Origin of the sequence: Pseudomonas fluorescens, assembly GCF_000968015.1 — a bacterium.
Taxonomy (GTDB): Bacteria; Pseudomonadota; Gammaproteobacteria; order Pseudomonadales; family Pseudomonadaceae; genus Aquipseudomonas; species Aquipseudomonas fluorescens_W.
The window spans coordinates 56898-114568 of sequence record NZ_LACH01000009.1; the positions used below are offsets into that span (position 1 = coordinate 56898).

Annotated in this window: 42 protein-coding genes (1 of these 42 only partly in view); 24 read left to right on the plus strand and 18 right to left on the minus strand. The window is 59.8% G+C overall.

Going from position 1 to position 57671, the window contains the following annotated elements; genetic code table 11:
• The first annotated feature begins 119 nt into the window (after nt 1–119).
• From acnD to prpD, 3 genes are all read left to right on the plus strand, one after another.
• On the plus strand, nt 120–2714 hold the full coding sequence (gene acnD / locus VD17_RS06250) for a Fe/S-dependent 2-methylisocitrate dehydratase AcnD (protein WP_046053145.1): 2595 nt from the start codon (nt 120–122) through the stop codon (nt 2712–2714).
• A 54-nt stretch (nt 2715–2768) separates the two neighbouring features.
• Nucleotides 2769–3959: a 2-methylaconitate cis-trans isomerase PrpF gene (prpF, locus tag VD17_RS06255; RefSeq protein WP_046053146.1), complete on the plus strand. Its 1191-nt coding sequence runs from the start codon at nt 2769–2771 to the stop codon at nt 3957–3959.
• A gap of 212 nt (nt 3960–4171) precedes the next feature.
• On the plus strand, nt 4172–5656 hold the full coding sequence (prpD, locus tag VD17_RS06260; RefSeq protein ID WP_046053147.1) for a 2-methylcitrate dehydratase: 1485 nt from the start codon (nt 4172–4174) through the stop codon (nt 5654–5656).
• A gap of 108 nt (nt 5657–5764) precedes the next feature.
• Here the strand turns inward: prpD and VD17_RS06265 are convergent, their stop codons facing one another.
• On the minus strand, nt 5765–6652 hold the full coding sequence (locus tag VD17_RS06265; RefSeq protein ID WP_185753110.1) for a DMT family transporter: 888 nt from the start codon (nt 6650–6652) through the stop codon (nt 5765–5767).
• Between the two features lie 137 nt (nt 6653–6789).
• Between VD17_RS06265 and VD17_RS06270 the strand changes: the two genes are divergently transcribed.
• Entirely contained in the window at nt 6790–8199 is a 1410-nt protein-coding gene (locus tag VD17_RS06270) for an aminotransferase-like domain-containing protein (RefSeq protein ID WP_046053149.1), read from the plus strand.
• 123 nt (nt 8200–8322) lie between these two features.
• Here VD17_RS06270 and ppsR read toward each other — a convergent pair whose 3' ends face one another.
• The gene (ppsR, locus tag VD17_RS06275) at nt 8323–9141 is read right to left on the minus strand and encodes a posphoenolpyruvate synthetase regulatory kinase/phosphorylase PpsR (RefSeq protein ID WP_046053150.1); all 819 of its coding nucleotides are present in this window, start codon (nt 9139–9141) and stop codon (nt 8323–8325) included.
• 174 nt (nt 9142–9315) lie between these two features.
• Between ppsR and ppsA the strand changes: the two genes are divergently transcribed.
• From ppsA to VD17_RS06315, 8 genes are all read left to right on the plus strand, one after another.
• Nucleotides 9316–11691: a phosphoenolpyruvate synthase gene (gene ppsA / locus VD17_RS06280; protein WP_046047903.1), complete on the plus strand. Its 2376-nt coding sequence runs from the start codon at nt 9316–9318 to the stop codon at nt 11689–11691.
• Between the two features lie 194 nt (nt 11692–11885).
• Nucleotides 11886–12875: an alpha/beta fold hydrolase gene (locus VD17_RS06285; RefSeq protein ID WP_046053151.1), complete on the plus strand. Its 990-nt coding sequence runs from the start codon at nt 11886–11888 to the stop codon at nt 12873–12875.
• A 137-nt stretch (nt 12876–13012) separates the two neighbouring features.
• On the plus strand, nt 13013–13504 hold the full coding sequence (gene rraA / locus VD17_RS06290; protein WP_046053152.1) for a ribonuclease E activity regulator RraA: 492 nt from the start codon (nt 13013–13015) through the stop codon (nt 13502–13504).
• Between the two features lie 26 nt (nt 13505–13530).
• Nucleotides 13531–14526 (plus strand): zinc transporter ZntB, encoded by a 996-nt coding sequence (locus VD17_RS06295; protein WP_046053153.1) that lies wholly within the window; start codon nt 13531–13533, stop codon nt 14524–14526.
• A gap of 63 nt (nt 14527–14589) precedes the next feature.
• Nucleotides 14590–14838 carry a hypothetical protein gene (locus VD17_RS06300; protein ID WP_008146303.1) on the plus strand — a complete coding sequence of 83 codons (249 nt, stop codon included), beginning with the start codon at nt 14590–14592 and terminating at the stop codon, nt 14836–14838.
• Between the two features lie 2 nt (nt 14839–14840).
• Nucleotides 14841–15665 carry a mechanosensitive ion channel family protein gene (locus tag VD17_RS06305; RefSeq protein ID WP_046053154.1) on the plus strand — a complete coding sequence of 275 codons (825 nt, stop codon included), beginning with the start codon at nt 14841–14843 and terminating at the stop codon, nt 15663–15665.
• An 88-nt stretch (nt 15666–15753) separates the two neighbouring features.
• Nucleotides 15754–16344 carry an RNA polymerase sigma factor SigX gene (gene sigX / locus VD17_RS06310; protein ID WP_008146300.1) on the plus strand — a complete coding sequence of 197 codons (591 nt, stop codon included), beginning with the start codon at nt 15754–15756 and terminating at the stop codon, nt 16342–16344.
• Nucleotides 16345–16451: 107 nt separating this feature from the next.
• Entirely contained in the window at nt 16452–17486 is a 1035-nt protein-coding gene (locus tag VD17_RS06315) for an OmpA family protein (RefSeq protein WP_046053155.1), read from the plus strand.
• An 85-nt stretch (nt 17487–17571) separates the two neighbouring features.
• On the opposite strand, the gene cobA is transcribed toward VD17_RS06315, so the two are convergent.
• The 8 genes from cobA to VD17_RS06355 form a co-directional block, all read right to left on the minus strand.
• Nucleotides 17572–18336, minus strand: coding sequence for a uroporphyrinogen-III C-methyltransferase (cobA, locus tag VD17_RS06320; RefSeq protein WP_046053156.1), 765 nt, complete (start codon nt 18334–18336; stop codon nt 17572–17574).
• 11 nt (nt 18337–18347) lie between these two features.
• The gene (locus tag VD17_RS06325; RefSeq protein WP_046053157.1) at nt 18348–21062 is read right to left on the minus strand and encodes a nitrate reductase; all 2715 of its coding nucleotides are present in this window, start codon (nt 21060–21062) and stop codon (nt 18348–18350) included.
• On the minus strand, nt 21062–21379 hold the full coding sequence (nirD, locus tag VD17_RS06330) for a nitrite reductase small subunit NirD (RefSeq protein ID WP_008146292.1): 318 nt from the start codon (nt 21377–21379) through the stop codon (nt 21062–21064). Before nirD ends, VD17_RS06325 begins: the two co-directional genes overlap by 1 nt.
• On the minus strand, nt 21376–23829 hold the full coding sequence (nirB, locus tag VD17_RS06335) for a nitrite reductase large subunit NirB (RefSeq protein ID WP_046053158.1): 2454 nt from the start codon (nt 23827–23829) through the stop codon (nt 21376–21378). The genes nirD and nirB overlap by 4 nt, the downstream gene beginning before the upstream one ends.
• 413 nt (nt 23830–24242) lie before the next feature.
• Complete coding sequence (locus VD17_RS06340) at nt 24243–25913, minus strand: bifunctional protein-serine/threonine kinase/phosphatase (RefSeq protein WP_046053159.1); 1671 nt, start codon at nt 25911–25913, stop codon at nt 24243–24245.
• A gap of 7 nt (nt 25914–25920) precedes the next feature.
• Nucleotides 25921–27132, minus strand: a complete 1212-nt coding sequence (locus tag VD17_RS06345) for a nitrate/nitrite transporter (protein ID WP_046053160.1) — start codon at nt 27130–27132, stop codon at nt 25921–25923.
• A gap of 331 nt (nt 27133–27463) precedes the next feature.
• Complete coding sequence (locus VD17_RS06350) at nt 27464–28039, minus strand: ANTAR domain-containing response regulator (protein WP_008146285.1); 576 nt, start codon at nt 28037–28039, stop codon at nt 27464–27466.
• Nucleotides 28040–28054: 15 nt separating this feature from the next.
• Complete coding sequence (locus VD17_RS06355) at nt 28055–29266, minus strand: CmpA/NrtA family ABC transporter substrate-binding protein (RefSeq protein ID WP_046053161.1); 1212 nt, start codon at nt 29264–29266, stop codon at nt 28055–28057.
• A 229-nt stretch (nt 29267–29495) separates the two neighbouring features.
• Here VD17_RS06355 and VD17_RS06360 point away from each other — a divergent pair, with 229 nt between their 5' ends.
• Nucleotides 29496–30515, plus strand: a complete 1020-nt coding sequence (locus tag VD17_RS06360) for a quinone-dependent dihydroorotate dehydrogenase (protein WP_046053162.1) — start codon at nt 29496–29498, stop codon at nt 30513–30515.
• A 328-nt stretch (nt 30516–30843) separates the two neighbouring features.
• Here VD17_RS06360 and rmf read toward each other — a convergent pair whose 3' ends face one another.
• Nucleotides 30844–31059, minus strand: a complete 216-nt coding sequence (gene rmf, locus VD17_RS31475) for a ribosome modulation factor (protein ID WP_003223300.1) — start codon at nt 31057–31059, stop codon at nt 30844–30846.
• A 530-nt stretch (nt 31060–31589) separates the two neighbouring features.
• On the opposite strand from rmf, the gene rlmKL reads away from it, so the two are divergent.
• Nucleotides 31590–33866, plus strand: coding sequence for a bifunctional 23S rRNA (guanine(2069)-N(7))-methyltransferase RlmK/23S rRNA (guanine(2445)-N(2))-methyltransferase RlmL (gene rlmKL / locus VD17_RS06365; protein ID WP_046053163.1), 2277 nt, complete (start codon nt 31590–31592; stop codon nt 33864–33866).
• 142 nt (nt 33867–34008) lie between these two features.
• On the plus strand, nt 34009–36408 hold the full coding sequence (locus tag VD17_RS06370; protein WP_046053164.1) for a sensor domain-containing diguanylate cyclase: 2400 nt from the start codon (nt 34009–34011) through the stop codon (nt 36406–36408).
• Nucleotides 36409–36543: 135 nt separating this feature from the next.
• Here VD17_RS06370 and dacB read toward each other — a convergent pair whose 3' ends face one another.
• Nucleotides 36544–38004, minus strand: coding sequence for a D-alanyl-D-alanine carboxypeptidase/D-alanyl-D-alanine endopeptidase (gene dacB, locus VD17_RS06375; protein ID WP_046053165.1), 1461 nt, complete (start codon nt 38002–38004; stop codon nt 36544–36546).
• Between the two features lie 232 nt (nt 38005–38236).
• Here dacB and VD17_RS06380 point away from each other — a divergent pair, with 232 nt between their 5' ends.
• Entirely contained in the window at nt 38237–38581 is a 345-nt protein-coding gene (locus VD17_RS06380; RefSeq protein WP_007896965.1) for a YggL family protein, read from the plus strand.
• 151 nt (nt 38582–38732) lie between these two features.
• On the opposite strand, the gene VD17_RS06385 is transcribed toward VD17_RS06380, so the two are convergent.
• Entirely contained in the window at nt 38733–39923 is a 1191-nt protein-coding gene (locus VD17_RS06385; RefSeq protein ID WP_046053166.1) for a benzoate/H(+) symporter BenE family transporter, read from the minus strand.
• 356 nt (nt 39924–40279) lie between these two features.
• Here VD17_RS06385 and VD17_RS06390 point away from each other — a divergent pair, with 356 nt between their 5' ends.
• Complete coding sequence (locus VD17_RS06390) at nt 40280–41044, plus strand: GntR family transcriptional regulator (protein ID WP_046053167.1); 765 nt, start codon at nt 40280–40282, stop codon at nt 41042–41044.
• Between the two features lie 209 nt (nt 41045–41253).
• Here the strand turns inward: VD17_RS06390 and guaD are convergent, their stop codons facing one another.
• The 4 genes from guaD to xdhA form a co-directional block, all read right to left on the minus strand.
• Nucleotides 41254–42558: a guanine deaminase gene (guaD, locus tag VD17_RS06395; RefSeq protein ID WP_046053168.1), complete on the minus strand. Its 1305-nt coding sequence runs from the start codon at nt 42556–42558 to the stop codon at nt 41254–41256.
• A 23-nt stretch (nt 42559–42581) separates the two neighbouring features.
• On the minus strand, nt 42582–43427 hold the full coding sequence (xdhC, locus tag VD17_RS06400; RefSeq protein WP_046053169.1) for a xanthine dehydrogenase accessory protein XdhC: 846 nt from the start codon (nt 43425–43427) through the stop codon (nt 42582–42584).
• Between the two features lie 122 nt (nt 43428–43549).
• Complete coding sequence (gene xdhB / locus VD17_RS06405) at nt 43550–45949, minus strand: xanthine dehydrogenase molybdopterin binding subunit (RefSeq protein ID WP_046053170.1); 2400 nt, start codon at nt 45947–45949, stop codon at nt 43550–43552.
• Complete coding sequence (gene xdhA, locus VD17_RS06410) at nt 45942–47396, minus strand: xanthine dehydrogenase small subunit (protein ID WP_046053171.1); 1455 nt, start codon at nt 47394–47396, stop codon at nt 45942–45944. Before xdhA ends, xdhB begins: the two co-directional genes overlap by 8 nt.
• 266 nt (nt 47397–47662) lie before the next feature.
• Here xdhA and VD17_RS06415 point away from each other — a divergent pair, with 266 nt between their 5' ends.
• The 3 genes from VD17_RS06415 to zipA all read left to right on the plus strand — a co-directional run bounded on the left by VD17_RS06415 (nt 47663) and on the right by zipA (nt 52926).
• Entirely contained in the window at nt 47663–48322 is a 660-nt protein-coding gene (locus VD17_RS06415; RefSeq protein ID WP_046053172.1) for a GntR family transcriptional regulator, read from the plus strand.
• A gap of 2 nt (nt 48323–48324) precedes the next feature.
• On the plus strand, nt 48325–51813 hold the full coding sequence (gene smc, locus VD17_RS06420) for a chromosome segregation protein SMC (protein WP_046053173.1): 3489 nt from the start codon (nt 48325–48327) through the stop codon (nt 51811–51813).
• 258 nt (nt 51814–52071) lie between these two features.
• The gene (gene zipA, locus VD17_RS06425) at nt 52072–52926 is read left to right on the plus strand and encodes a cell division protein ZipA (RefSeq protein WP_046053174.1); all 855 of its coding nucleotides are present in this window, start codon (nt 52072–52074) and stop codon (nt 52924–52926) included.
• Between the two features lie 99 nt (nt 52927–53025).
• On the opposite strand, the gene VD17_RS06430 is transcribed toward zipA, so the two are convergent.
• Nucleotides 53026–53829 carry a SirB1 family protein gene (locus VD17_RS06430; RefSeq protein ID WP_046053175.1) on the minus strand — a complete coding sequence of 268 codons (804 nt, stop codon included), beginning with the start codon at nt 53827–53829 and terminating at the stop codon, nt 53026–53028.
• A 183-nt stretch (nt 53830–54012) separates the two neighbouring features.
• On the opposite strand from VD17_RS06430, the gene VD17_RS06435 reads away from it, so the two are divergent.
• From VD17_RS06435 to VD17_RS06450, 4 genes are all read left to right on the plus strand, one after another.
• Entirely contained in the window at nt 54013–55032 is a 1020-nt protein-coding gene (locus VD17_RS06435; RefSeq protein WP_046053176.1) for a Glu/Leu/Phe/Val dehydrogenase family protein, read from the plus strand.
• 114 nt (nt 55033–55146) lie between these two features.
• Nucleotides 55147–56241 carry a pyruvate dehydrogenase (acetyl-transferring) E1 component subunit alpha gene (gene pdhA / locus VD17_RS06440; protein ID WP_046053177.1) on the plus strand — a complete coding sequence of 365 codons (1095 nt, stop codon included), beginning with the start codon at nt 55147–55149 and terminating at the stop codon, nt 56239–56241.
• Nucleotides 56234–57220, plus strand: a complete 987-nt coding sequence (locus VD17_RS06445) for an alpha-ketoacid dehydrogenase subunit beta (protein WP_046053178.1) — start codon at nt 56234–56236, stop codon at nt 57218–57220. Before pdhA ends, VD17_RS06445 begins: the two co-directional genes overlap by 8 nt.
• 16 nt (nt 57221–57236) lie before the next feature.
• On the plus strand, nt 57237–57671 hold the 5' portion of the coding sequence (locus tag VD17_RS06450; RefSeq protein WP_046053179.1) for a dihydrolipoamide acetyltransferase family protein. 675 nt of this gene lie beyond the right edge of the window; the window shows 435 of its 1110 coding nt (coding positions 1–435); it begins with the start codon at nt 57237–57239; its stop codon lies beyond the right edge, outside the window.

The following is a 57671-nucleotide window of genomic DNA, read 5'->3' on the forward strand; positions in this document are numbered from 1 at the left end:
CATCAATGTCGGATGTGACTCAGTCATCGCGAGCAAGCTCGCTCCCACAGTGGATGGTGTTGAGTTCAAGCCCGGTACCAGGCCCCACCTTTTGAAATCACCGTGACCGAGTCCTGACGATGAACACTGAATTCCGTAAACCGCTGCCCGGCAGCCATCTGGATTACTTCGACGTCCGTGCGGCTGTCGAAGCCATCCAGCCCGGCGCCTACGACACTCTGCCGTACACCTCCCGCGTGCTGGCGGAAAACCTGGTGCGTCGCTGCGACCCGGCCACCCTCACCGAATCCCTGAAGCAGTTTATCGAGCGCAAGCGCGACCTCGACTTCCCGTGGTTCCCGGCCCGCGTGGTGTGCCACGACATTCTCGGCCAGACCGCGCTGGTCGACCTCGCCGGCCTGCGTGACGCCATCGCCCTGCAAGGTGGCGACCCGGCGCAAGTGAACCCGGTGGTGCCGACACAATTGATCGTCGATCACTCCCTGGCCGTCGAACGCGGTGGTTTCGATCCAGAGGCGTTCGAGAAGAACCGCGCCATCGAAGACCGTCGCAACGAAGACCGTTTCCACTTCATCAACTGGACCAAAAAGGCGTTCAAGAACGTTGATGTGATTCCACCGGGCAACGGGATCATGCACCAGATCAACCTGGAGAAAATGTCTCCGGTGATTCAGGTGCGCGATGGTGTTGCCTTCCCTGATACCTGCGTCGGTACCGACAGCCACACCCCGCACGTCGACGCACTGGGCGTGATCGCCATCGGTGTCGGCGGCCTGGAAGCTGAAAGCGTGATGCTTGGCCGCGCGTCGTGGATGCGTCTGCCGGAAAGCGTCGGCGTCGAATTGACGGGCAAGCTGCAACCGGGCATCACCGCCACCGACATGGTGCTGGCGTTGACCGAGTTCCTGCGTCAGCAAAAAGTCGTCGGTGCGTGGCTGGAATTCTTCGGCGAAGGCGCCTCCGCGCTGACTCTCGGCGACCGCGCAACCATTTCCAACATGGCCCCGGAATACGGCGCCACCGCAGCGATGTTCTACATCGACCAGCAGACCATCGACTACCTGAAACTCACCGGCCGCGAAGACGAGCAGGTGCAGTTGGTCGAGAGCTACGCCAAGACTACAGGCCTGTGGGCTGACAGCCTGAAAGGCGCGCAATACGAGCGCGGGTTGACCTTCAACCTGTCCTCGGTGGTGCGCAACATGGCCGGCCCGAGCAACCCGCACGCCCGCGTCGCGACTTCCGATCTCGCCGCCCAAGGCATCTCCGGCCAGTGGGACGACGTTCCGGGCCAGATGCCGGACGGCGCGGTGATCATCGCCGCCATCACCAGTTGCACCAACACCAGCAACCCGCGCAACGTCATCGCCGCCGGTCTGCTGGCGCGCAATGCCAACAAGCTCGGATTGACCCGCAAGCCGTGGGTCAAATCGTCGCTGGCGCCGGGTTCGAAAACCGTGGCGCTCTACCTGGACGAAGCCGGCCTGACCACTGAGTTGGAGCAACTCGGCTTCGGCGTCGTGGCTTTCGCTTGCACCACGTGCAACGGCATGTCCGGCGCGCTGGACCCGGTGATCCAGCAAGAGATCATCGACCGCGACCTGTACGCCACTGCGGTGCTGTCCGGCAACCGCAACTTCGACGGCCGGATTCACCCATACGCCAAGAACGCCTTCCTCGCTTCGCCGCCGTTGGTGGTTGCTTACGCCATCGCCGGGACCATCCGTTTCGACATCGAAAAAGATGTGCTGGGTGTGGTTGACGGTAAGGAAATCCGCCTGAAAGACATCTGGCCGAGCGACGAAGAAATCGACGCAGTGGTCAAGGCATCGGTCAAGCCGGAGCAGTTCCGTCAGGTCTACATTCCGATGTTCGCCATCCACGAAGACACCGGTCCGAAAGTGACGCCGCTGTACGACTGGCGCGAGATGAGCACCTACATCCGCCGTCCGCCGTACTGGGAAGGCGCGTTGGCCGGCGCACGTCCGCTCAAGGGCATGCGCCCGCTGGCTGTGCTGCCGGACAACATCACCACCGATCACCTGTCGCCTTCGAACGCGATCATGCTCGACAGCGCCGCCGGCGAATACCTGGCGAAAATGGGCCTGCCGGAAGAGGACTTCAACTCTTACGCAACGCACCGCGGTGACCACCTGACCGCGCAACGCGCCACCTTCGCCAACCCGAAACTGTTCAATGAAATGGTTCAGGAAAACGGCAAGGTCAAGCAGGGTTCACTGGCTCGCGTCGAGCCGGAAGGCAAAGTGATGCGCATGTGGGAAGCCATCGAAACCTATATGGAGCGCAAGCAGCCGCTGATCATCATCGCCGGCGCCGACTACGGTCAGGGCTCGTCCCGCGACTGGGCGGCCAAAGGCGTGCGTCTGGCCGGTGTGGAAGCGATTGCGGCCGAAGGCTTCGAGCGCATTCACCGCACCAACCTGGTGGGCATGGGCGTGTTGCCGCTGGAGTTCAAGCCGGGCACCGATCGCAAGACATTAGGCATCGATGGCAGCGAAACCTACGACGTGATCGGTGAGCGCACCCCGCGTGCCGAGCTGACGCTGGTGATTAACCGCAAGAACGGCGAACGCGTCGAAGTGCCGGTGACTTGCCGCCTCGACACCGCCGAAGAAGTGTCGATCTACGAGGCCGGCGGCGTGTTGCAACGCTTCGCTCAGGACTTCCTCGAAGAATCGGCGGTTGCCGTTTAACACGATGAGTTCGGGCGGGGCCGTGCGGTCCCGCTCGATCCTAAAAGGAACATCATGGCTCACGCACCTCAAATTAGAATCCCCGCCACCTACATGCGCGGCGGCACCAGCAAAGGCGTGTTTTTCAGCCTGAAAGACCTGCCCGAAGCGGCACAGGTTCCAGGCCCGGCGCGCGATGCCTTGTTGCTGCGCGTGATCGGCAGCCCCGATCCGTACGACAAACAAATCGACGGCATGGGCGGCGCGACTTCCAGTACCAGCAAAACCGTGATCCTGTCGAAAAGCGTCAAGGCCGATCACGACGTCGATTACCTGTTCGGTCAGGTGTCCATCGACAAGCCTTTCGTCGACTGGAGCGGCAACTGCGGCAACCTGTCGGCGGCGGTCGGATCGTTCGCCATCAGCAATGGTCTGGTGGACGCCAGCCGCATCCCGCATAACGGCGTTGCCGTGGTTCGCGTGTGGCAGGCCAACATCGGCAAGACCATCATCGCCCACGTGCCGATCACCAATGGTGAAGTGCAGGAAACCGGTGATTTCGAACTCGACGGCGTGACCTTTCCGGCCGCTGAAGTGCAGGTCGAATTCATGGACCCGGCGGCGGAAGAAGAGGGCGGCGGTGGTTCGATGTTCCCTACCGGCAACCTGGTCGATGACCTCGAAGTGCCCGGCGTCGGGACCCTCAAGGCGACTATGATCAATGCCGGTATTCCGACGATTTTCGTTAATGCTGAAGACATCGGTTACACCGGCACCGAGCTGCAAGGCGCGATCAACAGTGATCCGAAAGCGCTGCTGATGTTTGAAACCATTCGGGCTTACGGCGCATTGCGCATGGGCTTGATCAAGGATCTGGACGAAGCGGCCAAGCGTCAGCACACGCCTAAGGTTGCCTTTGTGGCCAAGCCGGCGGACTACGTTGCTTCGAGTGGCAAGGCGATTGCGGCGGGTGATGTCGATTTGTTGGTACGCGCATTGTCGATGGGCAAATTGCACCACGCGATGATGGGCACGGCGGCCGTGGCCATCGGTACGGCGGCGGCGATTTCCGGCACGTTGGTGAACCTCGCTGCGGGCGGTATCGAACGCAATGCCGTGCGCTTTGGGCATCCGTCCGGCACCTTGCGTGTGGGGGCTGAAGCCAGCCAGGTCAACGGTGAATGGACTGTGAACAAAGCCATCATGAGCCGCAGTGCGCGGGTGTTGATGGAAGGTTACGTCCGCGTGCCGGGTGATTCGTTCTGACACAAATCCAGAAGTAAACACAAAACCCTGTAGGAGCGAGCCTGCTCGCGATGAGGCCATAACATTCAATATGCTTGTTGCCAGTCATACCGCCATCGCGAGCAGGCTCGCTCCTACAGTGGATCGCATTTCAACAATAAGAATCTTGTAACCGACTGAGATTTATCTGAACCGAGGTCCCATCAACGAACCACTTCAAGAGTGAATCGAACATGAGCACCAACGTCGACCAGAACAACCGCCCCGACTACGACACGGTCCTGCAGGACGTTGCCGACTACGTCCTCAACTTCAAGATCCAATCCGCCGAAGCCCTCGACACCGCCCGCAACTGCCTGATGGACACGTTGGGCTGTGGCCTGCTGGCCCTGCGCTTTCCCGAATGCACCAAACACCTCGGCCCCATGGTGGAAGGCACCGTCGTTCCGTTCGGCGCGCGCGTCCCCGGCACCAGTTATCGCCTCGACCCGGTCAAGGCGGCGTGGGACATCGGTTGCATCGTGCGCTGGCTCGACTACAACGACACCTGGCTCGCGGCCGAATGGGGCCATCCGTCCGATAACCTCGGCGGCATTCTCGCGGTGGCCGATCACCTGTCGCAAAAGCGCCTGGCCAATGGCGATGCGCCGCTGACCGTCCGCGTGGTACTCGAAGCCATGATCATGGCTCACGAAATCCAGGGCGTGATCGCGCTGGAAAACTCCTTCAATCGTGTAGGCCTGGATCACGTCATTCTGGTGAAAGTCGCCTCGACCGCCGTCACCGCCAAGCTGATGGGCGCCAGTCGTGAGCAGTTGCTGTCGGCGTTGTCCCATGCGTTCGCCGACGGACAGGCGCTGCGCACTTACCGTCATGCGCCGAATGCCGGATCGCGTAAATCCTGGGCCGCAGGCGACGCGTCCAGCCGTGGCGTGCGTCTGGCGGACATCGCGATGCGCGGCGAAATGGGCGTCCCCGGCGTACTGACCGCCAAACAATGGGGCTTCTACGACGTGCTGTTCAGCCACACCAACAACGACCTGGCGCTCAAGCCTGAAGACAAACGCGCGTTCAGCTTCTCCCGGCCGTACGGCAGCTACGTGATGGAAAACGTGCTGTTCAAAATCAGCTTCCCGGCCGAGTTCCACGCGCAAACGGCCTGCGAAGCGGCGGTGACGCTGCACCCGCAAGTCAGAAATCGCCTGCATGAAATCGACAAAATCGTCATCACCACCCACGAATCGGCGATCCGCATCATCTCCAAGGTTGGTCCGCTGGCCAACGCTGCGGACCGTGACCATTGCATTCAGTACATGACCGCCGTGCCGCTGGCGTTCGGCAATCTGGTGGCCGAGCAGTACGAGGACGACTTTCACGCGGCGCATCCGATCATCGACGTGCTGCGCGAAAAAATGGTCATCGTCGAAGACCCGCGTTACACCCGCGAGTACCTGGAGGCCGACAAGCGCTCCATCGCCAATGCGATACAGGTGTTCTTCAAGGATGGCTCCAGCACCGAGAACGTGTTGGTGGAATACCCGATCGGCCATCGCCGTCGTCGCACCGACGGCATTCCATTGCTGGAAGACAAGTTCAAGGCCAACCTGGCGACGCGCTTCAACGCCCAGCGCAGCGCCGAGATTTTTGCGTTGTGCAAGGATCAGGCTGCGCTTGAGGCGACACCGGTGAACCGGTTTGTGGATTTGTTCATGATTTAATCGAATGGATGCCATCCCCTGTAGGAGCTGCCGCAGGCTGCGATCTTTTGATCTTAAAAAATCAAGATCAAAAGATCGCAGCCTGCGGCAGCTCCTACACGGATCGCTTCAGCCTTTGAGCCACTTTTCCACAGGCAATTTGGTGATCGCAAACCCCGTCAGCAAAATCGCTGAGTACATCATCAATTCCCGGGACAAGGTTTGCCCCTCGTACCAGGCACCGATGATCACCGCGAATACCGGGAAAATGATGAACACAAACGACAAAATGATCGGGCTCAGTCGCTTGAGCAGCAGGAAGTAAACGATAAATCCGCCCACCGACGCCACCAGCCCCAGATAGAGCAGGGCGCGCCACGAACGCGCGGTGATGGCACCGAACACCGGTGCTTCGACATTCAATCCGGCGACAAACAGCATCAGCCCGGCAATGCCAATGGGCAGCGTGTTGTAGGTAATCACGCTGATCGCCGTACCGTGTTTTTTCGTCACCACGTAACACAGCGCATGCATCACCGCCGCGCAGAGAATCGCCAACACCCCGAACAGTTCGGCATGGTCCAGATGCAGCCCTTGGCTGCGGATGATCATGAACAGGCTGCCGAAACCGATGGCGATGCCCAGCACTTGCGAGGGGTAGATTTTCTCCCGCAGAAACAGCGCGGAAAACAGCAGGATGAACACCGGCATGCAGCTGAACAGCAGCGCCGTCAGACCGGACGAAACGTGCATCTCGCCGTAATTGAGCAAGTAATACGGCAGGCTGAAATACGTCAATGTGACGAAGACAAAGAACCAGCGACTTTCTCTGGGAAACAGCAGTGGTTCACGACGGATCAGGGCGAAGCCGAGAAACAACGGAAAAGCGATCAGGAACCGCAGACCGGCAGCGGTCAGCGGCGGCACGCTTTCAACGGCAATCTTGATCCCGAGCCACGTGGTGCCCCAACTCAGGCACACGATCAGGAACAGCACGCTGGTGATCAGGGCGGCCATCCAGGGTTTGGCAGTACGTGATGGTGCGCTGATGGCGATGGACATGAGCGAGCTCCTTTTATGTTCGGAATTGACCTTCATCTGCAAAAGGTCTATCCCTGATTGAGCCTGTTTCAAGCACGCTATTCGGGGCTGGAATGACTGTCAAAACAAGTATTGCCATGGTGTCAATCCTGCGCGATGGCCTGGCGAACGGTCTGGGGGTGAAATACAAACGCCTCGCCGACGCGATCGAAAAAGGCATTGCTGAAGGGCTGATCGAGCCCGGCTGCAAATTGCCGCCTCATCGGTTGCTGGCGGATAGCCTCGGCGTAACCATCGGTACCATCAGCCGCGCTTACGGTGAACTCGAACGTGTGGGATTGGTGGTCGCTCGCGTAGGAGACGGCACGTATGTGCGTCAGCGCGGGATGGAACGACCGCGGGACGGTGGCTTTCGCAATGTCAGTGATGAACCGCGGGCGTTTTTTGACATGAGCCGCAATCAACCGATTCCGGGGCAGGAAGCGCTTTTTTTGAGTCAGAGCCTGCAAGCGTTGTCCCTTGATCCTGAGGCGTTGCAACACCTCAGCGGCTACACCGTTGATGTCGGTTTATCGCGCTATCGCGAGGCGGGCGCGCACTGGCTCAGGCATAAAGAGTTTGTCCCGAACGCCGAGCAAGTCGTTTGTGTAAACGGCGGCCAGCACGGTCTGTTATGTGCCTTGATGGGGTTGCTCAAGGCGGGCGATACGGTGGTGACGGAGCACCTGACCTACCCGGGGTTGATCAGCGTCGCACGCCAGCTCGGGATAAAACTGATCGGCGTCGGGATGGATGATGAAGGACTGATGCCCGATGCCCTGGAGGAGGTTTGCCGCAACCATCGTGTGTCGGCGCTGTATTGCACGCCGACGATCCAGAATCCTACGGCTGCCGTGATGTCCGTCGCACGGCGCGAGGCGATTGCAGAGGTCTGTCGGCAGCACAATCTGTTGATCTTTGAAGACGAAGCCCACGCGGTATTGGCTCAACAGCGACCGTTACCCTTGAGCCATTTCGCCCCGGAGCGTTCGGTGCTGATCGGCAGCCTGAGCAAGGCGGTTTCGGCGGGTTTGCGAGTCGGTTACCTGCATGCGCCGCAACCGTTGATCGGACGCTTGAGCGCAGCCGTGCGCGGGACGTGCTGGATGGCCAGCCCGTTGTCGTTGGAGGTGGCGAGTCTGTGGATAGAAAACGGTATTGCCGAGCAGTTGCTGGGCCAGCAGATTGCGGAGATCGGTCGGCGCAAGGCGTTGGTGAGTGGTGTGCTGGACGGTTTGGCGTACAAAACCCATTCCCATAGCCCGCACTTCTGGGTCGAAGTGCCCGAGCCGTGGCGCGCTTCGCAGATTGCTGAGGAGCTCAAGGCGAATAATTATCTGATCGCCACCGCTGAAGCGTTTGCGGTCGGGCACGGGGCGGTGCCGCAGTTCGTCAGGGCGAGTGTGTGTAATTCGGCGGGGGACGATCGGTTGTTGCTGAGAGGGTTTGAAGCGCTGGCTGGGACACTCAGGGAGATCGAGTAATCGTTCATCGCGAGCAGGCTCACTCCTACAAGGGATCTTCAGTGGACACAACATTTGTGAACGACAGAAGTCCCCTGTAGGAGTGAGCCTGCTCGCGATGACGGTAGAACAGGCACCACAGATTTACTTGAACCGCCGCTCCACGCCTTTCTCCACCAGAATCTTCGCCGAAATCTCTTCCACCGAAAAATGGGTGGAATTGATGTGCGGGATGTTCTCGCGGCGGAACAGATTCTCTACCTCTCGCACTTCGAATTCGCACTGGGCGTAGCTCGAATAGCGGCTGTTGGGCTTGCGCTCGTTGCGGATCGCGGTGAGGCGATCCGGGTCAATGGTCAGGCCGAACAGTTTGTGCTGGTGGGCACGCAGGGTGCCCGGCAGTTGCAGGCGCTCCATGTCGTCTTCGGTCAGCGGATAGTTGGCCGCGCGGATGCCAAATTGCATGGCCATGTACAGGCACGTCGGCGTCTTACCGCAACGCGACACGCCCACTAGGATCAGGTCCGCCTTGTCGTAATAATGCGTGCGCGCACCGTCGTCGTTGTCGAGGGCGAAGTTCACCGCCTCGATCCGCTCCATGTAATTGGAGTTGCTGCCAATCGAGTGGGACTTGCCGACGGTGTAGGAAGAATGCTCGGTCAGTTCCTGTTCGAGAGGCGCCAGGAAGGTCGAGAAAATGTCGATCATGAAACCATTGGACGTTGCGAGGATCTCACGGATGTCCTGATTGACAATGGTGTCGAAGATGATCGGCCGGAAGCCGTCGGTTTCGGCGGCTTTGTTGATTTGTTGTACCATGGCCCGCGCTTTATCCACGTTGTCGATGTAGGGCCGCGTGAATTTGCTAAAGGTAATGTTTTCGAACTGCGCCAGGAGGCTTTGGCCGAGGGTTTCGGCGGTGATGCCGGTGCCATCGGAGATAAAGAAAGCAGATCGTTTCATTTGCACCTTGGGCCTTAAGCTAGTGACGAATCTTGGATATGATAGGCGCGATTTGCCGGCCGCCAGTGGCCCGCATTCTCACTTATTTTCCAGGTCCAGGCCATACAGCTGGCAAACGCTCTAATGAGCAGCCGGCTTCTGAGCTTTTCCAACACAGTTAGTGGAGAGATCACCTTGGTAGAGTACGTAGTTTCCCTCGATAAGCTCGGCGTCCATGATGTAGAGCACGTAGGGGGCAAGAACGCATCCCTGGGCGAGATGATCAGTAACCTTGCAGGTGCCGGTGTATCGGTGCCCGGTGGCTTCGCCACGACAGCTCAGGCTTATCGTGATTTTCTCGAGCTGAGCGGCCTGAACGATCAGATCCACGCCGCCCTCGACGCCCTGGACGTCGACGATGTCAATGCCCTCGCCAAGACCGGCGCCCAGATCCGTCAATGGATCATGGAAGCCGAATTCCCTGAGAAGCTCAACGCCGAGATCCGCACCGCGTTCGCCACGCTGTCGGCCGGCAACCCTGACATGGCCGTGGCCGTGCGCTCTTCCGCTACCGCCGAAGATCTGCCGGACGCTTCCTTTGCCGGTCAGCAGGAAACCTTCCTGAACATCCGTGGTGTCGAAAACGTTATTCGCGCCGCCAAAGAGGTGTTCGCTTCACTGTTTAACGACCGCGCGATTTCCTACCGCGTCCACCAGGGCTTCGACCACAAGCTGGTAGCCCTGTCGGCTGGCGTGCAGCGCATGGTCCGCTCCGAAACCGGCACCGCCGGCGTGATGTTCACGCTCGATACCGAATCGGGCTTCCGTGACGTGGTGTTCATCACCGGCGCCTACGGCCTGGGTGAAACCGTCGTACAAGGCGCGGTGAATCCGGATGAGTTCTACGTCCACAAAGGCACGCTGGCAGCCGGTCGTCCGGCCATCCTGCGTCGCAACCTGGGCAGCAAAGCCATCAAGATGATCTACGGCGAAGTCGCCACGGCCGGTAAATCGGTGAAGACCATCGACGTCGACAAGGCTGATCGCGCACGTTTCTGCCTGAGCGACGCCGAAGTCAGCGAACTGGCCAAACAAGCGATGATCATCGAGAAGCACTACAAGTGCCCGATGGACATCGAATGGGCCAAAGACGGCGACGACGGCAAGCTCTACATCGTTCAGGCCCGTCCTGAAACCGTGAAGAGCCGCACCTCGGCCAACGTCATGGAACGCTACCTGTTGAAAGAAACCGGCACCGTGCTGGTTGAAGGTCGCGCCATCGGCCAGCGCATCGGCGCCGGCAAGGTCCGCATCATCAAGGACGTGTCCGAGATGGACAAAGTCCAGCCAGGCGACGTTCTGGTCTCCGACATGACCGACCCGGACTGGGAACCGGTCATGAAACGCGCCAGCGCCATTGTCACCAACCGTGGCGGTCGTACCTGCCACGCGGCGATCATCGCTCGCGAGCTGGGCATCCCGGCCGTGGTCGGTTGCGGCAACGCCACCCAGCTGTTGAAAGACGGCCAGGGCGTGACCGTGTCCTGCGCTGAAGGCGACACCGGTTACATCTTCGAAGGCGAACTGGGCTTCGACATCAAGAAAAACTCCGTGGACGCCATGCCTGATCTGCCGTTCAAGATCATGATGAACGTCGGCAACCCGGACCGCGCCTTCGACTTCGCACAGCTGCCGAACGCCGGTGTGGGCCTGGCCCGTCTGGAGTTCATCATCAACCGCATGATCGGTGTTCACCCGAAAGCGCTGTTGAACTACGACGGTCTGCCGCAGGACATCAAGGACAGCGTCGACAAGCGCATCGCCGGTTACGACGATCCGGTTGGCTTCTATGTCGACAAACTGGTTGAAGGCATCAGCACCCTGGCCGCTGCGTTCACTCCGAAAAAGGTCATCGTGCGTCTGTCGGACTTCAAGTCCAACGAATACGCGAACCTGATCGGCGGCAAGCTCTACGAGCCGGAAGAAGAAAACCCGATGCTGGGCTTCCGCGGTGCTTCGCGTTACATCAGCGAAGCGTTCCGTGACTGCTTCGAACTCGAGTGCCGCGCCCTCAAGCGTGTGCGCAACGAGATGGGCCTGACCAACGTTGAAATCATGGTGCCGTTCGTCCGTACATTGGGCGAAGCTAGCCAGGTGATCGATCTGTTGGCCGAAAATGGCCTGGCCCGTGGCGAGAATGGTCTGCGCATCATTATGATGTGCGAGCTGCCGTCCAACGCGATCCTGGCGGAAGAATTCCTCGAGTTCTTCGACGGTTTCTCCATTGGCTCCAACGACCTGACCCAGCTGACCCTGGGCCTGGACCGTGACTCCGGGATCATCGCGCACCTGTTCGACGAGCGTAATCCGGCGGTCAAGAAGCTGCTTGCCAACGCGATTCAGGCCTGTAACAAGGCTGGCAAGTACATCGGCATTTGCGGTCAGGGTCCTTCGGACCACCCTGATCTGGCCAAATGGCTGATGGAGCAGGGCATCGAAAGCGTTTCGTTGAACCCCGATTCCGTGCTGGAAACCTGGTTCTTCCTGGCTGAAGGTCAGGCGCAGGCTTGACCCTGTAGGAGCGAGCCTGCTCGCGATGGACTGCAGAACGCCGCGTTTTTTTCAGCATGAACGCGTTATCGTTGGCGACCATCGCGAGCAGGCTCGCTCCTACAATGATTGGCAGCGTGGTCGGTGAACGCTGCCTTTAAGATTCAAGTAGGGCGGGCTCCTCTGGAAGCCGCCCTTTTTTGTGCAAGAGCATTATGCAAAGCAGCAGCAACCTATTTCCTGTCGCCCTGATCAGCGCCGAGCGGCGCGGCGATCTGAGCGAAGACGTCTATCGTCTGAAACCCGGCAACAGCCCTGACGGCACCGTCGAACTGGCTGTGACGCGCCTGGGCATGGCGGATGGCTCAGACGCGCGTGGCGTTCCGGTTATTTTGCTTCACGGCAGTTTTTCCAATCGCCGGTTCTGGTTTTCCCCGAAGGGGCTTGGACTGGGCGCCTATCTGACGCGACTGGGATTCGATGTATGGATTCCCGAAATGCGCGGCCACGGCCTGTCCCAGCGGAATCAGAACTACCGCAAGAACCGCGTTGCCGACTATGCCCGTTACGATTTGCCGGCCATCGGTGCGTTCGTGCGCGAGCAGAGCGGCCAGATCCCGCACTGGATCGGTCACTCGCTGGGCGGGATTACCCTGGCGGCTGCATTGGGCGGTGAGTACATCGGTGAGCCGGTGGTGGCTTCCGCGGCGTTTTTCGGTACGCAAGTCAGCCGCACCTACTGGCCGTTGAAAATTCCGCCGGTGGAGTGGAGCGGGCGCTTCATTCTCAAACGTTTTGCCCAGCTGTCCGGCTCACGGCTCAAGCGCGGCCCGGAGGACGAGCCCATTGGCCTGGCCCTGGAAAGCATGCGCTGGTATGGCCTGTTCGGGCGCTTCGGCGATGCCGACAAGGATTGGTGGGCCGGATTGGCCGACGTTCAGTTGCCGGTATTGGCCGTGAGTGCCGCCGGTGACCATCAGGACCCGACCTGGGCTTGTCGCAAGCTGTTCGATCAGGTGGGTTCCGAGCATAAGCAATTCATCAGCCTGGGTCGCGAGCAGGGCTTTGGCGATAATTTCGGTCATGTGGAGATGCTCGTCAGCAAAGCCGCCCAGACTGAAGTCTGGCCGCTAGTGGCGCGCTGGTTGGCAGATCAGCAAACGCCATTGCTAGGTGAAAAACCGGATCTGGCTGCGGCGGTCTGAGCCTGATGCTCTAACAAGGGCATTTCGCTCTGTTCGGCTTGCGGCTAAGATATGACGCATTGAGCTGTTCTGGTCACTTTCGGTTACTGAGCTATCAGTGATGTTCGTGCTGTCTTCCTCTTTACAGGAGTTTCTCGATGAACCATTACCTCACGCCTGACCTGTGCGACGCCTACCCGGAGCTGGTGCAGGTGCTGGAACCGATGTTCAGCAATTTCGGCGGCCGTGATTCTTTCGGCGGCGAAATCGTGACCATCAAATGCTTCGAAGATAACTCGCTGGTGAAGGAACAAGCCGAGCTCAAGGGCAATGGCAAGGTGTTGGTGGTCGACGGTGGTGGTTCTCTGCGTCGTGCGCTGCTGGGCGACATGATCGCCGAGAAAGCCGCGAAAAACGGTTGGGAAGGGCTGGTGATCTACGGTTGCATCCGTGACGTCGACGTCATTGCGCAAACCGATCTAGGTGTTCAGGCGCTGGCCAGCCACCCGATGAAAACCGACAAACGCGGCATCGGCGATCTCAACGTCGCCGTAACCTTTGCTGGCGTGACCTTTCATCCAGGCCATTACATCTATGCGGACAACAACGGCGTGATCATCTCGCCAAGTCCGCTTGCGATGCCTGAATAAAGCGCTACACCAACAAAGGGGTGAGGATGTTCGAGGAAGAAAACGCGCAGTGGGGGCTGGTGCATGCCCTGGTGCTGGACGGTAAAGGCGGTGCGCGTTCGATAGCCCGGACTGAACTTGATGACTTGCAGCTGCAGGCTCATGAAAGCCTGTGGCTGCACTGGGATCGCAGTCACCCGCAAACCCGTACCTGGTTGCGAAAATCCAGCGGTCTGAGCGAATTCAGCTGTGATCTGTTGCTTGAAGAAAACACCCGACCGCGTCTTCTACAGCTTTCGGACAGCGAACTGCTGCTATTTTTGCGTGGGGTCAACCTGAACCCGGGCGCCGAGCCGGAAGACATGGTCTCGGTACGGATTTTTGGGTCAGCCCAGCGGGTTATTTCTCTGCGTTTGCGTCCGTTGCGCGCCACTGATGAGTTGCTGGTGCAGCTCGCCGAAGGCAAAGGACCGAAAACGGCGTCAGAACTCATCCTTTATATGGCGCAATACCTCACCAACAAGGTTCAGGATCTGGTCAGTTGCCTCTCGGAAGTGGTCGATGAGGAAGAAGAAAAGCTGGATGCCGACGAACGGTACACACCCGAGCACGGCGCCATTTTGCAGATCCGTCGCAGGGCCGCTGCACTGAAACGTTTTCTTGCGCCGCAGCGGGAAATATTCGGACAGCTGACACGGATAAAACTGCCTTGGTTCGTCGAAGACGACGGTGATTACTGGAACGAATTGAACAACAGCCTGACCCGCTATCTCGAGGAGCTGGAATTGACCCGGGAGCGGGTGGGGTTGGTCCTTGAGGCGGAAGATAGACGTTTGAGCGTGCGAATGAACCGCACGATGTACCGCTTCGGGATCATCACCGGGATCTTTTTGCCGATGAGTTTTCTGACGGGTCTTTTAGGTATCAATGTCGGTGGGATTCCGTTCTCTGCAAGCCCCTATGGCTTCCTGGTCGCGTGTCTGATGATGGTCTCGGTGGCGCTGGGGCAGTGGTGGTTATTCCGACGTTTGCGCTGGGTCTGAGGATGAGCCATGTGACCCGAGCAAATTTGACCGCGTCTTTCACAGACATCACGAGAGGTGCGTATGCACGATCCGTTTGAACAGTCTTTGCGTGACATGCTCAAGGCATCACCGTCCACCCGGGACGACGATGCGTGCCTTGGGCGTGTACTGAAAACCGCCAACCGCCAGGTCGGCGCCGGTGACCTGTTCAGCCTGCTGGGCCGCTGGCTGCCCGCGCTGATGATCGCCTTGAATAACGGATCGGCCCATGTCGCTCCGGTTTCCCGCCACCGTAAACCTACCGTTCGCACTGCTGATAAGGCTGATTGAATATGGAACTTGATCTCTGGACTCAGAGCCTCGTCACTGCAATGACTGCGTTATGGACCAAGGTTGCAAATTTCATCCCGAACCTGTTCGGCGCACTGGTTGTGTTGCTGTTGGGTTTCGTCGTTGCGAAACTTTTGGATACTTTGTTGTCCAAGTTGCTCGCCAAGCTGGGGCTCGATCGCCTGATGGGCGGCACCGGACTGACCAAATTGCTGTCCCGGGCCGGCCTTCAAGTGCCGATCTCTACCTTGATCGGCAAGATTGTCTATTGGTTCGTTCTGCTGATTTTTCTGGTTTCTGCCGCAGAATCCCTTGGACTTGAGCGGGTTTCGGCTACGCTTGATATGCTTGCGCTGTATGTGCCGAAAGTATTCGGCGCCGCGCTGGTGTTGCTGGTGGGTGTATTGCTCGCACAGTTGGCCAATGGGCTGGTGCGGGGTGCGGCAGAGGGTGTAGGGCTGGACTACGCTGCGGGCCTGGGGAGAATTGCCCAGGGCCTGGTGATTATCATCAGTATTTCGGTCGCAATCAGCCAGTTGGAGGTCAAGACTGACCTGCTCAACCACGTGATTGTGATCGTATTGATTACCGTTGGTCTGGCGGTTGCGCTGGCCATGGGGCTGGGAAGCCGGGAAATTGCCGGTCAGATTCTTGCGGGAATCTATGTGCGTGAGTTGTATCAGGTTGGGCAACAAGTGCGTGTTGGCGAGGTCGAAGGTCAGATCGAAGAGATCGGCACGGTTAAAACCACATTGCTGACCGATGAGGGTGAGCTAGTCTCTCTCTCCAATCGGATCCTCCTGGAACAGCATGTGAGTAGCCGCTAACCCGGCAAATCCTGCTAATGTATGCCGCCGCAAAATGCCCTGAAAAGGGTTGCGGCGGACATTGACCTGACTGTCGGCCCGACTTGTTTTGAATAAAGCTCAATCGCTGTCCACGCGCTACGACCCCCGCGAGCTCTCTGATGAGGAGTTGGTCGCGCGCTCGCATACCGAGCTGTTTCACGTAACTCGCGCCTATGAAGAACTGATGCGACGTTACCAGCGAACATTATTTAACGTCTGTGCGCGGTATCTTGGGAACGATCGTGACGCAGACGATGTCTGTCAGGAAGTGATGTTGAAGGTGCTGTATGGCCTGAAGAACTTCGAGGGCAAATCGAAGTTCAAGACATGGCTCTATAGCATCACGTACAACGAGTGCATCACGCAGTATCGGAAAGAACGGCGAAAGCGTCGCTTGATGGATGCTTTGAGTCTGGACCCCCTCGAGGAAGCGTCTGAAGAGAAGGCGCCGAAACCTGAGGACAAGGGTGGACTCGATCGCTGGTTAGTGTATGTGAACCCGATTGACCGTGAAATTCTGGTGCTACGATTTGTCGCAGAGCTGGAATTTCAAGAGATCGCGGATATCATGCACATGGGTTTGAGTGCGACAAAAATGCGTTACAAACGTGCTCTAGATAAATTGCGTGAGAAATTTGCAGGCATTGCTGAAACTTAGTTCGGCGCAAATATCTCTTACGTGTAGGCAAGTTCTGATAGACTTGCCGCCGAGTTGTCCCCCGGTTTGCGGGACTGCTTCACAATCACCAGATGGGGATTTAACGGATGAAACTGAAAAACACCTTGGGCTTGGCCATTGGTTCTTTGATTGCCGCCACTTCGTTCGGCGCTCTGGCACAAGGCCAAGGCGCAGTTGAAATCGAAGGCTTCGCGAAGAAAGAACAATTCGACAGCGCTCGTAACTTCAAGAACAACGGCAACCTGTTCGGTGGTTCGGTTGGTTACTTCCTGACCGACGACGTTGAACTGCGTCTGGGCTACGACGAAGTGCACAACGCGCGTTCCGACGACGGTCGTAACATCAAGGGCGCTAACACCGCTCTGGACGCTCTGTACCACTTCAACAACCCAGGCGACATGCTCCGTCCATACGTTTCTGCCGGTTTCTCGGACCAGAGCATTGGCCAGAACGGCGGTGGCGGTCGTAACCGTTCCACTTTCGCCAACGTTGGCGGCGGTGCCAAGCTGTACTTCACCGAGAACTTCTACGCCCGTGCTGGCGTTGAAGCTCAATACAACATCGACCAGGGCGACACCGAGTGGGCTCCAAGCGTCGGTATCGGTGTGAACTTCGGTGGCGGCTCCAAGCCTGCTGCTGCTCCAGTTCAAGCACCAGCTGAAGTCTGCTCCGACAGCGACAACGATGGCGTTTGCGACAACGTTGACAAGTGCCCGGACACCCCAGCCAACGTAACTGTTGACGCTGATGGCTGCCCAGCAGTTGCTGAAGTTGTTCGTGTTGAGCTGGACGTGAAATTCGACTTCGACAAGTCGGTAGTCAAGCCTAACAGCTACGGCGACATCAAAAACCTCGCTGACTTCATGAAGCAGTACCCATCCACCAGCACTACTGTTGAAGGTCACACTGACTCCGTCGGTCCTGACGCTTACAACCAGAAACTGTCCGAGCGTCGTGCAAACGCCGTTAAGCAAGTTCTGACCAACCAGTACGGTGTTGAATCGTCCCGCGTTCAGTCTGTTGGCTACGGCGAATCCCGCCCAGTTGCTGACAACAAAACTGAAGCTGGTCGCGCTGTAAACCGTCGCGTAGAAGCGCAGGTTGAAGCTAAAGCTAAGTAATTAGCCCACAGCTCTGAAAAGCCCGGCTTAGGCCGGGCTTTTCTTTGTCTGCGATTTGATGAGGCAGGGTTGAAGCGGGGGAGAGTCAGGCTGACTGGTTGACTGCATTCGCGGGAAAATCAGATACCGACAGGGGTACTTCTGCACAGGCCGCGACCGCGCCGATGACCAGGATTGCTGGGCTTTTCAACTCAAAGGCGTAGGCATCTTCTTCCATCGCTGTCAGATCGCTCCGACATTCCCGCTGGTGTGGCAGGGAAGCGTTTTCAATCATTGCCACCGGTGTATCCGCCGCCATTCCTCCGGCGAGCAGCTGCTCACGAATCTCGCTCAGTTTTGCGACACCCATATACACCACCAGCGTCGTGCCACCTTGGGCCAGGGCCTGCCAGTTCAGGCTGCTGCCATCCTGAGTGTGGGCGGTGACCAGCGTCACGCCGCGCGCAACACCCCGCAGGGTCAACGGAATATCGCATTGCGTCGCGCCGGCAAGCCCGGCAGTGATACCGTTGACCAGTTCCACCTCGACCCCATGTTCACGCAGCCACTGCGCCTCTTCGCCGCCCCGGCCAAAAATGCAGGGGTCGCCACCCTTGAGCCGCACCACGCATTTACCGTGGCGGGAATAGCGCAGCATCAGGCGATGAATGAATGCCTGAGGTGTGGAGCGACAGCCGCCGCGCTTGCCCACGGGAATGATCCGCGCCTGCGGGCAATGCTCCAGCACCGCATCGTTGACCAGGTCATCGATCAGCACCACATCCGCTTCGCTCAACGCCCGCACGGCCTTGAGGGTCAACAATTCCGGATCGCCAGGACCCGCACCCACCAGCCAGACTTTTGCGCTCATAGTGTTTTTCCTCACGAGGTAACGGCGACCGGCTGCGCAGTGGCGGCCAGCAAACGTTTGATTTCCGGGACGCAGGAGCCGCATTGCGTGCCGCAGCCCAATTCTTGTTTCAAACCCTGCAGGTCCAGACCGCGGTTAATTCCGGCGCAGACCGCGCTTTGGCTGACGTTTTTGCAGTTGCACAGGGTTTTATTACCGGCGGTCGGTGTATTGGCGTTGCCCGGTGGGGCGCTCAGCGGTGCCAGCAGCCAGCGCCGCAGCTGTTCGTCGGCGCGACCTTCCAGCCACAGGCTTTGCAGCCAGTGTTGGGCAAGGGTTTCACCGGCCAGGCGAATCGCGGTGATCCGGCCATGTTCGATCCGAACCCGTTTGCCGATGGAGCGCCGTGGGTCGTCGTAGGCCAAAACCGGGCCATCGTTGAGCCCCAGGCATTGATCGATATCGCGCAGCAATTGCGGGTCAGGCGCGACGGCGCTGGCAGCGCGTATCAACAACGCGGGGCGTTCGCGGCCGGCCAAGCTGAGGCTGACGTAGGAAAACGCCTCGCAGAGCGGTCGTAGCGTCTCAAAATGCTGTTGAATATCGCCCTCGATCAGGGCGAATAGCTGCCATGGGAGATTTACAGGTTCGAGGCGCACGCCGCTGTGTTTGAGTTCGGGCTGTTTCGACAAAGGGTCGAAAGCTGGTTGGGTCAACGCATTTACGCCACCCTTGAGGAAGCGGTCACCCCAATGCATGGGTAGAAAGGCCTGACCGGGTCGCACGCTGTCGTCACCGCCGACGGCGACAATCACTGCGCCACGGCGACTTTTCAGGCTGACCAGGTCTCCCGATTGCAGCCGATGCCGGCGCAGTTCATCCGGGTGCAAACTCAACACGGCTTCGCTGACGTGACCGAACAATTGCGCGGCGGTGCCGGTGCGGCTCATGCCGTGCCATTGATCCCGCAGGCGGCCGGTGATCAGGGTCAGCGGGAAGCGCGCGTCGCGTTGTTCCTTGGCCGCGCGATACGGGTCGGCCACGAATTGCGCACGTCCACTGGCCGTCGGGAAAATTCCGTCCAGGTACAACCGGGGCGTGCCTTCGCTGGCGCCAGTGGGGAAGGGCCATTGCTGCGGGCCGAGGTGGTCGATCAGTGCATGACTGATGCCGGACAAGTCCAGATCACGCCCGCGGGTCAATTGCTTGTACTCGTCGAAGACCTGCGCCGGGTTTTCAAAGGCAAACAGGCTGGTTTGCTCGGGACGCAGATATTTTTCCAGGCGCTGTGCGAAATCCATGGTGATCGCCCAGTCAGGGCGTGCTTCACCGGGTGCGACGATGGCTCGGCGAACGTGGGAAATGCGCCGTTCAGAGTTGGTCACTGAGCCGTCCTTTTCGCCCCAACTGGCGGCGGGCAGCAACAGGTCGGCAAACGCAGCGGTTTCGGTGGTGCGAAAGGCCTCCTGCAACACCACGAACGGGCAGGCTTGCAGTGCAGCGCGCACGGCGGTTTGGTCCGGCATTGATTGCGCAGGGTTGGTGCAGGCGATCCACAGTGCCTTGATCTTGCCGCTGCGCACCTGCTCAAACAACTCGATAGCGGTCAGCCCGGTGTTTGCAGGCAGTTGATCCACGCCCCAATACGCCGCCACTTCCGCGCGATGTTCGGCATTGGCAGCCTCGCGATGGCCTGGCAGCAGGTTCGACAAGCTGCCGGTTTCGCGGCCACCCATGGCATTTGGCTGACCGGTCAGGGAGAAAGGTCCTGCACCTGGGCGGCCGATTTGCCCGGTGGCCAGGTGCAGGTTGATCAGTGCGCTGTTTTTCGCGCTGCCAGCGGTGGACTGGTTCAAGCCCATGCACCACAGCGACAGGAAGCTCGGTGAAGTGCCAACCCATTCGGCGCATTGCTGCAGTTGCTCGACGCTGATCCCGCAGAGTTGCGAAACCATCTGCGGCGTGTAATCGCGCACCAGGTTTTTCAGTTCGGCCAAGCCTTCGGTGTGGGCCTTGATGAAGTCGCGGTCGACCCAGTCTTCCCACAGCAGCAGGTGCAAAATCCCATGGAACAAGGCGACATCGGTGCCTGGCAGAATCGCCAGGTGCAGGTCAGCCAGATCGCAGGTGTCGGTACGACGCGGGTCGATGACGATGACTTTCATCTGCGGCCGCCGGGATTTCGCTTCCTCCAGGCGACGGAAAAGTATCGGGTGGGCGTAGGCCATGTTGCTGCCAACGATCATCACGCAGTCGCTCAACTCCAGGTCTTCGTAGCTGCACGGCGGTGCGTCGGCGCCCAGGCTGCGCTTGTAGCCGACCACAGCCGAAGACATGCACAGGCGCGAATTGCTGTCGATGTTGTTGGTGCCCACCAGCGCTCGCGCCAGTTTGTTGAAGGCGTAGTAATCCTCGGTCAGCAATTGCCCGGAAATGTAGAACGCCACGCTGTCCGGGCCGTGTTCGGCAATGGTCTTGGCAAAAACGCTGGCGGCGTGATCGAGGGCGGTATCCCAGTCAGTGCGGCTGCGGGCCAGACCTTTGCCCAGGCGCAGCTCTGGATACAAGGCCCGGGCTGCGAAGTCGCCGGTCAGGTGCAAGGTAGAGCCTTTGCTGCACAGTTTGCCGAAGTTGGCCGGGTGGGCCGGATCGCCGCTGACGCCGAGAATGCGCTCGCCGTCATGCTCGATCAGCACGCCGCAGCCGACCCCGCAATAGCAGCAGGTGGAAGCGGTGATCTGGTTCATCAGCTTGCTTCCCGCAGGGCCAGCAACACCCGGCCATTCTCGACCCGTGCTGAATGGTGGTGAGCGCAACCGATGTCCGGGGCTTGGGCTTCGCCGGTCTCAAGGTCGATCTGCCAGTTATGCAGCGGGCAGGCGACCCGTTTGCCATAGATCAAACCTTGGGACAGTGGCCCGCCCTTGTGCGGGCAGCGGTCGTCGAGTGCGAAAACCTCATCGTCGCTGGTGCGAAAAATCGCGATATCACCCTTCGGGCCGGCGATGATCCGCGAGCCCAGGGCATTGATTTCTTCCAGTGCGCAGATATCCAGCCAGTTCATGCCGACACCTCCAGGTTCTTCACTGCGATGACGTCGAATTCTTTCTTCAGCAGCGGTTGTTCCAGGCGTTCCTTCCATGGGTCCTGTTCGAACGACAGGGAGAATTGCAAGCGATCGTTGAGCGCCTTGCGCCGCTCCGGGTCTTCCAGCACGGCTTTCTTGATGTGTTCCATGCCGACACGTTGCAGGTAGTGCACGGTGCGTTCGAGGTAGAAAGCTTCTTCGCGATAGAGCTGCAGGAACGCGCCGTTGTATTCGCGCACTTCCTCGGCGGTCTTGAGCTTGACGAAGAATTCCGCGACTTCGGTCTTGATCCCGCCGTTGCCGCCGATGTACATCTCCCAGCCCGAATCCACGCCGATAATTCCGACGTCCTTGATGCCCGCTTCCGAACAGTTGCGTGGGCACCCGGAGACGGCCAGTTTCACTTTGTGTGGCGACCACATGTTGAACAGGTCGTGCTCAAGCTCGATGCCCAGTTGCGTGGAGTTCTGGGTGCCGAAGCGGCAGAACTCGCTGCCGACGCAGGTCTTCACGGTGCGGATGGATTTGCCGTAGGCGTGGCCGGACGGCATGTCGAGGTCCTTCCAGACGCCCGGCAGGTCCTGCTTCTTGATCCCCAGCAAATCGATACGCTGGCCGCCGGTGACCTTGACCATTGGCACGTTGTATTTGTCGGCCACGTCGGCAATGCGGCGCAGCTCCGAAGGATTGGTCACACCGCCCCACATCCGTGGGACTACAGAGTAAGTGCCGTCCTTCTGAATATTGGCGTGGGCGCGTTCGTTGATCAGGCGCGATTGCGGGTCGTCCTTGGCTTCGCCCGGCCAGGTGGAAATCAGGTAGTAGTTGAGCGCCGGGCGGCATGTGGCGCAGCCGTTCGGCGTGCGCCAGTTCAAATAGTTCATGGTGCCGGCGATGGTCAGCAGATGCTGCTCGCGGATGGCTTGGCGGATTTGCCCGTGATTCAAGTCGCTGCAACCGCAAATGGCTTTTTCGCTTTTCGGTTTGACGTCTGCTGCGCCGCCCACGGTGTTGATCAGGATCTGTTCCACCAACCCGGCGCAGGAGCCGCAGGAGCTGGCAGCCTTGGTGTGTTTCTTGACGTCGTCGACGCTGAACAACCCGTGTTCCTGAATCGCTTTGACGATGGTGCCTTTGCACACACCGTTGCAGCCGCAGACCTCGGCGGTGTCGGCCATGCTCATGGCTTTATCCTGGCCTTGATGTCCTACATCGCCCAAGGCGTTTTCACCGAACATCAGGTGATCGCGGATCTCGTCGATGGCGTGGTTCTCACGGATCTGCCGGAAATACCAACCACCGTCTGCCGTATCGCCGTACAGACAGGCCCCGACCAGCACGTCATCCTTGATCACCAGTTTTTTGTAGACCCCGCCGATAGGGTCGGAGAGTGTGATGGTTTCGGTGCCTTCGCCGCCCATGAAGTCGCCGGCGGAGAACAGGTCGATGCCCGTCACTTTCAATTTGGTCGACGTCACCGAGCCCTTGTAGGTGGCGAAGCCCAGTTGGGCGAGGTGGTTGGCGCAGACCTTGGCCTGTTCGAACAGCGGCGCCACCAGGCCGTAAGCGATACCGCGGTGGTTGGCGCATTCGCCGATGGCGTAGATTCGTGGGTCGTAGGTTTGCAGGGTGTCGTTGACCAGAATCCCGCGGTTGCAGGGAATGCCGGATTTTTCCGCGAGTTCGATGTTGGGGCGAATACCGGCGGCCATCACCACCAGATCGGCGGGGATGATGTCGCCATTCTTGAACTCAACCGAGCCGACCCGGCCATTGCCGGCATCGTGCAGGGCCTTGGTTTGCTCGCAAAGGCGAAAGTGCAGGCCGCGGGCTTCCAGGGCCGTTTGCAGCAACTGGCCGCTGGTTTTATCCAGTTGCCGTTCCAGCAGCCATTCACCGATGTGCACCACGGTGACGTGCATGCCGCGCAGCATCAGGCCGTTGGCGGCTTCCAGGCCGAGCAGGCCGCCACCGATCACAACGGCGTGTTTGTGGGTTTTCGCGGTGTCGATCATTGCCTGGGTGTCGGCGATGTCGCGGTAGCCGATCACGCCGTCCAAGGTGTTGCCGGGGATCGGCAGGATGAACGGAGTCGAGCCGGTGGCGATCAGCAGACGATCGTATTCAGCCTCGCTGCCGTCTTCGGCGATGACCCGGCGTTTGACCCGGTCGATCTCCACCACTTTGCGGTTGAGCAGCAACTTGATGTTGTTGTCCAGGTACCAGTCCAGATCGTTCAGCACGATCTCTTCGAAGGTCTGTTCACCGGCCAGCACGGGCGAGAGCAGGATGCGGTTGTAGTTGGTATGGGGTTCGGCGCCGAAGACCGTGATGTCGTACAGCTCATTGCTCAGCTTGAGCAGTTCTTCCAGGGTGCGAACCCCGGCCATGCCGTTGCCGATCATCACCAGTTTTAATTTTTTCATCAGGTTCTCCGGGGAGCTCGGACCCGCCTCATCAGGGCTTTCAGGTCTTGCTCGACAAAATTTTGCGCAAACAAAAAAAGGCGTCCCGCTAGTTGCCTAGCGAGGACGCCTTTGTCCTGGTCCCGTTCTCTCGGGAAGCGCATCCTTCGTCGTTGAAGGCTGGGCTTTATGTCTGTTGAGAAAGGTAATGCAGTGGTTGTGCCAAGTCGCACAAATGCCGGGTTTATGGGCTCTTACCGTGGGAGCAGAGGGTTGGCGTGCACCGGTTCAAGGCGTTGTGCCCGGTTTTGAAGCAGAAAAAGATCAAAAGATCGCAGGCTCCGCCAGCTCCTACAGGAGATCGTGGGCACCCGTAGGAGCTGCCGCAGGCTGCGATCTTTTGATCTTTTGATCTTTTGCGTGCAGTGAAAAACTCAGCCATGAAACAGTAAAAACAGCAGCACCAGGTTCACCAGCAACGACACCAGCGCCAAGGTTCGCCAGACCTTCAACGGTTCGCGCTCCAGCAACGGTCTGGGTCGCACGCTCAAACTGCGCCGCTCGCCCTGTTCCAGCAGCAGCAACCATTCTTCCGCCGTTTCAAAACGTTGACCTGGATCTGCCGCCACGGCGCGCTCCAGACTTTGCGCAATCCATTCCGGCAGGTCGGGTCGATAGCGACTGGCGCTGACAGAAACCCCGAACCGTGGGCGCTGGAAGGCTTCGATTTCGCCGTAGGGATAATGCCCGGTGAGCAGGAAGTACAGGGTCACGCCGACGGCATACAAATCCTGTTGCGGTGTCGGTGCTTCCCCGCGAAAGGCTTCCGGCGCGATGTAGCTGGGCGTTCCGGGCAAGGCAGAAGGTTGATCTTCCGACAGGCCTGGGCAGTAGGCGAGGCCGAAGTCCAGCAGGCGTAGTTCGCCGTCGTCCCCCAGCAGCAGGTTCTCGGGTTTGATGTCTCGATGGAGAATCTGCCGTCGATGCAGTATGCCAACGGCGCGCAGCAGGCGTTCGGCCAGATCCAGCCATTGGGGCAGTGGCAGCGGTCCGACATCGGCGTGCAGTTCCGCCAACGTAGATCCGGAATATTCCCGCATCACGTAGTACAAATGCTGACGCTGACTGGCGGCATGGACTTCAGGGAAATGCCGCCCGGCCACGCGCTTGAGAAACCATTCTTCCGACAGCAACGCCTGCCCGGCCAAGTGATCGTCGCGCAGCGCGCCCGGCAAGGTTTTCAGCAGCCAGGGTTGTTGTTGCCCATCGCGTACCCGATAGAGCAACGACTGCTGGCTCTGACCGAGTATCCCTTCGACCTGCCAACCCTCGAAAGTCTGGCCGGGCTTCAAGGCTGGCGGCAGCGGCCATTGCTGTAAATGAATCAAGGCATCGCCGATGCTCGTTTCACCGAGGGCATCGACTCGCACCAGCAAGGCGCTGGCGTTGTCCTGGCTACCGGCCAGATGCGCCGCGTTGACCAAGGTCTGCGCAGCGCTGTTCAGGTCCGGTTGATCGCGCAGAATTGCCGCAATCGCGGTGTCGCCCAGCACGGCCCAAATGCCATCGCTGAGCAATACGAAACTTTCGTTCAGCCGCAGTTCGCCATCGAGAAAATCCAGCACCAAATGCTGATCGAGCCCAAGTGCCCGTTTGAGCACATGCTGCATGCCCGGCTGGTCCCAGACGTGATCCTCGCTGACCCGCTGCAAGGTGTCGGCGTGCCAGCGATAAACCCGGCAATCGCCGACATGGGCCAAGGTAAAACGCCTACCGCGCATGACCAAAGCACTGACAGTGGTGAGCAATGGTTGTCCACCGCCATTGGCTTGCAACCAGCGATTTTGTGCCAGCAGCAGGCGATCCAATGCCTGCGCGACGCCCCAGGTTTCCGGCGTGGCGTAGTAATCCAGCGCCAGTGCCTGCAACGTCGAGCGGGCGGCGAGGCCACCATCGGCGCACTGGCTGACGCCATCGGCGATGGCGAACAGGTAACCCTTGCTCGCCGCCAGCGCCGGGGCCGGAGTCACCAGGCGCAGGGCGTCCTGATTCTCCTCGCGAGGGCCGATGGCACTCGCTTCGGCAAAACTCAGTTGCAGGCTCATTGAGGCTTCAGACCCGCGCAGCAGTTACGGCTGCCGAACCCCAAGTGGTTCTCCAGCGACGTTTCACGCCATGCAGACCGAACCAGGCCAGAACGCCAAGGCTGGCGAACAACCACAAGGCCAGTTGATAACTGCCGGTGCTTTGCTTGATCGCGCCCATGCCCGCTGCCAGTGCAAATCCGCCAATACCGCCGGCCATGCCGATCAAACCGGTCATCACACCGATCTCGCGACGAAAACGCTGTGGCACCAACTGGAAAACAGCGCCGTTACCGGCACCCAAACCGAGCATGGTGCAGACGAAAAGAGCCAGTGCCGCGTAGGAACTTGGCAGATTGAAACCGACCACGGCAATGCAGGTCGCCGCCACCGTGTACATCCCGAGTAGCGTGCGAATACCGCCGAAACGGTCAGCCAGAGCACCGCCCAACGGACGCATCAAGCTGCCACCGAACACGCAGGCTGCGGTGTAGTAACCGGCGGTCACCGGGCTGAGGCCATATTGGTCGTTGAAATAGCCGGGCAGGGCGCTGGCCAGGCCGATGAAGCCGCCGAAGGTCACGCTGTAGAAAAACATGAACCACCAGCTGTCGCGGTCGCCCAAGGCCTTGAAGTAGTCGGACACGGACTTGGCTTTCGGACGCTCAGGTGCGTTTTTGGCCAGCCAGGCGAAGACGATGATGGTCAGGATCAGCGGGATCAGGGCGAAGCCGAACACGTTGCTCCAGCCAAATGCAGCGGCCAGCACCGGGGCGATCAGTGCCGCGAGCACAGTGCCCGAGTTACCGGCACCGGCGATGCCCATGGCTTTGCCTTGGTGTTGTGGTGGATACCATTGCGAGGCCAGCGGCAGGGCGACGGCGAAGGACGCGCCAGCCATGCCAAGGAACAGCCCCAGCACCAGCGCTTGTTCATAACTGTGGATGCCGAGTTTCCAGGCACCGAACAGGGCGCAGATGACGATCACCTGGCCAATCAGCCCGGCGGTTTTCGGCGACAGGCGATCAGCCAGCAAGCCCATTACAAAGCGCAATACCGCCCCGGCCAGAATCGGCGTGGCCACCACCAGCCCGCGCTGCTGGGTGGTCAGGTGCAGGTCGGCGGCGATCTGCACTGCCAGCGGGCCGAGCAGGTACCAGACCATGAAACTCAGGTCGAAATAGAGGAAGGCCGCGAACAATGTCGGGGTATGGCCAGATTTCCAGAAGCTTGAATTCATCGCGCACCTCAGCTGTTAGGAGTCTCGAGAAGGAGTCATGAGCTTGCAGGTGGGGCGCCGCATCGGCCGCACCACCGGCCCCGGTCTGTGGGGCCAAAACAAAAAAACGCCGCCACCGGATTCGCCAAGGGGCAAATGAGGTGAGCGACGTCTTTGTCGTAGGTGGGGCAACCGCCGTTGGTTACCTGTAGCGATTACCTAGCGAGATCTGTGCCAACAGTCTGGGACCGAGTCGCGGCCCTTCGCGAGCAAGCCCGCTCCCACATTAGACCGCGATCAAATGTGGGAGCGGGCTTGCTCGCGAAGGCGATAGAACATTCACAGAAGGACTTCAGCCGAGTAACTCACTCATGGCGATGATCTGCTCCGCCACCTGAATCAGCTTCTGCTGCCGGCTCATGGCCTGGCGGCGCATCAGGGTGTAGGCCTCTTCCTCGTTGCAGTCCTTCATTTTCATCAGCAGCCCTTTGGCCAGCTCGATGCGCTTGCGCTCGGCCAGTTGCTGGTCACGGGCGTTGAGCTGGGCGCGCAGGGCCTGGTCGCTTTCAAAGCGTGCCATGGCCACATCGAGAATCGGTTGCAAGCGCTGTGCGTGGATGCCTTCGACGATGTAGGCACTGACGCCGGATTTGATCGCCTGACGCATCACATCGGGGTCATGTTCATCGGTAAACATCACGATCGGCCGCGGTTGGTCGCGGCTCACCAGCACCACTTGTTCCATCACATCGCGGCTCGGTGACTCGGTATCGATCAAAATCACGTCCGGACGCACCGTTTCGACGCGCGCGGGCAGGTCGATGGTCAGGCCCGATTCGTCGATCACCTCGAATCCGGCTTCGGTCAAGGCTGCCTTCAGGCGGCCGACTTTCTTCGCAGTGTCGTTGATCAGCAGGATACGCAACATATTCGCAGTCTCCTGTCAGCGGCTGGCGAGAAGGGGCGAGCTGTCGCTCATGGCGTGCAGCTTGAAACTGCGGGCGTAGGCGGCGGGGTCCAGGCCATCCCAGACCTTGCCATCGATTAACTGGCTGCTGCGCATTGGCTGATCACTCACGGCCACACCTACAGCGGTGGCGGCCTCTCGATACAAGTCTAGTTGCTGGACCTGACGGGCCACGCCCAGGTAGTCCGGGTCGTCGCGCAACAAACCCCAGCGGCGGAACTGGGTCATGAACCACATGCCATCGGACAGATATGGCAAGTTGACCTCGCCATCACCATGGAAACGCAGCGCGTGCGGGTCTTGCCAGCGATTACCCAAGCCATCGGCGTAGTCACCGAGCAATCGCGGTTCGATGCAGTCGAGTGGCGCGTCGAGGTATTGCGGCGCGCTCAACAGTTTCGCGGTGCTGCGGCGATTCTCCGTGCTTTCTTCGATGAAGCGGCTGGCCTCCAGAATCGCCATCACCAGCGCCCGCGCGGTGTTGGGGTATTGCTCTACAAAGGCGCGGGTGCAACCGAGGACTTTTTCCGGGTGATCGGGCCAGATGGTCTGGGTGGTGGCCATGGTGAAACCCAGATTTTGCTGCACCGCGCTGGCGGACCATGGCTCGCCGACGCAGAAGCCGTCGATGCGCCCGGCTTGCAGGTGCGCGACCATTTGCGGCGGCGGCACGACCACGCTGTCGACGTCCTGCAACGGATGAATACCCTGACTCGCGAGCCAGTAATACAGCCACATGGCGTGGGTGCCCGTAGGAAATGTCTGGGCGAAGGTGAGTTTTGGGCGACTTTGGTGCACGTGCCGGTCCAGTGCTTCAGGACTGGTCACGCCCAGCGCCTGTAAGCCATGGGAGAGGTTGATGCTCTGGCCATTCTGATTCAGTCCCATGAGCACTGCCATGTCGGTCGACGCGACACCGCCGATGCCCAAATGCACGGCGTAGATCAAACCGTACAGGCTGTGGGCGGCGTCGAGTTCGCCACTGACCAGTTTGTCCCGAAGGTTGGCCCAGGACGACTGGCGCTTGAGGTTCAGGGTCAGGCCATAAGGTTGGGCGAAGCCCTGCGTGGCCGCGACCACTACCGAGGCGCAGTCACTCAGGGCCATGAAACCGAGGTTGATTTCGGTCTTTTCCGGGGCATCGCTGCCGTTGACCCAGGCCAGAGGGTTGGCTGGAACTTCAATCATCAGTAAACACCTTCCATAAAAAAGCGCCGGACCGGGCTGCTTGCCGGGGCAAGGCCAAGTGACGACGCCTTTGTCTTTCGACTCATCCCGCCGTTGGCATGAGTGCTGATATGAGTGACGGTGCAAGGCATATGCCATCGCACGCTGATTTTGTCGCGCGCCTCGCCTGCAACCCCGATGCCCGGCTATAATCGCCGCCACTTTTCGTAGCCCAGAGTCAAACCCGCCCATGTACACCCTGGCCCGTCAGCTGTTGTTCAAACTTTCCCCGGAAACCTCCCACGATCTGTCCCTGGACCTGATCGGCGCGGGCGGGCGTTTGGGCCTCAACGGCTTGCTGTGCAAGGCCCCGGCGAAAATGCCGGTGACCGTCATGGGCCTCGACTTCCCGAACCCGGTGGGTCTGGCGGCCGGTCTGGACAAGAACGGCGCGGCCATCGACGGTTTTGCGCAACTGGGTTTTGGCTTTGTCGAAATCGGCACCATCACCCCGCGTCCGCAGCCGGGCAACCCGAAGCCACGGATTTTCCGTCTGCCGGATGCCGAGGCGATCATCAACCGCATGGGGTTCAACAACCTCGGCGTCGATTACCTGCTGGCCCGAGTGGCGGCGGCCAAGTTCAAGGGCGTGCTGGGCATCAATATTGGCAAGAACTTCGATACCCCGGTTGAGCGTGCGGTCGACGACTACCTGATCTGCCTGGATAAGGTCTACGCCCACGCCAGCTACGTGACGGTCAACGTCAGCTCGCCGAACACCCCGGGCCTGCGCAGCCTGCAATTTGGCGATTCGCTGAAGCAATTGTTGGCCGACCTGGCGACGCGCCGCGCAGAACTGGCGCTGCGTCATGGCAAACATGTACCACTGGCGATCAAGATTGCGCCGGACATGACCGACGAAGAAACCGCTCAGGTCGCGCAAGCGCTGATCGAAACCGGGATGGACGCGGTGATCGCCACCAACACCACCCTGAGCCGCGTCGGCGTAGAAGGCATGGAGCATGGTGACGAGGCGGGCGGTTTGTCCGGCGCACCGGTTCGCGACAAGAGCACCCACACCGTGAAGGTGCTGGCGGCCGAGTTGGCCGGTCGCTTGCCGATCATCGCCGTGGGCGGCATCACCGAAGGCAAGCACGCGGCTGAGAAAATCGCCGCGGGTGCCAGCCTGGTGCAGCTCTATTCCGGCTTCATCTATAAAGGCCCGGCGCTGATTCGTGAATCGGTAGATGCCATCGCCGCCTTGCGCTGAAGCCTGATTTGAGCCGCATGGTAGGGGCTTTTGTGGCGAGGGGAGTTATCTGTGGCGAGGGGATTTATCCCCGTTCGGCGGCGAAGCCGTCGTAAATCCTGCCAATGAGTTTTGACTGATTCACCGAGTTGACTGGTCTTGGGGCCGCTTCGCGACCCAACGGGGATAAATCCCCTCGCCACAGAAGCGACTTCACCACCGTAATTTTTCGCAGGTATAAAAAAGGGCTCCCCGAAGGAGCCCCTGGGCCGAAGCCCGCCGCCCGGATGGGGCGTGCGTGGTAAGTCGTTACGTAATCAGATTGTCGTGTCGGAGTGTGTGCCCTGTGTTAGCCGACGGCGTGAAGTTCGTTGAGTCTATGGATTCCCGCAGTGCCGGTCATACCGTCCCAGTTGTCGCCGCGTCCTTCTCGCCAGCCGTTAATCCAGGCTTGGCGTACCGACGGTAGAGTAAATGGGCAAAGCTCACGGGATTTGCCACCAACGCCATATTGATATCCGCGCAAAAATGCTCTTTCCAACGGATCACGCTTAAGTCTTCTCATAGGGTGTTGCCCTCACTTGTTGACTGTATTTATCGCGTCGACCTCAATTGAGGTCTGGCAGAAAAACTCCTGCCGTTGGGGCTCGCTGCCGGCGTCGCAAGCCAAGGTGTTGACGTCATTGCGGCGTCAACCTGTATTGAGTTCTAACCAATGCGTCACATCGAGGGAATGATCGTTTTGTCATAAGGACGTAACGATAAAGATGGTATGGCGATAAGTAACACGATGTTGTCCCGTGTTTATTGGCAAAACCCCGGTATGATCAGCCCCGCGCTGCATGATGGGGTTAATCCTTTAGTGAGAATGCCTCCTGTTGAGCAGGGGCACTATTCGACGAAGGGTCGACTTATGACATTTTGTTGCATCAACTTTTTTATCTGTCTTTGCATCTAAGCTCTTTTAACCCGAGCTTGCAGGGGTGGGACGGCACACCTTCGTGCCACGCGGGCGCTCTTTTAGAAAAGCGCCTGATTGAAAACCGGGCCGGCAATGCGTTGCCGGTTCACTTAGCTAAAGGCTCTGGAATTACCATGTCCGATCGTTTCGAACTCTTCCTCACTTGCCCCAAAGGCCTTGAAGGCCTGCTCATCGAGGAAGCCGTCGGGCTTGGCCTTGAGGAAGCGCGTGAGCACACCTCTGCCGTGCGCGGCATGGCCACCATGGAAACCGCTTATCGCCTGTGCCTGTGGTCGCGTCTGGCGAACCGGGTGCTGCTGGTGCTCAAGCGTTTCCCGATGAAGGACGCCGAAGACCTTTATCACGGCGTGCTGGATATCGAGTGGCAAGACCACATGCTCAACGATGGCACCCTGGCCGTTGAGTTCAGCGGTCACGGCTCGGGCATCGACAACACCCACTTCGGCGCCTTGAAGGTCAAGGACGCCATCGTCGACAAACTGCGCACGCCGCAGGGCGACCGTCCTTCCATCGACAAGCTCAACCCGGACCTGCGCATTCACCTGCGCCTGGACCGTGGCGAAGCGATCCTGTCCCTCGACCTCTCCGGCCACAGCCTGCACCAGCGCGGCTATCGCTTGCAGCAGGGCGCGGCACCGCTGAAGGAAAACCTCGCGGCCGCAATCCTGATCCGTTCCGGCTGGCCACGCATTGCGGCCGATGGCGGCGCGCTGGCTGACCCGATGTGCGGTGTCGGTACGTTCCTCGTCGAAGCCGCGATGATCGCCGCCGATATGGCGCCGAACCTGCGTCGTGAGCAGTGGGGTTTCACCGCCTGGCTCGGTCACGTCCCGGCGCTGTGGAAAAAGCTTCACGAAGAAGCCACTGAGCGTTGCGCGGCCGGTCTGGCCAAGCCACCACTGTGGATTCGCGGTTACGAAGCCGATCCGCGCCTGATTCAACCGGGTCGCAACAACGTTGAACGTGCCGGCCTGAGCGAGTGGATCAAGATCTACCAGGGCGAAGTCGGGACGTTCGAACCGCGTCCGGACCAGAACCAGAAAGGCCTGGTGATCTGCAACCCTCCGTACGGCGAACGTCTGGGTGATGAAGCGAGCTTGCTCTATCTCTACCAGAACCTCGGCGAACGTCTGCGTCAGGCGTGTCTGAACTGGGAAGCCGCGGTATTCACCGGCGCCCCGGACCTGGGCAAGCGCATGGGCATCCGCAGCCACAAACAGTATTCGTTCTGGAACGGCGCGTTGCCGTGCAAATTGCTGCTGATCAAGGTCACGCCGGACCAGTTCGTCACTGGCGAACGTCGCACTCCGGAACAGCGTCAGGTCGAGCGCGAACAAGTTCGAGCCGAAGTCGAAGTCGCAGACAACGACGTAGCACCGGGCAAGTACGAGAAGTACAACAAGAACGGCAACCCGATCAAACCGGCACCGGTAGTGATCGAGCAGCCGCGCTTGAGCGAAGGCGGGCAGATGTTTGCCAACCGCCTGCAAAAGAACCTCAAGGCCCTCGGCAAGTGGGTCAAGCGTGAAGGCATCGACTGCTACCGCGTCTACGATGCCGACATGCCGGAATACTCCATGGCCATCGACCTGTATCAGGATTGGGTCCACGTCCAGGAATACGCCGCGCCGAAATCCATCGATCCGGAAAAAGCCTCGGCGCGCATGTTCGATGCCCTGGCCGCTATTCCGCAGGCCCTGAACATCGACAAGAGCCGCGTGGTGGTCAAGCGTCGCGAGCGTCAGAGCGGCACCAAGCAGTACGAACGCCAAGCGGCACAGGGCAAGTTCGTCGAGGTCAACGAAGGTGGCGTGAAGCTGCTGGTGAACCTCACGGATTACCTCGACACCGGGCTGTTCCTCGATCACCGGCCGATGCGCATGCGGATCCAGAAAGAGGCGGCCGGCAAGCGCTTCCTCAACCTGTATAGCTACACCGCAACCGCCAGTGTTCACGCAGCCAAGGGCGGCGCGCGCAGCACCACCAGCGTTGACCTGTCGAAAACCTATCTGGATTGGGCGCGTCGCAACCTGTCGCTGAACGGTTTCTCCGAGAAGAACCGTCTGGAGCAGGGCGACGTGATGGCCTGGCTCGATGCCTGCCGTGACGAATATGACCTGATCTTCATTGATCCGCCGACGTTCTCCAACTCCAAGCGCATGGAAGGGATCTTCGACGTGCAGCGTGACCAGGTGCAATTGATCGACCTGGCCATGGCGCGTCTGGCACCCGGTGGCGTGTTGTACTTCTCCAACAACTTCCGCAAGTTCCAGCTCGAGGAAAACCTTGCCGAGCGTTATGCGGTCGAGGAAATCACCGCCCAGACCATCGATCCGGATTTCGCCCGTAATGGCAAGATCCACCGTGCCTGGAAAATCACGGCTCGTTGACACTTGGATAGATTGGATCCACAGAGCCTTGATTTTTAAAGGCTCTTGGCTTCTTTCTGTGCTGGTCAAATTGATGGCTAATAGCTATAACTCAACGCATGGCCAATGGGCTTTCCCGCACCTGGCGTCTTGAGTTGCGTCTATGTCGTTGCACGCCGTGCGCCCGAAGATCCTGGGTTTTATCAGTGAAGATGTCTCGGCCTGGCTGGTCGCTCTGCTGGTATTGGTTGTCGGCGGGATTCTCACGGGATTGCTGGCGTGGTCGACGCTGAATCTGTTCCACCATCAATTGCGGCAACGTTTCCAACTGCTGGCCAGTGAACGTTACAGCCGTATCGAAGAACGCTTCGAAGATCAGGAGCAGCGCCTCGATGGCCTGCGCCGGTTCTTTGCCAATTCCGATTCGGTCTCCCGCGCGGAGTTCGACGGTTACACCCAACCGCTGCTGCACCGGACTCAGGCCTACTCCTTCGCCAAGCGGATAACCGGTGCCGAACGAGCGGAATTTGAACGCCAGGTGCGTGCAGAGGGTTTAACCGACTTCACGTTGCGCGAACTCAATGCCGACGGCCAACTGCAACTGGCGGCCGAACGCGATGAGTACGTGGCGGTACTTTACAGCCAGACCCAAAGCAAACTGGGTTCGCCGCTGGGCTACGACTTGTGGGCTCAACCCCTGCGCCGTGCCACCCTTGAACGGGCCGATCAGCACGGCGGCATGGCGGTATCGCAGCCGATGCATCTGGTCAGTATCGAACCGGCCTATGCGCGCGGCGTGCTGCTGGTCGCACCGGTGTTGCTGCGCAATCGTCCGGCTACGGCGGGGGTGAAATCGTACGGATATGTCATGGCCGTGATCAGCATGCATCAGTTGCTGGCGGACGGGCTGCCGGACGCTGGCCGTGACTATCTTTCCGTGCGTATCCTCGACTTATCCACAGACGATCAGCACGAAGTGCTTTATGAGTCCCCCAACACGCCGGCGCCCAGTGAGTTGTCCGCGACCCGACTGTTGCGGCTTGCCGACCATGACTACCAAGTCGACATTCAGCCCAGCGATGCCTTCCTGCGAGCCAATCACTCTTCGGTGAACAGCCTGGTGGTGCTGGGCGGCTTGCTCAGTCTGTTGCTCAGTGCCTTGCTCTATGTGCTGGTCAGTCAGCGTCGACGGGCGCTGAAAATGGTTGAGCAACGGACCCAGGAACTGCGTGCCCGCGAGCAGGAGTTGCGCGGCACGCATGGCCAGTTGCGTGGCGTGCTGAATGCCGCGACCCAAGTGGCGATCATCGCCACTGACCTGCGCGGGGTTATCCGCACCTTTAATGCCGGTGCCGAGCAAATGCTTGGCTACTCCAGCACCGAGGTGGTGGGCCACATGACCCTGGAAAACCTGCACTTGCCCCGAGAACTCATGGCACGTTCGGCGGAGTTGAGTGCGCGTTATGGCAAACCGATTCCGACCTGCCAGGCGATGTTGGTCGAGGGCGGCGAGGAGGGCGGTCACGAAGCGCGGGAATGGACGCTGCTGCGTAGCGACGGCAGCCATTTGACGGTGAATATGCTGGCGACACCGGTCCTCGACGAGCAAGGCTTGTGGGTCGGGCACCTGGCGATTTGTATCGACATCACTGAACGCAAACGGGTCCACGAGGCTCTGGCGGCACGGGACCTGTTGCTGAAGAAACTCAGCGCTCATGTACCCGGCGGGATCTACCAATTCAAAATGGAATTCGATGGGCGCTTCAGTGTGATCTACGCCAGCGACGGTATTCGCGAGATCTATGAACTTGAACCAGATGTGCTGTTGTTCAACGCCGAAGCGATTTTCACGCGGATTCATCCGCAGGACATCACCCGGGTCCGTGCCTCGATCCGGGCGTCGGCGGACACCCTCAGCCCTTGGCGCGAGGAATACCGTGTGCAGCTGCCCCTGCGCGGCCTGCGTTGGGTTCGGGGCGAGGCGACACCGGAGGAATTGCCCGGTGGCGGCGTACTCTGGCACGGCTATGTTTCGGACATCTCCGACTTGAAACGGGTGGAAGAAGAACTGCGGGCGCTATCGATCACCGACTCCCTGACCGGGATCCACAACCGCCGCTATTTCCAGGAACGCCTGACCACCGAAATGTCCCGGGTCGAACGCGGTGGTGGCGAATTGTCGGTGATCATGCTCGATATCGACCACTTCAAACGCATCAATGACCAGCATGGCCACGCGGTCGGCGATCGGGTGTTGCAGATCGTGTGCGAACGCATCGGCCATCGGTTGCGGCGCACCGACGTGTTCTGTCGCCTCGGGGGCGAGGAGTTCATGGTGCTCTGCCCGGATATCAACGGCGAGCATGCCCATGTCCTGGCCTTGCAGCTGTGGCAAGGGCTGCGCAGTTCGCCGATCGAAGGCGTCGGGACCGTGACCGCCAGTTTCGGTATTGCCAGTTGGCGAGTCGGGGAGGGCGCGGATGCGCTGCTGCTGCGGGCGGATTCGGGGGTGTATGCGGCGAAACAAGCCGGGCGGGATCGGGTAGCAGGAGAGATGAGCTAGAGCCGCATGCTCACCCCTGTGGGAGCGAGCTTGCTCGCGATGGGGTCTTCACATTCAACATTGATGTCGACTGTCACACCGCTATCGCGAGCAAGCTCGCTCCCACATTTGATCTCCAGTGTTTGGAGGATCGGGTTAGAGCACCGAAGCCGTTTCTGGCAGTTTCGGCTGGCGATACAGGTCCAGCAGCACTTGATCCAGCACCGACGACGCGCCAAACGGCGCCTTGTCGTTGAGGATCGCCACCACCGCCCAGGTATTGCCGTTGATGTCGCGGCTGAAACCGGCAATCGCCCGCACGGTATTCAAGGTGCCGGTCTTGATGTGCGCTTCACCGCGCATCGCTGTGGTCTTCAGGCGTTTGCGCATGGTGCCGTCGGTGCCGGCAATCGGCATCGAGCTGATGAACTCGGCCGAATACGGGCTTTTCCAGGCCGCTTGCAGCATGCCGGCCATTTCACGCGCACTCACCCGTTCCGCACGGGACAGCCCGGAACCGTTTTCCATCACCAGGTGCGGCGCGGTGATGCCTTTCTTCGCCAGCCACTGACGCACGACACGCTGTGCAGCCTTGGCATCGTCACCGTCGGCTTCAGTGCGGAACTGCGCACCCAGGCTCAGGAACAGCTGCTGGGCCATGGTGTTGTTACTGTATTTGTTGATGTCGCGGATGATTTCCGCCAGGTCTGGCGAGAAAGCCCGAGCCAGGACCTTGGCGTCTTTAGGCGTTGGCGCCAGACGGTCCACGCCCTGAATGCTGCCGCCCAGTTCCTTCCAGATCGCTCGTACGGCGCCTGCGGTGTAGGTCGCGTGGTCGAGCAGCGACAGGTAAGTCTGGGAACTGCAGCCATCGCCCAACTGGCCGCCGACCGTTACGGTCACGCTGCCATCGGCCTGGGGCACCGGGTTGTACCGAACGCCACCGGTGCATTGCTTGGAGTTGACGGCTTTGACCTGGTTTTCGATGCGAATGGTGGCAATCGGCGGTTCTACCGAAATCAGAACCCGGCCGTTGTCGTTGCGCGCCACAAAGCGCAGGGCCTTGAGGTTGACCATCAGCGCGTCAGGTTTGACCAGGAACGGCTTGTTATCGTCATTGCCGTCGTCGTTGAACTGCGGCAATTGCGGTTGTACGAAGAAATTGCGGTCCAGCACCAGGTCGCCGGTGATTTGCGTCACACCGTTGGCGCGCAGGTCACGCATCAGCAACCAGAGTTTTTCCATGTTCAGCTTCGGATCGCCGCCACCCTTGAGGTAGAGGTTACCGTTGAGGATGCCGCCGCTGAGCGTGCCATCAGTGTAAAACTCGGTTTTCCACTGGTGGTTCGGGCCGAGCATTTCCAGCGCCGCGTACGTGGTGACCAGTTTCATGGTCGAGGCCGGATTGACGGAGACGTCAGCATTGAAAATGGTCGGGGTGCCAGGGCCGGTGAGCGGGATCATCACCAGCGACAGGGCGTTGTCCTGCATCTTGCTGGCCTTGAGGGCTTTTTCAACGTTGGGCGACAGCGCGGTGTTGATCGGGGCGGCGGAAACAGAGAAGGCCAGAGGGAGCAGAAAACCGGCCAGTAACAATGGACGCAAAGATTTGATCATGTGAAATAAAACCCTACAGCCGAGGGGAAAAAAACGAGGGCATGAAGATAAATTCCCTCAGTGGTCATGAAAGTGTCGGCATTATGCCCCAAGGTGTAGCGGCTTGTGCCGTGCGCTGGCCTACTAATCCGCTATTTTTTACCGGCGGTAGGGCTTGCAGCCCAGAGAAACGGGCAATTAGCGCCTTAAACTGCTAAAGTGCCGCCCGTTATTACTTATGAGGATTGTTCCAATGGCGACTAACCGTTCCCAGCGTCTGCGCAAAAAACTGTGCGTCGATGAATTTCAAGAGCTGGGTTTCGAACTGAACCTGGATTTCAAAGAAGATTTGGCTGATGAAGCCATTGATGCTTTCCTCGACGCGTTCCTGAAAGAAGCCATGGAAGCCAACGGTCTGGGCTATGTTGGCGGCGACGACTTCGGTCTGGTTTGCCTGCAGAAGCGTGGCTCGGTGTCCGAAGAGCAGCGTGCCGCTGTTGAAGCCTGGCTCAAAGGCCGCAGCGAACTGACCGAAGCAACCGTCAGCCCGCTGATCGACGTCTGGTACCCGGAAAAGCCGATCAATCCGGTAGCTTGATGTTGTAAAAAACGGCGACCCAAGGGTCGCCGTTTTTTTATGTCCGGATGATCAAGAGATCGCAGCCTCGTTTCACTCGACAGCTCCTACATTGGAATGCGTTCATCCTGTAGGAGCTGTCGAGTGAAACGAGGCTGCGATCTTTTGCTTTTCAGGCTTTACGCCAATTCAGAATCACCATCGTCAACACCCCCCCCACAATCCCCCAGAACGCCGAACCGATGGAAAACAGCGTCAGCCCCGACGCCGTGACCATAAAGGTAATCAGTGCTGCCTCACGTTCCTTCACTTCGCTCATGGCGATGCTCAAGCCATTGATGATCGAGCCGAACAACGCCAGCGCGGCAATCGACAGCACCAACTCTTTCGGCAGCGCGGCAAACAGCGCCGCCAGCGTCGCGCCGAACACCCCGGCTATCCCGTAGAAAATCCCGCACCAGACGGCCGCCGTGTAGCGCTTGTTGCGATCCTCATGGGCATGCGGCCCGGTGCAAATCGCCGCGCTGATGGCCGCCAGGTTGATCCCGTGGGAACCGAACGGCGCCAGCAGCAACGAAGCGATGCCGGTGGTGGTGATCAGCGGCGAGGCCGGCACGGTGTAACCGTCGGCACGCAGCACGGCAATGCCGGGCATGTTCTGCGAGGTCATGGCCACCACAAACAGCGGAATGCCGATGCTGATGGTTGCGGCAATGGAGAAGTGCGGCGTGGTCCAGACCGGTGTCGCCACTTCCAGATGGAAACCGCTGAAGTCCAGCAGGCCCATGAACCCGGAAAGCACCGTGCCGATCAACAGCGCGGCCAGTACGGCATAACGCGGCGATAGGCGTTTGACCACCAGATAAGTGAAGAACATGCCCAATACCAGCGCGGTGCGATGCTGCGCGGCGACGAAGATTTCGCTGCCGATCTTGAACAGAATCCCCGCCAACAGCGCAGCGGCCAATGAAGCCGGAATCTTTTTCATCAGCCGCTCGAAGCTGCCGGTCAAACCACAAATCGTCACCAGCACCGCGCAGGTAATGTAGGCACCAATGGCTTCGCCGTAGGTCACACCGCCCAGACTGGTGATCAGCAACGCCGCACCAGGGGTCGACCAGGCGATGGTGATCGGCGTGCGGTAACGCAGGGACAGGCCAATCGAGCACACCGCCATGCCAATCGAGATCGCCCAGATCCACGAAGAAATCTGCCCGCTGGTCAGACCCGCCGCTTGCCCGGCCTGGAACATCAGGACCAGCGAGCTGGTGTAACCGGTCATCATCGCGATGAAGCCGGCAACGATCGCAGAAGGCGACGTATCGGCAAAAGGGCGGAGCTGCGTGTGCGTGACGTCGTTCATGACAGCGGTGTTCCTTATACAGATGAAGATGTCTGCAATAGCGCAAAACCTGTAGGGGTGAGCCTGCTCGCGATAGCGGAGTGTCAGGCAACAATGTTGTCGACTGATCCACCGCCATCGCGAGCAGGCTCACTCCTACAGGGGATTGTGCGCAAAAGGCGGATTCTGTGATCAAGCCTAAACTCAAACGTAAGGAATCGTTGCGATACAGCGGAAGTGACAAACAGCCGTACAGTCGTGTTGCCACCCTCCATTGTGTACAATCGCAGTGTTTTTTACGCGATACTTGCCAGCGACCCACTGTGCCGTATTACAGTCACGGTCAATTCGCCGCAGTTCTTCCGACTCGAGTGCCCATGAACGAACAGTTGCAACCCCTAAAGAAACAACCGCGAGCAGGCAAAGCCGGCCGCAGCGGTACCCAGGACGATATTGTCTACGCGCATATCTTCGAGGCCATCCTCGAACAGCGTCTGGCGCCCGGTACCAAGTTGAGCGAAGAAGCGCTGGGGGAAATTTTCGGGGTCAGTCGCACCATCATTCGCCGCGCGCTCTCGCGCCTGGCCCATGAAGGCGTCGTGCTGCTGCGTCCGAACCGTGGCGCTGTCGTGGCCAGCCCGAGTGTCGAAGAGGCTCGCCAGGTGTTCATGGCCCGGCGTCTGGTGGAGCGAGCGATCACTGAGTTGGCGGTGCAGCACGCCACTGCCGAGCAGATTGCCGAGTTGCGCCAGATGGTCAACGACGAGCGCGACAGCTTCTCCCGTGGCGATCGCGGCGCCGGTATTCGTCTGTCGGGCGAGTTCCACTTGAAGTTGGCCGAAGCGGCGAAAAATACGCCGCTGATCAGCTTCCAGCGCAGCCTGGTGTCCCAGACTTCGTTGATCATTGCCCAGTATGAAAGCGGCAATCGCTCCCACTGTTCCTACGACGAGCACACCCAGCTGATCGACGCCATCGAAGCGCGCAACGCGGAGTTGGCGGTGGACCTGATGATGCATCACATGGATCACATCGACAGCAAACTCAACCTCGACGAAGAAAGCGCGTCGGATGATTTGCATGCGGTGTTTTCGCATTTGTTGCAGACCAAGAAGCCAGGGCGGCCGGTGGCGAAGCTATAAGTTAGACCGAGTCGCACCCATCGTCGGAACGCCGCCCGGAGCCAGCTCGCTCCCACAGGGTTTTGTGTTGAATGCAGACCCTGTGTCCACCGAGATCAACTGTGGGAGCGAGCTTGCTCCGGGCGGCGTTTCGACGATGGCGATCAGACAGGCAATAAAAATCCCCCGGGCTGTACGGCGACGGGGGATTTTTTTATGCCCGAAAAATCTTAACGCTGATGCACCTGATTCCCCGCCGCATACGTCTGCAACACCGTCCGGTCATCCCCCAGCGTCATTAATACAAACAACGTCTCGGCAATGTTATTGGCCTGCTTCAAGCGATAGCTCAGCAGAGGCGTGGCGTTGTAGTCCAGCACCAGGAAGTCCGCATCAGTGCCCGGTTGCAGGGTGCCGATCTTGTCTTCCAGCCGCAGTGCGCGAGCGCCGCCGAGGGTGGCCAGGTACAGCGATTTGAACGGGCTCAGTCGCGCACCTTGCATCTGCATGACCTTGTACGCTTCGTTCAGCGTTTGCAGCAGCGAGAAACTGGTGCCGCCACCGACATCCGTACCGAGGCCGACATTCAACTTGTGCTTCTCGGCCATCGGCAGGTTGAACAGGCCGCTGCCGAGGAAGAAGTTCGAGGTCGGGCAGAAAGCGATCGCCGAGCCGGTTTCCGCCAGCCGCGCGCACTCGTCGTCGCACAGGTGCACGCCATGGGCGAACACCGAGCGCTCGCCGAGCAGTTTGTAATGGTCGTAGACGTCCAGGTAACCCTTGCGCTCCGGGAACAGCTCCTTGACCCACTCGATTTCCTTGAGGTTTTCGCTGATGTGAGTCTGCATGTACACGTCAGGAAATTCGCTGAGCAACTGGCCGGCGAGGGTCAGTTGTTCAGGGGTGCTGGTCGGTGCAAAGCGCGGGGTGACCGCGTAGTGCAAACGGCCCTTGCCGTGCCAGCGCTCGATCAGCGCCTTGCTTTCCACGTAGCTGGATTCGGCGGTGTCGGTCAGGTAATCCGGCGCGTTGCGGTCCATCATCACCTTGCCGGCGATCATCCGCAGGTCCAGCTGTTCGGCGACCTCGAAGAACGAGTTCACCGACTGCGGATGCACGCTGCCGAAGACCAGCGCCGTGGTGGTGCCGTTGCGCAGCAGTTCCTTGATGAAAATGCTCGCGACTTCGTCCGCGTGAGCCTTGTCGGCAAACTGGCTTTCGCACGGGAAAGTGTAGGTGTTGAGCCAGTCCAGCAGTTGTTCGCCGTAAGCGCCGACCATGCCGGTTTGCGGCAAGTGAATGTGGGTGTCGATGAAGCCTGGGGTGATCAGCGCGTCCTGATAATGGGTGATCTCGATGTCGGCCGGCAGGGTCGGCAGCAAGTCGCTGGCGTGACCAAGGGCGCTGATCTGGCCGTTATCAACCACCAGCAAGCCGTCTTCGAAATACTCATAAGAAGCTTCGATGCCCACTTCGGCGGGGTCGGCGATGCTGTGCAGAATGGCGGCGCGGTAGGCTTTGCGAGTCAAAGGCATTGTCGTTCTCAATTCGTGGCTTTTTAGTTCGAAGCTTGGCTGCGGCGTGAAGCAGGTAGCAGTTTGGCGATCGATGATCCGGCGCTGGCGGTGTGCTGGCCGAAATTGGCGTTATAGGTGGCGATGATTTCGCCGGCGATGGAGATGGCGATTTCCACAGGCAACTTGCCTTTGACTTCGCCGATGCCCATCGGGCAGCGCATGCGTTGCAGCACGGCGCTGTCGAAACCACGGTCACGCAAGCGGTGTTCGAACTTCACCCGTTTGGTCTTCGAACCGATCAGGCCGAAGTAGGCGAAGTCGTTGCGCTTGAGGATCGCGGCGGTGAGTTCTAGGTCGAGCTGGTGGTTGTGGGTCATGACGATGCAGTAGCTGCCGGCGGGCAGGTCGTCGATTTCGTCCACCGGTTCTTCGGTGACGATTTTGCGCACACCATGGGGGATCTGTTCGGGGAATTCGGCTTCCCGCGAATCGATCCAGCGCACCCGGCAGGGCAGGCTGGCGAGCAGCGGCACCAGCGCCCGGCCGACGTGGCCGGCACCGAACACGGCGATCTGCGCCTGGACCTGCCCCATCGGTTCGAACAGCAACACGGTCACGCCGCCGCAGCACTGGCCGAGGCTGGCGCCGAGGCTGAAGCGCTCCAGATGGGTGTCCTGCCTGCCGCTGGCCAGCATCTCGCGACCGATCTGCATCGCCTTGTATTCCAGATGCCCGCCACCGATGGTGTCGAAGGTCTGGTTGGCGCCGATGACCATCTTCGAGCCGGCATTGCGCGGCGTCGAGCCGAGCTCTTCGATGATGGTCACCAACACGCAGGGTTCACCCTGGGATTGCAGGTCGGCGAGGGCGTCGATCCAGTTGTACATGTTTCACCTCGACATCTTTGTTGTCTGTCAGTCCGCCATCGCGAGCAAGCTCGCTCCCACATTGGATGGTGTTCACAAAACCCTGTGGGAGCGAGCTTGCTCGCGATAGCCGCGCCTCGGTCTTAAAGCGAAGCCAACTCGGCTTCAGCCTCAACAGCCTTCGCCACCTTCAACTGGCGCATCTGCTCACAGCCCCACAACACCCGCTCCGGTGTCGCCGGTGCGTCGATTTTCGGTTGATGCTTGTAGTCGCCCAGACTGGCCACGGCGTCCTTGATCGCACACCACGACGCGATGCCGAGCATGAACGGCGGCTCGCCCACGGCCTTGGAATGGAACACCGTGTCTTCCGGGTTCTTGCGGTTTTCCACCAGCTTCACCCGCAGGTCCAGCGGCATGTCCGCCACCGCAGGGATCTTGTAGCTGGCCGGGCCGTTGGTCATCAGTTTGCCCTTGTTGTTCCACACCAGTTCTTCCATGGTCAGCCACCCCATGCCCTGGATGAAACCGCCCTCGACCTGACCGATGTCGATCGCCGGGTTCAATGAGTCGCCGACGTCGTGGAGGATGTCGGTGCGCAGCATTTTGTACTCGCCGGTGAGGGTGTCGATGATCACCTCGCAGCACGCTGCGCCGAAGGCGTAGTAATAGAACGGCCGGCCCCGCGCCTGGCTGCGGTCGTAGAAGATTTTCGGGGTCTTGTAGAACCCGGTGCTCGACAGCGAAACCTGAGCGAAATACGCCTGCTGGATCAGCGATTCAAAGGTCAGGATGTGATCGCGAACCCGCACGTGACCGTTGTGGAATTCCACGTCTTCTTCGCTGACCTTGTACTGCCGCGCGGCGAATTCAACCAGGCGCTTCTTGATGATTTCCGCGGCGTTTTGCGCGGCTTTACCGTTCAGGTCGGCGCCACTGGAAGCGGCGGTCGGCGAAGTGTTCGGCACCTTGTCAGTGTTGGTCGCGGTGATCTGCACGCGGTCCATTTCCACCTGGAATACTTCGGCCACGACCTGCGCGACTTTGGTGTTCAGGCCCTGGCCCATTTCGGTACCGCCATGGTTCAGGTGGATGCTGCCATCGGTGTAGATATGGATCAGCGCACCGGCCTGGTTGAGGAAGCTGGCGGTGAAGGAAATACCGAATTTCACCGGGGTCAGCGCCAGGCCTTTTTTCAGGATCGGGCTGTTGGCGTTGTAGCGACGAATCGCTTCGCGGCGCTCGGCGTACTGGCTGCTTTCTTCCAGTTCGGCGGTCATTTCCTCGAGCATATTGTGCTCGACGGTCTGGTAGTAATGGGTGACGTTGCGCTCGGTCTTGCCGTAGTAGTTGGCCTTGCGCACCGCCAGCGGATCGAGAGCCAGATGGCGGGCAATCGCATCCATCACTTCTTCGATGGCGACCATCCCTTGCGGGCCGCCGAAGCCACGGTAAGCGGTGTTCGACGCGGTGTTGGTCTTGCAGCGGTGACCGTTGATGGTCGCGTCGCCCAGGTAGTACGAGTTGTCGGCGTGGAACATCGCACGGTCGACAATCGACGCCGAGAGGTCCGGCGAGCAACCGCAGTTACCGGCCAGTTCCAGGGCAATTCCGTGCAGCCGACCGGTGCTGTCGAAGCCGACGTCATACTCGACGTAAAACGGGTGACGCTTGCCGGTCATCAGCATGTCTTCGACCCGCGGCAGGCGCATTTTGGTCGGCTGGCCGGTGAGGTGCGCGATAACTGCGCAGAGGCACGCCGGGCTCGCTGCCTGGGTTTCCTTGCCGCCGAAACCACCACCCATGCGGCGCATGTCGACGACGATTTTGTTCATCGACACATCGAGCACTTCGGCCACCAGTTTCTGCACTTCGGTGGGGTTCTGCGTCGAGCAGTAGACGATCATCCCGCCATCTTCGGTCGGCATCACCGAAGAGATCTGGGTTTCCAGATAGAAGTGTTCCTGGCCGCCGATGTGCAGCGTGCCTTGAATGCGGTGTTCTGCGGTGGCCAAAGCGCCGGCCGAATCGCCGCGCTGATGGGTGTGGCTGTCGAGTACAAAGTGGCGTTTGCGCAGGGCTTCGACCACGTCCAGCACCGGCTCCAGATCTTCGTATTCGATGATCGCGGCCATCGCGGCTTTGCGTGCGGTTTCCAGGTCCTTCGCCGCAACGGCGAGCACCACTTGACCAACGAACTGGACGTCATCGATGGCCAGTAACGGATCGCCCGGCATCAGTGGGCCGATGTCTTTCAGGCCCGGCACGTCTTTGTGGGTGATAGCGATGCGCACGCCGTCGAAGGCGTAACAAGGCTGGGTGTCGATGCTGATGATTTTCGCGTGGGCGCGGTCCGACAGGCGTGCGTAAACATGCAACTGGTTCGGAAATTCCAGCCGGTCGTCGATGTACTGCGCTTCACCGGACACGTGCTTGGCGGCGCTGTCGTGCTTGACGCTGCGGCCGACACCGGTGGTCAGGTCCTTGGCGAACAGTTCAGCCAGTTCGGCCTGGGTCTTCTCTACGGCGTGATGGTTAGACATAAGCGGTCACCCGAGTCTCGATGTGCGGTGTTTGCAGTTCGATGAAGTATTTACGCAGCAGGTTCTGTGCGCTGAGCAGGCGGTATTCCTTGCTGGCGCGGAAGTCCGAGAGTGGCGTGAAATCTTCGGCCAGTGCAGCGCAGGCGCGTTCGACGGTGTCATTGTTCCAGGTGGCGCCGAGCAGAACGGCTTCACAGTTTTTTGCACGTTTCGGGATTGCGGCCATGCCGCCGAAGGCCACACGGGCATCGGCGATCACGCCGTTGTCGATGCGCAGGTTGAACGCGGCGCAGACGGCGGAAATGTCATCGTCCAGACGCTTGGAGACTTTGTAGGCGCGGAACAGTTGTTCGGCGCTGGCGTGAGGCACGATGATCTTTTCGATGAACTCGCTTTCCTGGCGCGCGGTGACCCGGTAATCGATGAAGTAATCTTCCAGCGCCATCGTGCGGCGAACTTCGCCTTTGCACAGAACGATCTGCGCGCCGAGTGCAATCAGCAGGGGGGGGGAGTCACCAATTGGCGAAGCGTTGCCAATGTTGCCGCCGAGGGTGCCCTGGTTGCGGATCTGCAGGGAAGCAAAGCGCTGCAGCAATTCGCCGAAGTCCGGGTACTCGGCTTTCAAGGCTTCATAGCAATCGGAAAGGGCGGTGGCAGCGCCGATTTCCAGGCGATCGTCGAAGCGCTCGATGCGCTTCATCTCGGCGACGTTACCGACGTAGATCATCACCGGCAGGGTGCGGTGGAACTGCGTGACTTCCAGCGCCAGGTCCGTGCCGCCGGCCAGCAGGCGAGCCTGTGGATAAGCGTCATAGAGGTCAGCCAGATCGGCGACGGTCAACGGCACCAGGCAGCGCTTGTCGCCACTGTTGAGTTCGCCGATGTCGGTAGGAGCGATGGCTTTCAGGCGAGCGATGGTGTCGGCTTCGCGAGCATCGAACTGGTCCGTTTGCTTGCCGCAGCAGGATTGTTCGGCGGCAGCCAGAATCGGCCGATAGCCGGTGCAGCGGCAGAGGTTGCCGGCCAGCGCTTCGTGAGCTTTATGAGCATCCGGTTGATCGCTGTTCTTTTGCAGCGCGAACAGCGACATGACGAAGCCCGGCGTGCAAAAACCGCATTGCGAGCCGTGGCACTCGACCATGGCTTTCTGCACGCTGTGCAGTTCGCCTTGGTGCTTGAGGTCTTCAACGCTGATCAATTGTTTGCCGTGCAATGACGAAACAAATGTCAGGCACGAGTTGAGGCTGCGATAGCGAATGTGTTCGCGGCCATCGTCATCCGTTTGCAGCTCGCCGACCACCACGGTGCAGGCGCCGCAGTCACCGCTGGCGCAGCCTTCTTTGGTGCCGGGTTTGCCCACATGGTCGCGCAGATAATTGAGCACGGTCAGGTTTGGGTCCAGGGCGTGCTCGCTACGGAGTTCCTGGTTAAGTAAAAACTGGATCACGGAAGGCCTCGCAGACTCATTATTGTTGTTAACCGACTTGAACCGAATTTATCAGGTCTGACTTTGTGGTCAATGATTTTCTGACTTAAAGGTCAGGAAATAGCGTTTTGTCGATCAACGACTCGTTCCTTTATTATTGACCCTCACGGGATAGCCTGCTTTTTGCTGGATTCGTGCCAAAAACCGCCGAGTGGGCACTCCGCCATGACCCTTCATGTGCGTTACACTGCGCCGCTTGTGCAGATCGAAGAGTTTGAAGGACAACCATGACGTTCAAGGCGCCGGACAGCCTCGCCGAGCAAATTGCTCACCACCTCGCCGAACGCATCATTCGTGGCGAAATGAAGCCCGGGGAGCGCATCCAGGAACAGAAGGTCACGCTGGCCCTCAATGTCAGCCGCGGTTCGGTCCGTGAAGCCTTGCTGATCCTCGAGCGCCGCCACCTGATCGCGATCCTGCCGCGACGCGGTGCCCACGTGACCGAGCTCACGGTCCACAAGGTCCAGAGCCTGTGCACGCTGATGAGCGAGCTTTACATTCTTCTGGGCAATGCAGTGGCCAGCGGCTGGAAAGTCCAGGCCGACATGGCGCCGTTCGTGCAAATCCAGCAGCGTCTGACCGCCAGCTACGAGCGCCAGGACATTCGCACCTTTGTCGATGACAGCTTCAGTGTGATGCGCGCCGCGTATCCGTTCGCCAACAACCCGTACTTGCAGGAAACTGTCGAGAATCTGCAGCCGGCCATGAGCCGCGCGTATTTCCTCGCCCTGGAACAGCGCAAGGCCTCGATGAGTGAGTTCCTCGAACTGTTCGAACGCTTGCTCGCTGCCGTGCTGGCCCGAGATTTTCCGCAGATCCGCATTGTGCTGACGGCGTATGCCCAGCGCAGCAGTGATCTGGTGGTTTCTGCCCTGACGGACGCTTAAGCGTGCGGCTAAAGTGCATCAAGCTGGCGGGGTTCAAATCCTTCGTCGACCCGACCACGGTGAACTTCCCCAGTAACATGGCGGCGGTGGTCGGGCCCAATGGTTGCGGCAAGTCGAACATCATCGACGCCGTCCGCTGGGTGATGGGCGAGAGTTCGGCCAAGAACCTGCGCGGCGAGTCGATGACCGACGTCATCTTCAACGGCTCGACCAGCCGTAAACCGGTAAGCCAGGCCAGCATCGAGCTGGTGTTCGATAACTCCGACGGCACTTTGCTCGGCGAATACGCGGCCTACGCGGAAATTTCCATTCGCCGCAAAGTGACCCGCGACAGCCAGACCACTTACTACCTCAACGGCACCAAGTGCCGCCGTCGCGATATCACGGATATCTTCCTTGGCACCGGCCTCGGCCCGCGCAGCTACTCGATTATCGAACAGGGGATGATCTCCAAGCTGATCGAGTCGAAGCCCGAAGACCTGCGCAACTTCATTGAGGAAGCGGCGGGCATCTCCAAGTACAAGGAGCGTCGGCGCGAGACCGAAAACCGCATCCGCCGCACCCACGAAAACCTGGCCCGCCTGACCGACCTGCGCGAAGAGCTCGAGCGTCAGCTTGAACGCTTGTACCGTCAGGCCGAGGCCGCCAAGAAGTATCAGGAATACAAGGGCGAGGAGCGTCAGCTCAAGGCCCAACTGTCGGCCCTGCGCTGGCAGGCGTTGAATGAACAGGTCGGTCAGCGCGAAGCGGTCATCGGCAATCAGGAAGTCACCTTCGAAGCGTTGGTGGCCGAGCAGCGTAATGCCGATGCGGCTATCGAACGCTTGCGTGACGGGCACCACGACCTGTCCGAACGCTTCAATCTGGTGCAGGGGCGCTTCTATTCGGTCGGCGGCGACATTGCTCGGGTCGAGCAGAGTATTCAGCACGGTCAGCAGCGTTTGCGCCAGTTGCAGGACGACCTGAAAGAAGCCGAGCGCGCACGTCTGGAAACCGAGTCTCACCTGGGTCATGACCGCACCTTGCTGCTGACCTTGGGCGAAGAGCTGGACATGCTCACCCCTGAACAGGAAGTCACCAGCGCCGCCGCCGAAGAAGCTGCCGCCGCGCTGGAAGAATCCGAAACCACCATGCACGCCTGGCAAGAGCAGTGGGACACCTTCAACCTGACGGCCGCCGAGCCGCGTCGCCAATCCGAAGTTCAGCAGTCGCGGATCCAGCAGCTGGAAACCAGCATGGAGCGACTGGCCGATCGTCAGAAGCGTCTCGGCGAAGAGCGTGCGTTGCTCTCGGCAGACCCGGAAGACGCGGCGATCATGGAGCTCAGTGAGCAACTGGCCGCGAGTGAGGCGACGCTGGAAGATTTGCAGGCCAGTGAAGAAGCCCAGGTCGAACGCCTCGAGCAACTGCGTCAGGAATTGCAATTCGCACTGCAAAATCAGCAGCAGGCTCAGGGTGATTTACAGCGTCTGAACGGTCGCCTCGCCTCCCTTGAAGCCTTGCAGCAAGCCGCGCTCGATCCGGGCACCGGCACCGCTGAATGGCTGCGCGAACAACATTTGGCGGACCGTCCGCGTTTGGCCGAAGGCTTGAAAGTTGAAGCCGGCTGGGAGCTGGCGGTGGAAACCGTGCTCGGCGCCGACCTGCAAGCGGTGCTGGTGGATGACTTCGGCGATTTCGACCTGGCCGGTTTTACCCAGGGCGATTTGCGCTTGCTCAGCCCGGCCACCGATGGCGTGCGCGTGCCCGGCAGCTTGCTCGATAAAGTTGAAGCGCAGATCGATTTGGCGCCATGGTTGGGGCAGGTTAAACCGGTCGACAGCCTTGAACAGGCGTTGGCCCTGCGCAATCAATTGACCGCCGGCCAGAGCCTGATCAGTCGCGATGGTTACTGGGTCGGTCGGCACTTTTTGCGCGTGCGTCGGGCTAGCGAAGCGGAAAGTGGTGTGCTCGCCCGCGGCCAGGAAATCCAGCGTCTGGGCCTTGAGCGCGAAGAGCGCGAAGCCACGGTCGAAACCCTGGAAACCCAACTTCAGAATCTCAGGGCGCAACAGCGTCAGCAGGAAAACGGTCGCGAACATCTGCGCCGTCTGCTGCAAGACGAAGCCCGTCAGCAAGGCGAATTGAAAGCCCAGTTGTCCGCCGGTAAAGCCAAGGCCGAGCAACTGACCCTGCGCCGCACACGCCTGGACGAAGAGCTCACCGAGTTGGCTGAGCAGCGGGCGCTGGAACACGAAAATATCGGCGAAGCGCGCCTGCAATTGCAAGAAGCCCTCGACAGCATGGCGCTGGACACCGAGCAGCGCGAGTTGCTGCTGGCCCAGCGCGACAGCTTGCGCGAGCGACTGGATCGGGTGCGTCAGGAGGCCCGGCAACACAAGGATCACGCCCATCAACTGGCGGTGCGTTTGGGTTCGCTCAAGGCACAACACGACTCCACGCGTCAGGCGCTGGAGCGTCTGGAAATGCAGTCCGAGCGTCTGACTGAAAAACGCGAACAGCTGAGTCTAAACCTGGAGGAGGGCGAGGCGCCGCTGGAAGAACTGCGGTTGAAACTTGAAGAGTTGCTCGACAAGCGCATGACTGTCGACGAAGAACTCAAGACTGCGCAAATCGCTCTGGAAGATGCCGACCGTGAACTGCGCGATGCCGAAAAACGTCGCAGTCAGGCGGAGCAGCAATCGCAATTGATTCGCGGCCAGATGGAAACCCAGCGCATGGAATGGCAAGCCCTGACCGTGCGCCGCAAGGCACTCGAAGATCAGTTGCTGGAGGACGGCTACGATCTCCACGGCGTACTCGCCACGCTGGTGGCCGAGGCCAACGAGAAAGACGCCGAAGAAGAACTCGAACGCATTGCCGCGCGTATTCAGCGTCTCGGTGCGATCAACCTGGCGGCCATCGACGAATACCAGCAACAATCCGAGCGTAAACGTTATCTGGATGCGCAGAACGACGATTTGGTCGAGGCACTGGATACGCTCGAAAACGTGATTCGCAAGATCGACAAGGAAACCCGAAACCGCTTCAAAGATACCTTTGATCAGATCAATGGCGGTTTACAGGCCCTTTTCCCAAAAGTTTTCGGTGGAGGCCGCGCCTATTTGGAACTGACAGGCGAAGATCTACTCGATACAGGGGTAACGATCATGGCGCAGCCGCCAGGGAAGAAGAACAGCACCATCCATTTGCTCTCCGGTGGCGAAAAAGCCCTGACCGCATTGGCTCTGGTTTTTGCCATCTTCAAGTTGAATCCGGCGCCGTTCTGCATGCTCGATGAAGTTGACGCGCCATTGGATGACGCTAACGTTGGACGCTACGCACGGCTGGTCAAAGAGATGTCGCAGACGGTGCAGTTCATCTATATCACCCACAACAAGATCGCCATGGAAATGGCCGAGCAATTGATGGGGGTGACGATGCACGAACCGGGATGCTCGCGTCTGGTGGCAGTGGATGTCGAGGAGGCGATGGCGATGGTGGATGCCTGAGTCGGCGGTTGTAGGAGAGGTATTATTGAGTTGTAGGACTTATTTACCTTCCCGGACTTGCTGGCCAATCGACATATTCGCGCAAGCCATAGTGACAGACGGTGTAAAGTTGCCTTTGGTCGTGCTAGTTTAATGTCAATTTTTCGTATACGTGGGCAAAACGCCTGTCAGAACATAGAGTTGGCGCCACGTTTTAAAGCGGTTTACGAGTTGTAAACCTCTTATTTTTCAGCATTTTTTATAGAGGCACGGGATTACATGGAAATCGGTCTGCGCGAGTGGCTGATCGTCATCGGCATTATTGTCATTGCCGGTATTCTTTTCGATGGCTGGCGTCGCATGCGCGGCGGCAAGGGGAAACTGAAATTCCGTCTCGACCGAAGTTTGTCCAACTTGCCGGACGAGGACACCAGCGCCGAGCTGTTGGGCCCGCCCCGCGTGCTGGATACGCATAAAGAGCCGCAACTGGACGAGCACGATCTGCCGTCGGTGAGCATGCCTGCCCGTGAGCCGCGTGAGTCGGGTTCCAAGCGCGGCAAGCGTGGTCATGGCGAGCCTTCGCAAGGCGACATGAACCTCAGCCTGGACCTGGACGGCGGCCCGAGCTTCAGCAGCCGTGACGACGATTTCCCGGATGACACCAAGGCTTCGAGTTCGACCAGTGAACGGGAACAACCGCAAGCCGAAGAAGTACTGGTGATCAGCGTGATCTGCCGCGACGCGGCCGGCTTCAAAGGCCCGGCGCTGTTGCAGAATATTCTGGAAAGTGGTCTGCGTTTCGGCGAGATGGACATCTTCCACCGCCACGAAAGCATGGCTGGTAATGGCGAAGTCCTGTTCTCGATGGCCAATGCGGTCAAGCCGGGCGTTTTCGATCTGGACGACATCGACCACTTCAGCACACCGGCAGTGAGCTTCTTCCTCGGTCTGCCAGGCCCGCGTCATCCGAAGCAAGCCTTCGACGTGATGGTGGCCGCGGCGCGCAAACTGTCCCAGGAGCTGAACGGCGAACTGAAAGACGACCAGCGCAGCGTGCTGACTGCCCAGACGATTGAGCATTACCGTCAGCGCATCGTTGAGTTCGAACGTCGTGCCCTGACCCAGAAGCGCTAAGGTCAAAAGATCGCAGCCTCGTTTCACTCGACAGCTCCTACAGGGGTCGCGATTTTCTGTAGGAGCTGTCGAGTGAAACGAGGCTGCGATCTTTTGCTTTTAATGGACGATTGAGTTCGGCGGCAAATGCCCTAATCGCTCAGTCAGGCGAATCCGCTGGATCGGGTCGTCACTGAGCAGCAGGGCATGTTCCAGATCGAAGCGCTCGGCGTTCGGGCAATCCAGCCGTTGATAGAGGCTGGCCCGGGCCAGGTAGTCGGAGGCGATGGCGTTGCCCAGTTCCAGCACACGTTCGGCGTCGATCAGGGCGCCGATGTAGTCATCGTTGGAAAGGTGTAACTGACGCAGGTTGCGCGACAGCCGCTGCAGCATTTGCACCGGCTCGGCCGTGAGCAAATGCTCGGCGCCAAGCTGCATGTTCGGACCGTACTGGCGTTGCAGCAACTCCCGGCAATCGTTGGGGTACAACCGACGCCCGCCGCAGGGGTCGAGCAGGTGATCGGCGCCCGGTACCCGCAGCAGGAAATGCCCGGGGAAGTTGACGCCAACCATGGGAATTTCCAGACCTTTGGCCAGTTCCAGGGCAATCAATCCCAGACTCAGCGGCTGCCCACGCCTGCGTTCCAGCACTTTATTGACCAGCGCGACTTGCGGACGCAATGGCGAGGAGTCGTCCTGAGCGAATCCCAGGTCATTCATACGCCGTAACAACGGCTGGGCCAACTCACTCACCGGCAACATCGGCAAGCCATAACTGACCCGTTGCTGCAGGTTCTTGAAATCGTGCAGCACCGCCTCGGGATTGACCTCACTGTCGTGTTCGGCGGCAATCCACAGCGCCGCCTCGAACAGCGCGGGCGGTGAACGTTGCAGACAGTCGAAGAAACGTTGGCGGGGGGTCATCAAAATCTCCGGGTAATGCCTCGTTTTAGCCCCGTCTCAGGCATTCGTCCAGTGCCGAACATAGGCGGTTACAGGTTATGTCCGAAAGTCTGCATGGCGGCGTCGCTTATTCCGGTGCGCTTCTGCAATTTTCGGGCGCAAGCCTATACTGGCGACTACAAGAAGTGATTCGGGAGCCCTACGATGTTCGCTCTCATGCAAAGCACTCGCCTTGAATCCCTGCATCTGAGCGTCGACTCGGTCACCGGGTTGAAGGCGGTCATTGCCATTCATAACAGCCGTCTGGGGCCTGCCTTGGGCGGGTGTCGTTACCTTGCCTATCCCAGCGACGAGTCCGCCGTCGAGGATGCCGTGCGTCTCGCACAAGGCATGAGTTACAAGGCGGCGCTGGCCGGCCTGGCTCAGGGCGGCGGCGTGGCGGTGATTGTTCGCCCGGTCCATGTGGAAAACCGCGCCGCGCTATTCGAAGCCTTCGGGCGTTGCATCAATCAGCTCGACGGCCGCTACATCACCGCCATCGACAGTGGCACCTCGGTGGCGGACATGGATTGCATCGCCCAACAGACCCAGCACGTCACCAGCACCACCTCGGCGGGCGACCCTGCACCGCACGCGGCGATGGGCGTGTTCACCGGTATTCGTGCGACCGCCATGGCCCGGCTGGGCAGCGATAACCTCGAAGGCCTGCGAGTGGCGATTCAAGGGCTCGGCAACGTTGGTTTTGCCCTGGCCGAACAGCTGCATGCCGCCGGTGCCGAACTGCTGGTCAGTGACATCGATCACGGTAAGGTCCAACTGGCGATGGAGCAACTTGGCGCTCATCCGATCGCCAACGACGCGCTGCTCAGCACCCCTTGCGACATTCTTGCGCCCTGCGGCCTCGGTGGCGTGCTCAACAGCCACAGCGTGACGCAACTGCGCTGCGCAGCGGTGGCCGGTTCGGCGAACAACCAACTGACCCATCTGGAAGTCGCTGATCAACTGGAGCGGCGGGGCATTCTGTATGCGCCGGATTACGTGATCAATGCAGGCGGGCTGATCTACGTTTCGCTCAAACATCGCGGCGAAGAGCTATCGACCATCACCGCACACCTGTCGAAAATCAGCTCCCGGCTGACCGAAGTCTTCGCCCATGCCCAAGCGGAAAAACGCTCGCCGGCCCGAGTGGCTGACGAGTTGGCGGAGAAAGTGCTGTATCGATGAGCCTGAACCGATAAAGGAGTGAGGGCCTATCCGGCAGACTTGCTCCCAAGGCCTGGCGCCACAAGCGTCAGGCTTGACTGACGCACGCTGACGCGGCGTGCCAGGAGCCCGTGGATGCCTCACAAGGTTGAGCTGCCTTACACCCGATTTTTATCCCCTGACGGCCAATTGCTCGGCGATCTTCCTGCCTGGGCCGACGATTTCAATTTGCTGACGCGCCTTTATCGGCAGATGGTCCTGACCCGTCTTTTCGATCAGAAAGCCGTCGCCCTGCAACGCACCGGGCGCATTGGCACTTATGCGCCGACATTGGGCCAGGAAGCCATTGGCGTCGCCGTCGGCAGCGTGATGCACGCCGAAGACGTGCTGATTCCGTATTACCGTGACACCGCCGTGCAGTTGATGCGCGGGGTACGCATGGAAGAAATCCTCCTGTACTGGGGCGGTGACGAGCGCGGCAGCGACTTTGCCGAACCGGCGGCGGCCCAGGATTTTCCGATCTGTGTGCCGATTGCCACCCAGGCCTTGCATGCCTGCGGCGTTGCCAGTGCATTCAAAATCCGCGGCGAACATCGGGTCGCCGTCACCACCTGCGGCGACGGTGCCACCAGCAAGGGCGATTTCCTCGAAGCCCTCAACGTTGCCGGTGCCTGGCAGTTGCCGGTGGTGTTCGTGGTCAATAACAACCAATGGGCGATCTCGGTGCCACGACGGATTCAGTGCGGCGCCCCGACCCTGGCACAGAAAGCGATCGGTGCCGGGTTCCACGGTGAGCAGGTCGACGGCAATGACATGCTCGCGGTTTACGACCGAGTACAAGCGGCCCTCGAAAGGGCGCGTCATGGTAAAGGCCCTGTGTTGCTGGAATGCCTGAGCTATCGCCTCGGCGACCACACCACCGCCGACGATGCCACACGCTACCGGTCGGCTGACGAGGTCAAACAGGCCTGGCTCGAAGAACCGATTAAACGCCTGCAACGTTTCATGGTCGGCCAAGGCGTGTGGGACGAAGGTCGCGAACAGGCGCTGATCAGCGAATGCCAGGGCTTGGTGCAGCGCGCTGTGGATAACTTCGAGGCAGCGGGTACTCAGGCGCCCGAATCGATCATGGATCACGTCTACGCCCAATGGCCGGCGTCCCTCGCCGGGCAGCGTGAAGAGTTGCTCGAAAGGGCGGCGCGCCGCGCGGGAGATTCGAGCCATGAGTAACGGCAAAGTCACGTTGCTGGAAGCGGTGAATCTTGCGCTGCATCGGGCGATGAGCGAAGACGAGAACGTTATCGTCCTCGGTGAGGATGTCGGAGTGAACGGCGGCGTGTTTCGCGCCACCCAAGGGCTGCGCGACAGCTTTGGCTTCAAGCGAGTCATCGACTCGCCGCTGGCCGAAACCATGCTCGGCGGAATCGTGGTCGGCATGGCCGCGCAGGGCCTGAAACCGGTGGTGGAAATCCAGTTCATGGGTTTCATCTACGCGGCCATGGAACACCTGGTGTCCCACGCCAGCCGCATGCGCAATCGCACGCGCGGGCGGATCACGTGCCCGATGGTGATGCGCACGCCGATGGGCGCAGGGATTCGCGCGCCGGAACATCACAGTGAAAGCACTGAAGCATTGTTCGCGCACATTCCAGGTCTGCGGGTGGTGATTCCGTCATCGCCGGCTCGGGCCTATGGCTTGTTGCTGGCGGCCATCGATGACCCGGACCCGGTGGTGTTTCTCGAGCCGACCCGGCTCTATCGCATGAACCCGCAAACGCTGGTGGATGACGGTAAACGCCTGCCGCTGGACAGCTGTTTCACCCTGCGCGAAGGCAGCGACATCACGCTGATCAGCTGGGGCGCCAGTGTGATGGAAACCCTGCAAGCCGCCACCGCATTGGCCGAGCGGGGTGTCTCGGCGGAAGTGATCGATGTCGCGAGTATCAAGCCGCTGGACCTCGACACGCTGGAAGCCTCGGTGCGCAAGACCGGTCGCTGCGTGATCGTTCATGAAGCGCCGCGCTCCTGCGGCGTCGGCGCGGAAATCGCCGCGAGCCTCTACGAGCGGGTGTTGCTGGACTTGCAGGCACCGATTCAGCGAGTCACCGCGCCGGATATTCCGCCGCCGCTGTATCGACTGGAATTGCTCTATATGCCCAACGTCGAGGACATTCTTCAGGCCTGCGACAACGTTCTTCAATTTTCCTGAACCCAAGGAGGCTGCGATGAAGTATTTCAAACTGCCGGACCTGGGCGAAGGTTTGCAGGAGGCGGAAGTCGTCCGTTGGCACGTCGCGGTCGGCGATACCGTGAAGGCCGATCAACTGCTGGTGTCGGTGGAAACGGCCAAGGCCCTTGTGGATATCCCCGCACCCTATGACGGCGTGGTGGCGAAACTTCATGGCGGTGAGGGCGACATCATTCACGTCGGTGAACCCCTGCTCGGTTACGAAGGCGAAGCGGACGCGGGCACCGTAGTCGGGCGGCTTGAAGGTGGCGGCAGCAGTCAGGAGGACTCGTTTTTCATCGGGCCAGCCCCTTCGACCCGAGAGCACCTGGCGACTCGCGCCACACCGGCTGTGCGGCAACTGGCCCGGCAACTCGGCGTGGAGTTGAGCGGGATGACGGGCTCCGGCCACGAGGGACTGATCACCCGCACG

Excerpts from the sequence above, each read along its gene's own strand:
- acnD (WP_046053145.1), top strand. The coding sequence starts at position 120 with ATGAACACTGAATTCCGTAAACCGCTGCCCGGCAGCCATCTGGATTAC.
- prpF (WP_046053146.1), top strand. The coding sequence starts at position 2,769 with ATGGCTCACGCACCTCAAATTAGAATCCCCGCCACCTACATGCGCGGC.
- prpD (WP_046053147.1), top strand. The coding sequence starts at position 4,172 with ATGAGCACCAACGTCGACCAGAACAACCGCCCCGACTACGACACGGTC.
- VD17_RS06265 (WP_185753110.1), bottom strand. The coding sequence starts at position 6,652 with ATGGCCGCCCTGATCACCAGCGTGCTGTTCCTGATCGTGTGCCTGAGT.
- VD17_RS06270 (WP_046053149.1), top strand. The coding sequence starts at position 6,790 with ATGACTGTCAAAACAAGTATTGCCATGGTGTCAATCCTGCGCGATGGC.
- ppsR (WP_046053150.1), bottom strand. The coding sequence starts at position 9,141 with ATGAAACGATCTGCTTTCTTTATCTCCGATGGCACCGGCATCACCGCC.
- VD17_RS06285 (WP_046053151.1), top strand. The coding sequence starts at position 11,886 with ATGCAAAGCAGCAGCAACCTATTTCCTGTCGCCCTGATCAGCGCCGAG.
- rraA (WP_046053152.1), top strand. The coding sequence starts at position 13,013 with ATGAACCATTACCTCACGCCTGACCTGTGCGACGCCTACCCGGAGCTG.
- VD17_RS06295 (WP_046053153.1), top strand. The coding sequence starts at position 13,531 with ATGTTCGAGGAAGAAAACGCGCAGTGGGGGCTGGTGCATGCCCTGGTG.
- VD17_RS06300 (WP_008146303.1), top strand. The coding sequence starts at position 14,590 with ATGCACGATCCGTTTGAACAGTCTTTGCGTGACATGCTCAAGGCATCA.
- VD17_RS06305 (WP_046053154.1), top strand. The coding sequence starts at position 14,841 with ATGGAACTTGATCTCTGGACTCAGAGCCTCGTCACTGCAATGACTGCG.
- VD17_RS06315 (WP_046053155.1), top strand. The coding sequence starts at position 16,452 with ATGAAACTGAAAAACACCTTGGGCTTGGCCATTGGTTCTTTGATTGCC.
- cobA (WP_046053156.1), bottom strand. The coding sequence starts at position 18,336 with ATGAGCGCAAAAGTCTGGCTGGTGGGTGCGGGTCCTGGCGATCCGGAA.
- VD17_RS06325 (WP_046053157.1), bottom strand. The coding sequence starts at position 21,062 with ATGAACCAGATCACCGCTTCCACCTGCTGCTATTGCGGGGTCGGCTGC.
- nirD (WP_008146292.1), bottom strand. The coding sequence starts at position 21,379 with ATGAACTGGCTGGATATCTGCGCACTGGAAGAAATCAATGCCCTGGGC.
- nirB (WP_046053158.1), bottom strand. The coding sequence starts at position 23,829 with ATGAAAAAATTAAAACTGGTGATGATCGGCAACGGCATGGCCGGGGTT.
- VD17_RS06340 (WP_046053159.1), bottom strand. The coding sequence starts at position 25,913 with ATGAGCCTGCAACTGAGTTTTGCCGAAGCGAGTGCCATCGGCCCTCGC.
- VD17_RS06345 (WP_046053160.1), bottom strand. The coding sequence starts at position 27,132 with ATGAATTCAAGCTTCTGGAAATCTGGCCATACCCCGACATTGTTCGCG.
- VD17_RS06350 (WP_008146285.1), bottom strand. The coding sequence starts at position 28,039 with ATGTTGCGTATCCTGCTGATCAACGACACTGCGAAGAAAGTCGGCCGC.
- VD17_RS06355 (WP_046053161.1), bottom strand. The coding sequence starts at position 29,266 with ATGATTGAAGTTCCAGCCAACCCTCTGGCCTGGGTCAACGGCAGCGAT.
- VD17_RS06360 (WP_046053162.1), top strand. The coding sequence starts at position 29,496 with ATGTACACCCTGGCCCGTCAGCTGTTGTTCAAACTTTCCCCGGAAACC.
- rmf (WP_003223300.1), bottom strand. The coding sequence starts at position 31,059 with ATGAGAAGACTTAAGCGTGATCCGTTGGAAAGAGCATTTTTGCGCGGA.
- rlmKL (WP_046053163.1), top strand. The coding sequence starts at position 31,590 with ATGTCCGATCGTTTCGAACTCTTCCTCACTTGCCCCAAAGGCCTTGAA.
- VD17_RS06370 (WP_046053164.1), top strand. The coding sequence starts at position 34,009 with ATGTCGTTGCACGCCGTGCGCCCGAAGATCCTGGGTTTTATCAGTGAA.
- dacB (WP_046053165.1), bottom strand. The coding sequence starts at position 38,004 with ATGATCAAATCTTTGCGTCCATTGTTACTGGCCGGTTTTCTGCTCCCT.
- VD17_RS06380 (WP_007896965.1), top strand. The coding sequence starts at position 38,237 with ATGGCGACTAACCGTTCCCAGCGTCTGCGCAAAAAACTGTGCGTCGAT.
- VD17_RS06385 (WP_046053166.1), bottom strand. The coding sequence starts at position 39,923 with ATGAACGACGTCACGCACACGCAGCTCCGCCCTTTTGCCGATACGTCG.
- VD17_RS06390 (WP_046053167.1), top strand. The coding sequence starts at position 40,280 with ATGAACGAACAGTTGCAACCCCTAAAGAAACAACCGCGAGCAGGCAAA.
- guaD (WP_046053168.1), bottom strand. The coding sequence starts at position 42,558 with ATGCCTTTGACTCGCAAAGCCTACCGCGCCGCCATTCTGCACAGCATC.
- xdhC (WP_046053169.1), bottom strand. The coding sequence starts at position 43,427 with ATGTACAACTGGATCGACGCCCTCGCCGACCTGCAATCCCAGGGTGAA.
- xdhB (WP_046053170.1), bottom strand. The coding sequence starts at position 45,949 with ATGTCTAACCATCACGCCGTAGAGAAGACCCAGGCCGAACTGGCTGAA.
- VD17_RS06415 (WP_046053172.1), top strand. The coding sequence starts at position 47,663 with ATGACGTTCAAGGCGCCGGACAGCCTCGCCGAGCAAATTGCTCACCAC.
- zipA (WP_046053174.1), top strand. The coding sequence starts at position 52,072 with ATGGAAATCGGTCTGCGCGAGTGGCTGATCGTCATCGGCATTATTGTC.
- VD17_RS06430 (WP_046053175.1), bottom strand. The coding sequence starts at position 53,829 with ATGACCCCCCGCCAACGTTTCTTCGACTGTCTGCAACGTTCACCGCCC.
- VD17_RS06435 (WP_046053176.1), top strand. The coding sequence starts at position 54,013 with ATGTTCGCTCTCATGCAAAGCACTCGCCTTGAATCCCTGCATCTGAGC.
- pdhA (WP_046053177.1), top strand. The coding sequence starts at position 55,147 with ATGCCTCACAAGGTTGAGCTGCCTTACACCCGATTTTTATCCCCTGAC.
- VD17_RS06445 (WP_046053178.1), top strand. The coding sequence starts at position 56,234 with ATGAGTAACGGCAAAGTCACGTTGCTGGAAGCGGTGAATCTTGCGCTG.